Annotated in this window: 31 protein-coding genes and 4 pseudogenes (1 of these 35 running past the window's edge); 16 read left to right on the forward strand and 19 right to left on the reverse strand. The window is 45.4% G+C overall.

Features of this window, described 5'->3' with window-relative positions:
* Positions 1–842 precede the first annotated feature (842 nt).
* The 7 genes from C5469_RS17620 to kdpE all read left to right on the forward strand — a co-directional run bounded on the left by C5469_RS17620 (position 843) and on the right by kdpE (position 9404).
* Positions 843–1223, forward strand: coding sequence for a hypothetical protein (locus C5469_RS17620; RefSeq protein WP_166309486.1), 381 nt, complete (start codon positions 843–845; stop codon positions 1221–1223).
* A 306-nt stretch (positions 1224–1529) separates the two neighbouring features.
* Positions 1530–1619, forward strand: coding sequence for a K(+)-transporting ATPase subunit F (kdpF, locus tag C5469_RS24540; RefSeq protein WP_166309488.1), 90 nt, complete (start codon positions 1530–1532; stop codon positions 1617–1619).
* Entirely contained in the window at positions 1620–3326 is a 1707-nt protein-coding gene (gene kdpA / locus C5469_RS17630) for a potassium-transporting ATPase subunit KdpA (RefSeq protein WP_166309490.1), read from the forward strand.
* Positions 3327–3346: 20 nt separating this feature from the next.
* Positions 3347–5413: a potassium-transporting ATPase subunit KdpB gene (gene kdpB / locus C5469_RS17635; protein WP_166309492.1), complete on the forward strand. Its 2067-nt coding sequence runs from the start codon at positions 3347–3349 to the stop codon at positions 5411–5413.
* A gap of 11 nt (positions 5414–5424) precedes the next feature.
* Positions 5425–6006 carry a potassium-transporting ATPase subunit KdpC gene (kdpC, locus tag C5469_RS17640; protein ID WP_166309494.1) on the forward strand — a complete coding sequence of 194 codons (582 nt, stop codon included), beginning with the start codon at positions 5425–5427 and terminating at the stop codon, positions 6004–6006.
* Positions 6007–6015: 9 nt separating this feature from the next.
* On the forward strand, positions 6016–8715 hold the full coding sequence (kdpD, locus tag C5469_RS17645; RefSeq protein WP_166309496.1) for a two-component system sensor histidine kinase KdpD: 2700 nt from the start codon (positions 6016–6018) through the stop codon (positions 8713–8715).
* A complete protein-coding gene (kdpE, locus tag C5469_RS17650; RefSeq protein ID WP_339414572.1) occupies positions 8712–9404 on the forward strand; it encodes a two-component system response regulator KdpE in 693 nt (230 codons plus the stop codon). The genes kdpD and kdpE overlap by 4 nt, the downstream gene beginning before the upstream one ends.
* Before the next feature lie 274 nt (positions 9405–9678).
* On the opposite strand, the gene C5469_RS17655 is transcribed toward kdpE, so the two are convergent.
* The 4 genes from C5469_RS17655 to seqA all read right to left on the reverse strand — a co-directional run bounded on the left by C5469_RS17655 (position 9679) and on the right by seqA (position 15103).
* Entirely contained in the window at positions 9679–11220 is a 1542-nt protein-coding gene (locus C5469_RS17655) for an MAC/perforin domain-containing protein (RefSeq protein WP_166309498.1), read from the reverse strand.
* A gap of 493 nt (positions 11221–11713) precedes the next feature.
* Entirely contained in the window at positions 11714–12517 is an 804-nt protein-coding gene (locus tag C5469_RS17660) for a Cof-type HAD-IIB family hydrolase (RefSeq protein WP_166309500.1), read from the reverse strand.
* Positions 12518–12878: 361 nt separating this feature from the next.
* The gene (gene pgm, locus C5469_RS17665) at positions 12879–14519 is read right to left on the reverse strand and encodes a phosphoglucomutase (alpha-D-glucose-1,6-bisphosphate-dependent) (protein WP_166309502.1); all 1641 of its coding nucleotides are present in this window, start codon (positions 14517–14519) and stop codon (positions 12879–12881) included.
* 59 nt (positions 14520–14578) lie between these two features.
* Positions 14579–15103, reverse strand: coding sequence for a replication initiation negative regulator SeqA (gene seqA / locus C5469_RS17670; RefSeq protein ID WP_166309504.1), 525 nt, complete (start codon positions 15101–15103; stop codon positions 14579–14581).
* Between the two features lie 929 nt (positions 15104–16032).
* Here seqA and C5469_RS17680 point away from each other — a divergent pair.
* Positions 16033–16374: a helix-turn-helix domain-containing protein gene (locus C5469_RS17680; protein WP_166309506.1), complete on the forward strand. Its 342-nt coding sequence runs from the start codon at positions 16033–16035 to the stop codon at positions 16372–16374.
* A 25-nt stretch (positions 16375–16399) separates the two neighbouring features.
* On the opposite strand, the pseudogene C5469_RS17685 reads toward C5469_RS17680, so the two are convergent.
* Positions 16400–16858, reverse strand: a pseudogene (locus tag C5469_RS17685) (DcrB-related protein).
* A gap of 975 nt (positions 16859–17833) precedes the next feature.
* Between C5469_RS17685 and C5469_RS24300 the strand changes: the two are divergent.
* The 4 genes and pseudogenes from C5469_RS24300 to C5469_RS17700 form a co-directional block, all read left to right on the forward strand.
* Positions 17834–18283, forward strand: coding sequence for a hypothetical protein (locus C5469_RS24300; protein WP_339414573.1), 450 nt, complete (start codon positions 17834–17836; stop codon positions 18281–18283).
* A 94-nt stretch (positions 18284–18377) separates the two neighbouring features.
* On the forward strand, positions 18378–19745 hold the full coding sequence (locus C5469_RS17690) for a lipase family protein (RefSeq protein ID WP_339414574.1): 1368 nt from the start codon (positions 18378–18380) through the stop codon (positions 19743–19745).
* A pseudogene (locus tag C5469_RS17695) lies at positions 19742–20498 on the forward strand (hypothetical protein). The gene C5469_RS17690 and the pseudogene C5469_RS17695 overlap by 4 nt, the downstream one beginning before the upstream one ends.
* Positions 20499–20578: 80 nt before the next feature.
* Positions 20579–20821: pseudogene (locus C5469_RS17700) on the forward strand (hypothetical protein); the annotation flags it as partial.
* Between the two features lie 259 nt (positions 20822–21080).
* Here C5469_RS17700 and C5469_RS17705 read toward each other — a convergent pair.
* Positions 21081–22334: a C4-dicarboxylate transporter DctA gene (locus tag C5469_RS17705; protein ID WP_166309508.1), complete on the reverse strand. Its 1254-nt coding sequence runs from the start codon at positions 22332–22334 to the stop codon at positions 21081–21083.
* A gap of 471 nt (positions 22335–22805) precedes the next feature.
* Between C5469_RS17705 and ybfF the strand changes: the two genes are divergently transcribed.
* Positions 22806–23591, forward strand: a complete 786-nt coding sequence (gene ybfF / locus C5469_RS17710) for an esterase (RefSeq protein WP_166309510.1) — start codon at positions 22806–22808, stop codon at positions 23589–23591.
* A 380-nt stretch (positions 23592–23971) separates the two neighbouring features.
* Here ybfF and C5469_RS17715 read toward each other — a convergent pair whose 3' ends face one another.
* The 3 genes from C5469_RS17715 to C5469_RS17725 all read right to left on the reverse strand — a co-directional run bounded on the left by C5469_RS17715 (position 23972) and on the right by C5469_RS17725 (position 47880).
* Entirely contained in the window at positions 23972–24544 is a 573-nt protein-coding gene (locus C5469_RS17715) for a hypothetical protein (RefSeq protein ID WP_207629156.1), read from the reverse strand.
* 654 nt (positions 24545–25198) lie between these two features.
* Positions 25199–45598 carry a non-ribosomal peptide synthase/polyketide synthase gene (locus tag C5469_RS17720; protein ID WP_166309512.1) on the reverse strand — a complete coding sequence of 6800 codons (20400 nt, stop codon included), beginning with the start codon at positions 45596–45598 and terminating at the stop codon, positions 25199–25201.
* Positions 45599–46863: 1265 nt separating this feature from the next.
* On the reverse strand, positions 46864–47880 hold the full coding sequence (locus C5469_RS17725) for a formamidase (protein ID WP_166309514.1): 1017 nt from the start codon (positions 47878–47880) through the stop codon (positions 46864–46866).
* Between the two features lie 436 nt (positions 47881–48316).
* On the opposite strand from C5469_RS17725, the pseudogene C5469_RS24305 reads away from it, so the two are divergent.
* The 3 genes and pseudogenes from C5469_RS24305 to C5469_RS24545 form a co-directional block, all read left to right on the forward strand.
* Positions 48317–48453: pseudogene (locus C5469_RS24305) on the forward strand (AbrB/MazE/SpoVT family DNA-binding domain-containing protein); the annotation flags it as partial.
* A complete protein-coding gene (locus C5469_RS23720; RefSeq protein WP_339414575.1) occupies positions 48428–48751 on the forward strand; it encodes a PIN domain-containing protein in 324 nt (107 codons plus the stop codon). The pseudogene C5469_RS24305 and the gene C5469_RS23720, both read left to right, overlap by 26 nt.
* 577 nt (positions 48752–49328) lie before the next feature.
* The gene (locus C5469_RS24545) at positions 49329–49439 is read left to right on the forward strand and encodes a SymE family type I addiction module toxin (protein WP_242689514.1); all 111 of its coding nucleotides are present in this window, start codon (positions 49329–49331) and stop codon (positions 49437–49439) included.
* Between the two features lie 71 nt (positions 49440–49510).
* Here the strand turns inward: C5469_RS24545 and C5469_RS17745 are convergent, their stop codons facing one another.
* The 10 genes from C5469_RS17745 to C5469_RS17785 form a co-directional block, all read right to left on the reverse strand.
* Positions 49511–50053, reverse strand: coding sequence for a DUF3916 domain-containing protein (locus tag C5469_RS17745; protein ID WP_166309516.1), 543 nt, complete (start codon positions 50051–50053; stop codon positions 49511–49513).
* Positions 50054–50545, reverse strand: coding sequence for a hypothetical protein (locus tag C5469_RS23725; RefSeq protein ID WP_242689515.1), 492 nt, complete (start codon positions 50543–50545; stop codon positions 50054–50056). It abuts the gene before it with no gap.
* Positions 50532–50732 (reverse strand): hypothetical protein, encoded by a 201-nt coding sequence (locus C5469_RS23730; protein ID WP_242689516.1) that lies wholly within the window; start codon positions 50730–50732, stop codon positions 50532–50534. The genes C5469_RS23725 and C5469_RS23730 overlap by 14 nt, the downstream gene beginning before the upstream one ends.
* A 45-nt stretch (positions 50733–50777) precedes the next feature.
* A complete protein-coding gene (locus C5469_RS17755) occupies positions 50778–51017 on the reverse strand; it encodes a hypothetical protein (RefSeq protein ID WP_166309518.1) in 240 nt (79 codons plus the stop codon).
* Positions 51001–51681 (reverse strand): hypothetical protein, encoded by a 681-nt coding sequence (locus tag C5469_RS17760; RefSeq protein ID WP_242689517.1) that lies wholly within the window; start codon positions 51679–51681, stop codon positions 51001–51003. The genes C5469_RS17755 and C5469_RS17760 overlap by 17 nt, the downstream gene beginning before the upstream one ends.
* Positions 51654–52100, reverse strand: coding sequence for a hypothetical protein (locus tag C5469_RS17765; RefSeq protein ID WP_166309520.1), 447 nt, complete (start codon positions 52098–52100; stop codon positions 51654–51656). Before C5469_RS17765 ends, C5469_RS17760 begins: the two co-directional genes overlap by 28 nt.
* A gap of 2 nt (positions 52101–52102) precedes the next feature.
* A complete protein-coding gene (locus C5469_RS17770) occupies positions 52103–52678 on the reverse strand; it encodes a polymorphic toxin type 25 domain-containing protein (protein ID WP_166309522.1) in 576 nt (191 codons plus the stop codon).
* A 39-nt stretch (positions 52679–52717) separates the two neighbouring features.
* A complete protein-coding gene (locus C5469_RS17775; protein ID WP_242689518.1) occupies positions 52718–52909 on the reverse strand; it encodes a hypothetical protein in 192 nt (63 codons plus the stop codon).
* 645 nt (positions 52910–53554) lie between these two features.
* Positions 53555–54661 carry a site-specific tyrosine recombinase XerC gene (gene xerC, locus C5469_RS17780; RefSeq protein ID WP_166309526.1) on the reverse strand — a complete coding sequence of 369 codons (1107 nt, stop codon included), beginning with the start codon at positions 54659–54661 and terminating at the stop codon, positions 53555–53557.
* A protein-coding gene (locus C5469_RS17785) for a CHC2 zinc finger domain-containing protein (RefSeq protein ID WP_166309528.1) crosses the window boundary here: on the reverse strand, positions 54648–57671 show its 3' portion. 321 nt of this gene lie beyond the right edge of the window; only the last 3024 of its 3345 coding nucleotides appear in the window; its start codon lies off the right edge, out of view; its stop codon occupies positions 54648–54650. The genes xerC and C5469_RS17785 overlap by 14 nt, the downstream gene beginning before the upstream one ends.

Below are 57671 nucleotides of genomic sequence, written 5' to 3' on the forward strand. Positions count from 1 at the left end.
CAGGTATGCCAGACATTCACCGGGAAACCCCGCTGGGCGTCCACCGGGATCATTCTATTTACCCAGGCTGGATCACTTTCACTATCGGATTTATCCCGCAACAGGGGAGGACTGATAATCATTTTTTTCTCCTAAATTTTAAGACAAAGGCCAGCGTTGTAGAACGCAAGACATCATGGTCATGCCATAACACATTTCAGAAATGAAAAACCGGATGTAGCTATTTCCAGACAGGCCATTCGCCGATAGAAAATGAGAGATAACCGATAATACTCGTTCAAATAAATATTCAAATTGACCAAACAAGTCATTTCTTAATCATGGCGATTTTCTAAACAATTTGACATAAAATCAAGCTATTTTTTGCCATAAAGCCCTTTTTGTTTAATCTAAATCGGATATAAAAACCAAAGAACTCAATATAATTCATAAAATATTTTATAAACCTAACTTAAACAACATAGAATTTGTTAAACAAAACGGTTGTATTTGTTTTCAAAAAATGGCAAGGATAGAAAATTCTATTATGTCAAGACAGTTCAGTGATGATGTAAATATAATTACCTTTATCTTACAATGCGTTATTCTGTAACAACAAACAAGGCATATTATCTTCATACTGACAATAGACAATAAGACAGGAGTAAGAAAAGAATGATTATCAATTAATTTAAGCAAATAAGAATAAATGCGGTTATACAAGTCATCCGAGAATAGAAGCAAGGATTGCCAATATGAAAATTTTCATTGATATTGTTATATAGATACGTAAAAATGATACGAACCATTGCACCATGTTACTTTTCCAGAATATTCATAGATTGGCTATAACCGGAGGAAAGATGAAAATATTAACTCTTATGTTATTGATATTAATAATAAATGTTTCAGGTTGCGTCCCCAAAAAACACTCTTTTTCTATTAACTATAAAGCAAATGGCGAAACTTTTCATTTGACTCCACCATGTATAGAGGAAATCAGCCCGAAAAAAGGAAGTGACTACTATTCCATTTTCATCAAAGTAAAAAATAACTCTCATTGTAGCAAACCATTTAATCTTTTTATAAAGCAAAACGTAGGAAAAAAAATATCTGTTTCTTTTAACAATAAACCAATATTGAAAAATACTACTATAGTTACGCCAATACATGTTGATAATGGTTTCTATCAGGCAATAGACTCAAGTGCAACATTTGAAGAAATAGTTAATTATTTGAATTGATGAAAATCTATGACTTATTTTTCTTCCAGAAAAAAACCATAGATTAATTAAGTATTTTCTTAAAACAATTCATATATAGAGTATTTTTTAAATCCTAATAACCTTATTAATACTCAACAGTAATTATTTATCCTTGTGAATGACTTTTGAAAAGAATAAGCCAAGTAGCCTTTGACGGAGGCTCTTTTTAACCTCACTTATTATTGCCATTTTTATACTTTTTTTACACATCCACTCACTCTTTTATCAGCTTCTTTGCATCTGCTTGCTTAACCTTTACCTATCCAAATCCTAAGGAGATAAGCAGTGAGCATATTCTTCATTTCCGGCGCGTTATTGATATCCCTGTTACTGGTTTATCTAATTTATGCGTTACTTCATGCGGAGGATTTTTAAATGGCTGCATCCGCTTTTTTACTGATCGCAAGTTTCTTACTGATTTTACTGCTGTTGGCAAAACCGCTTGGAAGTATTATTGCCAATATGATCGAAGGTGATATTCCACACTGGCTGGCTAGAACAGAGTCCGGCCTTTGGCGTTGCTGTGGTTTACAGAAGCCAGGCGGCACAGTTAAAGAGATGAACTGGTGGCAATACGCATTAGCTATCATCATTTTTAATCTGACTGGGCTATTACTGCTATTTACCCTTTTAGTCACACAAGGAAGTCTCCCACTTAATCCTCAACATTTCCCCGGGCTTAAATGGGATCTGGCACTGAATACAACGGTCAGCTTTATTACAAATACCGACTGGCAGGCATACAGTGGAGAAAACACTCTCAGCTATTTTAGTCAAATGACTGGCCTGACAGTACAGAACTTTCTTTCTGCGGCAACCGGGATCGCGGTGGCATTTGCCCTGATACGCGCATTTTCCCGTCATGGTGCGAAAACCGTGGGAAACGCTTGGGTTGATATCACACGCATTACACTGTATCTGCTGTTACCGCTGTCTATGATTATCGCGCTGGTTTTTGTCAGTCAGGGAGTGATACAGAATTTCGAACCTTATCAGCTCTTTCATACCATTGAAGACCAACAACAATTAATCCCGATGGGACCCGTTGCTTCGCAGGAAGCGATTAAATTGTTGGGAACCAATGGCGGTGGATTCTTTGGGGCTAACTCATCCCATCCTTTTGAAAATCCAACCGCTATCAGCAATTTTGTTCAGATCTTGTCGATCCTACTTATCCCCAGTGCACTCTGCTTTGCCTTTGGTCAAGTCACTGACGATAACCGTCAGGGACACGCTTTATTGTGGGCAATGTGCATCATCTTCGTCATTGCCACCGCGGGAGTTATGTATGCCGAATTGAAAGGCAATCCACACCTCAGCCTGCTAGGTGCTGACAGCAATATCAATCTGGAAGGTAAGGAGAGCCGCTTCGGTATTCTTGCAACCTCAATTTATGCCGTAGCGACAACCGCCGCTTCCTGTGGGGCCGTCAACGCCATGCATGACTCCTTCACCGCCCTTGGCGGTATGATCCCAATGTGGCTGATACAGATTGGCGAAGTCGTGTTCGGTGGTGTGGGTTCCGGTTTATATGGCATGTTACTGTTTGTTTTGCTGACCGTTTTTATCGCCGGTTTAATGATAGGGCGGGCTCCTGAATATCTCGGGAAAAAAATCGAAGTATTTGAGATGAAAATGGTCGCACTGGCGATTCTGGTGACGCCTACGCTAGTGCTTTTAGGTACTGCGCTTGTCATATCAACAGAAAATGGACGCGCGGGTATTCTGAACCCCGGCGCTCATGGTTTCAGTGAAGTGCTTTATGCCCTTTCCTCTGCGGCCAACAATAACGGCAGTGCCTTCGCTGGCCTCAGTGTAAACAACCGGTTCTACAACCTACTGCTGGCAACAGTGATATTTCTTGGCCGCTTTGGTGTCATCCTGCCAGTACTTGCTATTGCCGGCTCTTTGGTAACCAAAAAACGTCAGCCTGCCAGCAACGGCACGCTACCAACCGATAGCCCGCTGTTTATCGGCTTACTAATCCTGACCATTATGTTAATCGGTGCATTGACCTTTATTCCAGCTCTGATCCTTGGCCCGGTCATTGAACATTTACAAATCTGGCTAATGTCCCGGTAAGTGCCAAAGTAAGGAACACCATGACAAACAAGCAACAGGCATTATTCGAACCCTCTTTAATTCGTAATGCGCTTATTGATTCAATAAAAAAATGCCATCCAGCGGCGCAATGGCGTAACCCAGTGATGTTTGTGGTCTATCTGGGTAGTTGGTTAACCACCATTTTATGGATTGCTATGCTGGCCGGTCAGCTTAAAGAAAATACGCTGTTTACTGGCAATATCGCCTTATGGCTGTGGTTTACTGTGCTGTTCGCTAACTTTGCCGAAGCATTGGCAGAAGGCAGAAGCAAAGCTCAAGCTGCGAGTCTTAAAGGCGTGAGAAAAACCAGCTGGGCGACTAAACTCACCTCAGCCAGTCGTGATGCAAGCCGGGAGAAAGTCCCTTCTGACAGCCTGCGCAAAGGTGACATCGTCATCATTGAAGCCGGTGAAACCATCCCTTGTGATGGTGAAGTTATCGAAGGTGGCGCTTCCGTTGACGAAAGTGCTATCACCGGCGAATCTGCCCCGGTTATCCGCGAATCTGGCGGTGACTTCTCTTCTGTTACTGGCGGTACACGCGTGCTGTCTGACTGGCTGGTGGTTGAATGTTCGGTCAATCCCGGTGAAACTTTTCTTGACCGCATGATTTCAATGGTAGAAGGCGCTAAACGTCGCAAAACCCCCAACGAGATTGCCCTGACCATTCTGCTCACCGCGCTGACGATTATCTTCCTGTTGGTGTGTGTCACTCTGCTGCCATTCTCAATATTTAGTGTGGAAGCTAACCAGTCTGGTCAACCGATCACCATCACCGTATTAATCGCATTATTAGTCTGTCTTATTCCTACGACTATTGGAGGTTTACTTTCTGCGATTGGTGTCGCGGGTATGAGCCGTATGCTGGGTGCTAATGTCATTGCCACCAGCGGGCGCGCGGTTGAAGCAGCGGGTGATGTGGATGTCCTGTTATTGGATAAAACCGGCACGATCACACTAGGAAACCGTCAGGCATCTCAATTTCTGCCTGTGTCCGGCGTGACGGAACAACAGTTGGCTGATGCCGCTCAGCTCTCTTCTCTGGCAGATGAAACACCGGAAGGACGCAGCATCGTCATTCTGGCAAAACAGCGATTCAATCTACGCGAACGTGATCTGCACTCACTGAATGCGACTTTTGTTCCTTTCTCCGCCATGACCCGCATGAGTGGCGTTAATGTGGAAAATCGCCTGATCCGCAAAGGTGCTGTAGACGCAATCCGCCGCCATATTGAAATCAATCACGGAAAATTCCCCGAAGCAGTAGAAGTTTTGGTTCAAACGGTGGCACGTAAAGGGGGGACACCGCTGGTTGTAGCAGAAAATCAACGAGTATTGGGTGTTGTTGCGCTGAAAGATATTGTTAAAGGCGGCATTAAAGAGCGATTCAGTGAAATGCGCCGCATGGGGATTAAAACCGTCATGATTACCGGCGATAACCGCCTAACCGCGGCGGCTATTGCCGCTGAAGCCGGCGTGGATGATTTTCTGGCTGAGGCGACACCCGAAGCCAAACTGGCCCTTATCCGCCAATATCAATCCGAAGGCCGTCTGGTCGCCATGACCGGTGATGGAACTAATGATGCGCCTGCACTTGCGCAGGCTGATGTTGCGGTTGCTATGAATTCAGGCACTCAGGCAGCCAAAGAAGCCGGCAATATGGTGGATTTGGATTCCAACCCAACCAAACTGATTGAAGTGGTTCATATTGGTAAACAGATGCTGATGACACGCGGTTCTCTGACCACATTCAGTATCGCCAATGATATTGCAAAATATTTTGCCATTATCCCGGCGGCGTTTTCCGTCACTTATCCACAATTAAATATCTTGAATATCATGCACTTGTATTCACCCACTTCGGCGGTTTTATCGACCGTTATCTTTAATGCACTGATTATTGTGTTTCTGATCCCACTGGCTTTGAAAGGTGTCAGCTATCGGCCAATGCATGCATTGTCACTTTTACGCCGCAATCTGTGGATTTATGGTTTGGGTGGTCTGATAGCGCCTTTCATCGGCATCAAACTGATAGATATGTTGCTGACTTTGCTGATATTTAAATAAAGGTGATGAAAATGACTTGGTTACGTTCTTCTGTTGTATTGTTGATATTCCTGACTCTGATTACTGGCGTAGCTTATCCATTGCTGGCAACGGGTTTGTCAGAACTGATGTTTCCTTATCAGGCACAGGGTTCCATGGTGGAACAAGATGGTCAGGTAGTTGGCTCTGAATTAATTGGTCAACCCTTCATGAAAGATATCTATTTTCAAGGGCGCCCTTCCGCTACCGCAGACCACCCTTATAACCCCCAGTCATCCGGTGGCAGCGATTTGTCTGTCTCCAATCCAATACTGGCTGATGAAATCAAACATAGAGTTGAGCAACTGCGCAAATTTAACCGCCAACCAGACATTCCAGTGCCCGTTGATCTGGTGACAGCATCCGGTAGTGGCCTTGATCCTCATATCTCGCCCGCAGCCGCTAACTTTCAAGCCCAACGTGTCGCTGATGCACGCCATTTACCCGTTAAAGTGATAAAACAGTTAATCAGAGATAATACGGAAACACCCCCATCAGAATTTCTCGGTGAACCGGTTATTAATGTGTTAAAACTCAATCTTGCTCTGGATAATTTGCAAAAGAAACAACAGTAAGGCTGGAAGATGGATCAACACGAACCACAACGTCCTGACCCTGATGAATTACTGACACTGGTTAATGAGAAACAGCGCGGTAAATTAAAAATATTTTTTGGTGCCTGCGCTGGCGTAGGGAAAACCTATGCCATGTTACAAGAAGCTCATAGATTGCGTGCTCAAGGGCTGGATGTGGTTATCGGTGTGGTAGAAACTCATGAGCGGCAGGGAACTGCCGCTTTGCTTGATGGTCTACCACAGCTGTCACCTAAACAGATGCACTACCAAAGACGGAAAATCACCGTCTTTGATCTTGATGCCGCCATTGCCCGCCATCCGGCTATGATTCTGATGGATGAACTGGCCTTCAGTAATCCTCACGGCAGCCGCCATCCCAAACGCTGGCAAGATGTTGAAGAGTTACTTGAAGCTGGAATAGATGTGCTAACGACCATTAACGTTCAGCATCTGGAAAGCCTTAATGATGTCGTTGGTGACATTACCGGCATCCGAGTCAGAGAAACCGTTCCTGATCATATCTTTGATCAAGCTAATGAAATTGTGTTGGTTGATCTGCCTCCCGATGATCTGCGCCAGCGACTCAATGAAGGCAAGGTATATATTCCCAGTCAGGCAGAACGCGCCATTGAACACTTTTTCCGTAAGGGAAATTTGATTGCATTGCGAGAGCTGGCTTTACGTCGTACTGCCGATCGCGTTGATGATCAAATGCGTGCATTCCGCGATACACAAGGGCATGAGCCGGTCTGGCATACCCGTGATAATCTTCTGCTATGCATTGGTCACAGTTCTGGTAATGAAAAACTGATCCGTGCCGCAGCACGCCTTGCCGCGCGGCTAGGTTGTATCTGGCATGCAATTTATGTTGAAACGCCAAAACTGCACCAATTGCCGGAAGGTAAACGGCGGACCATTTTAAAAGCGCTCAGATTAGCGCATGAATTGGGGGCTGAAACAGCAACAATCTCCGATCCAAACAAAGAAAAAGCGGTATTACGTTATGCAAGAGAACATAACCTTGGCAAAATTCTGATAGGCCGTCGTTGTGAATCCCGCGGGAAGCTGTTTGACTGGAAATGGCTGCCTGGTTTTGCTGATCGATTAGGAAAACTGGGGCCAGATTTGGATTTGGTGATTGTCGCCTTGGAAGATCGTGGCCGATGGGATAAAGAACTGGACAATCGCCCTGTCAGTGAAAAATGGCAAGGACAAATTCAAGGTTGCCTGGTTGCTATCACTCTCTGCGCGCTTATCACCTTGTTCTCCCGCACTCTGCTGCTAACCCTTGATAAAGCCAATCTTGTCACGCTTTATCTACTTGGCGTCGTTATTATCGCGCTGTTTTATGGGCGCTGGCCGTCAGTATTTGCCGCTTTTATTAATGTCATCAGTTTCGATATTTTCTTTGTGCAACCGCACTGGTCTCTTGCTGTCACGGATATGCAGTATCTATTGACCTTTACCGTCATGTTAATAGTCGGTGTCGTGGTAGGAAACCTGACAGCGGGCATGAGGTATCAGGCGCGCATTGCCCGTTACCGCGAACAGCGAACCCGACATCTGTATGAAATGACCCGCGAACTTAGCCGAACACTGAATGAAGAGGATATTGCCCGGACCAGCTACCATTTCCTTGCCAATGGTTTTCAGGCTAAAACCGGCCTATTTTTACCCAATGATGATGGTGAGTTGCACCAGCTCACAACAAATAATGGCGGTCATATGTTGATTGATGATGCCATTGCGAAATGGAGTTTTGATAAGAATCAACCCGCCGGTGCGGGAACCGATACCTTGCCTAGCGTACCTTATCAATTACTGCCAGTGGCAACACCTTCGCAGACTTTTGGTGTACTGGCTATTGAACCTGCCTATTTACGCCAGCTACTTATCCCTGAGCAACAGCGATTACTGCAAACATTTACCCGATTGATTGCCAACGCACTAGAAAGATTACAACTCTCCCGTCAGGCAGAATTGGCTAAATTGGATACAGAACGGGAACAATTACGTAACTCACTTTTGGCGGCACTTTCACACGATTTACGCACCCCTCTGACGGTACTTTTCGGCCAGGCAGAAATCCTGATGCTAGACTTATCTGCTGAAGGCTCTCCGCACACTAAACAAGTGAATCAAATCCGTCAGCAAATTCTCAGCACTTCTCGTCTGGTCAACAACTTGCTGGATATGGCGCGTATCCAATCCGGGGGCATTCAACTCAATCTGGAATGGCAATCACTGGAAGAGATTGTCGGCAGTACCTTGCGTTCACTGGAATATGCGCTCAATCGTCACCCGGTCACCGTTTCCCTACCATCGGGCTTACTGCTGCACTGTGATGCCAGTTTACTGGAACGGGTCTTTATCAATCTATTAGAAAACGCCATCAAATATACAGCTGAGCAAACACCATTAGGCATTAAAGCAACAACAGAAAAAAATCAGATTCATATTGAAGTTTGGGATGCCGGCAAAGGCATTCCACCACAACAGGAGCAATTAATTTTCGATAAATTTTCCCGCGCCCGCAAAGAATCCGCCATTCCTGGCGTTGGTCTTGGATTAGCAATCTGCCGCGCAATTATTGAAATCCATAGTGGAAATATTTGGGCTGCCAACAACGAAAAAGGTGGAGCGAGCTTTCACTTTGTTCTACCGTTAGAGAAACCACCTGAGATTGAAGAAATTACTGAGGAGATGTGACTATTACCAACAACAGTACCATCTTAATTATTGAAGACGAAAAAGAGATCCGACGCTTTGTTCGGCTAGCGCTGGAAGGTGAAGGTTGTCGCGTATTTGAAAGTGACACGTTGAAACGAGGTCTGATTGAAGCAGGAACCCGTAAACCCGATCTGATTATTCTTGATTTGGGGCTACCCGATGGTGACGGCATTAATTTGATCCGTGATCTGCGCCGGTGGAGTTCAATTCCGGTTATTGTTCTTTCTGCCCGCGATGCAGAAACCGTTAAAGTGGCAGCACTGGATGCCGGCGCTGATGATTATCTCAGTAAGCCTTTTGGCATCAGTGAACTATTAGCAAGAGTCCGGGTCGCCTTACGCCGTTTTGCCAGAACCAATCAGGAAGAACCTGTCGTTCATTTTTCTGATGTCACTGTCGATCTCATTAATCGCCGGATAACTAAAAACGATAAAGAATTACATCTGACTCCCATTGAGTTCCGTTTACTGGGCGAATTATTAGCAAATAGCGGCAAAGTACTCACCCAACGCCAGCTACTGAATCAGGTTTGGGGCCCTAATTATGTTGAACACAACCATTATTTACGGATTTATATGGGACATTTACGACAAAAATTAGAAACCGACCCAACCAGACCAAAACATTTGCTAACTGAAACCGGCGTTGGCTATCGTTTTATGCCGTGACTCGCTCTCGCTGCTAAGTCACAAAATTCTGGTTGCAACAACCCGCGTTTGAAATACCGCAAGCCTATATTTATTGCATTTTTCGGATCATATTAGCTGCAATTTACTGATGCTCAAATTCACAATAACTGCAAAATTTGAACAAATCCGTAAATTCATTATGCAGATATAGTGAGATCACGGAGTAAGAATATTTTGAATTAATAAAGGGGAAATAAATTCCCCAAAGATGACGTTGTTTTTAGCGATTTCCAAATGGCTAAAACTCCCTCATTCAGATTTTCCAGTTCCATCCGGCGCTATAGATAAGATAATGAACATCTGCATCCTCAGTAGCGTTAACTCTCTCACCTCTTTCATCCAAGACATCGTTATATCCATAAGGAAGTATCATGCTGGAACCACAACTGCTACATAGCAATTGAATATCCTTTATCGCCTTCTCAGCGGAATATTTTGCTGGTAAGTAACACAAATATAAATATTGATCGGGTGAGGTATAAATATTTTTAGGGATCTTGACCCAATCTCCCTCCGGATTTTTGTCTTTTACAGTGATGAACTTTAACTCAGTGATACAATCCTTATTATCGATATTGGGATCATATTTTGCTTTATGCATAAAAAGACAAATATTACCCTTATTATTCAGGTTTTCGTTTTTAGTGGATTTTAATCCAATATACCCTTCAGGAAGGGTGTTAGTGCTATTGATCCCAATAATAATCTCATCAATATAATCCGAATGTATACGTCGTTTAGCAGATTCCGCCGGAGCCCAGACAGTTTCAAAATGCTTTTTAAGCTTAGCCTTTTGTGTTCTGTCTGAACACAATTCCCAAATCCCCGTTAAGGGGTTGGAGTCTGCAAAGTTAACTAATTCAGGGGAATTGGGAACACTGGCTTTCCAGTCTTCAAAGGCTTTTTTCGCTGCGGCTATTTCTTCTGCGGAAGGTTGTTCTGAGCTTGTTGCACTACCAAAAGGATCAAATCGAGACAAGTCACCGCCAATGGTGTGGGTTTTTATGTTGGAGGCTGAACGAAATTTCTTTATATCCTCCTTAAATGAATTGTCTGTACGAACAGAGAGACCAATAAATCCCGCAAATGAGGCTGCGGCAACCACGTCAAGAGAGTTTGTTAGATTCGACGTATATTTGTTCGTAGATGATGAATATTGCGCGCAGCCGCCCATGACCACGCCACTCAAAAAGTGAGAGCCCCAGGTATTAAATAGGTCATCCATATCCTCCTCAGTATCCGCCTTATCAAGGGCCGTTTTAACACTCTCTTTAAGAAATTCTTTTAACGCTTCTGCTGAACTTTTAAGTATATAGAGGTCATAAGTATACTGAATGCGGGAAAACGCATTTTCAAAAGCCGTCAGACTATCTGTATCAAAATCGACTCTCAATGATGCACTAAAGAATACGTAGTTGCCTTTAATGCGGCTTTTACTGGAAATACTACGTTGATATGACTCAATAGATTCGCCTGACGCATTGGTATATTTTAAATCCCCGACACTATAACAATCGACATAATAGGGGACTTTTAGCGTTTTGCCGAGAATAGTGATTTTCTTGAAATTATCTTCACTTGAGTTAACTTTCCGCTCATCGAAAAGCGAATTCATACAACTTCCCACGTTGCAATACTTACCAAAAACATCATAACTTGTGCCGATCATTTCAGCACCGGCTACAACAGTATCATCGAATAGGGACAGTTTTCGAAAATAATTTTGGTCACGTATCTCGACGTCTCTTTCGCTGTTTTCCTGTTTTAATAGTTTTTTTGTTTTATCGTTCGACATAATGGAACCTCATATTGATAGGGAATAAATTGACAATAAATATCGCCGCATTCTTGATGAGGGTTCGGAATTTAATACCTATAAAAAAGAATAGAGTAGAAGTGAGAAATATCAACAAATTGATGATAAAAATAATGGTATGTACGTCATGAAATAGATGCCATTCAGCAATCAAACAAATTACTATCAAAGGTAATAATTTGTCAAATCATGTATTTATAAACTTAACGTGCCAGTGCCATTCAGTTCATTTAAAATATCAATCACTGTTAATAATTTCATGTTTTTTCTTTAAATTCATAGCGTAAAATTAGCATATTATTTCTTTATTTATTATTTCATATTGAATGATCATAACTATTAATTTGCAAATTAAAACAATAGGAATAATATTACAAAATAATTAATAGGCGGGGTATATACATAATTAAATTGTTATACCCTTCATCTTTCAAAGGACGCCAAGATCTGAATCCTGACGCCCCAAGTTTACCTAACACATATTTTCAGATAAATAATGAGCCACGGATTCTTCGCGGCAAGAACCGATAACATCAGCGTGAGAAAGCGCTTGTTTAACCCTATCATGCGCAGTTCCCATTACCACACCCTTAGCCACCGTTGAAAGCATTTCCACATCATTCATTCCGTCGCCAAACGCAATAGTTTGACTGATTGGAATGCCAAGAAACTCAGCTAATTGAGTTAAAGCCCATCCCTTTGAAACACCACTATCCATTACTTCCAGGCACCAAGGGAATGAGAAAGCGATATTGGTACTATCAGAAAATAGATTAATTAAATGATGTTCTAATTTAACCAACTCATCATGATCTCTTCTCTTATGAATGAAGAAAATTTTCTCAACCATCTCACACGGCATTTCATCAGCCGCTCTGACTATTGGACTGAAATTATCATTCTGATTAAAGTCACTGAAACTATGGTGTATTTCACTGGTTAACCATTGAGAACCACAATACATGTTGATCACTAAATCATTATCCGCCTGTGTCTCTTCAATCAGTTGTTTTACGATGTGGCTCGGTAGATATTGTCTGATATCTAAGTTCCTACAAGCCGTTGTTAATCTGGCACCGTTAGAAGTAATCAAGTGTACCGGTATATCAAAACCATCAACAAGGGAATTCACATCAGTATGATGCCTGCCGGTAGCAAACACTATTTGCTTGCCCATATTTGATAAATCAGTCAACACCTGGCGGGTAAATTTACCAATCGTGTCCCCTTGAAGTAAAAGCGTTCCATCAAGATCTGTAGCAATAAGATTATACATTAGCGCATTCCAATATAGTAAAAGCAGTTATTATCTAAATTTTATTAATAATTTCAAGAAATACTTTCTTATAAAGATCATACTTTCTTCCAGACAATGATTAATGTTTTCACCGTAGATACTTTTTTCTACTCTGATATATTCGGTTTGTTTTTATAAAATAAAAAATAGAAAACGGAATCTGATTCACAATTGAATACGCGTAATGATTATTTACTCATTAGATGAAGCATCAGCGAAAAAACTGGAAACCATCCAACCAAATTAAAATATCTACTAACCGAAATGACTTATCAATTTTAAATAAAAATCCGCAAAAAACCATTACAGCCAATTGCGGATTCTTTAATTGAATAACATATCAACCAGCAGCAAAAACCTGATTAACAATATTCAATGCTTCCTGCTCAATTTTTTCCCTATGCTCAGGGCCAAGGAAACTTTCACAGTAAATTTTATAAGCTTCTTCTGTCCCTGATGGGCGGGCCGCAAACCAACCATTCTCTGTCATCACCTTCAAGCCACCGATTGATGCTCCATTACCAGAAGCTTTCGTTAACCGGGCGGTGATTGGATCACCCGCAAGTTTGTCTGCTTTCACCATGTCTGGCGACAGCTTGGCTAATAGCGCTTTTTGCTGATGACTGGCCGACGCCTGAATACGGCTGTAGCTCGGTGTACCGAAACGGGCAGCTAACTTATTGTAGCGCTGCTGTGGGTTTCCCCCTGTCACTGCCGTCATTTCTGCCGCCAGTAAGCACAAGATAATGCCGTCTTTATCAGTGGACCATGGCGTACCATCGAAACGCAGGAAAGAAGCGCCAGCACTCTCTTCACCACCAAAGCCCAACTCACCTTTATGCAGGCCGTCAACAAACCACTTGAAACCAACCGGAACTTCCACCAATTCACGCCCCAGATCGGCCACGACGCGATCAATCATTGCACTGGAAACCAGTGTCTTACCTACCGCGACATTTGCTGACCACTGTGGACGATGGCGAAACAGGTAATCTATTGCCGTTGCCAGATAGTGATTTGGGTTCATTAACCCCGCAGGAGTCACAATACCGTGACGGTCATAATCAGGATCGTTTGCAAAAGCCAGATCAAACTTATCGCGCATTGCCAGCAAACCGCTCATTGCCCAAGGGGACGAGCAATCCATACGAATGACACCATCGTGATCCAGATGCATAAAACGAAATGTTTGATCTACCTGATCATTAACCAACGTCAAATCTAAGTTGTAGTACTCACCAATACGCTGCCAGAATGCAATACCGGAACCACCCAAAGGATCAATGCCGATTTTCAACCCTGCCTTCTGGATAGCGGCCATATCAACCACATCCCCAAGCGCAGCAACATACGGCTCAACTAAATCTTGCTGGTGCAGATATTCACTACTCAGTGCCTGAGCAAATGGTAAACGTTTAACGCTTTTCAGACCTTCTTCAAGCAACTCATTAGCACGACGTTCAATAATCGCGGTCAGATCAGTATCCGCAGGGCCACCATTAGGCGGATTATATTTAATACCGCCATCTTCCGGTGGATTATGGGATGGCGTAATAATAACTCCATCAGCCAACTCTCCCCTCTGGCGGTTATAGCAGAGGATGGCATGAGAAATTGCAGGCGTTGGGGTAAACCCGTTATTTTCCTGCACAATTACATTCACATTATTGGCCGTCAGCACTTCCAGCACAGAAATAAAAGCCGCTTCTGATAAAGCATGGGTATCTTTACCCACGTAGCAAGGACCATTTATCCCCTGTTGCTGGCGAACTTCTGCTATTGCCTGAGCAATTGCCAGAATATGGGCTTCATTAAAGCTACTACGCTGAGAGCTGCCACGATGGCCGGATGTCCCGAATTTAACCTTATGCAGCGGATTTTCTGGCTGAGGATGTAAGGTGTAATACTGTGATGTAAGTTGTGCTACGTTTATCAGATCACTTTGGCGGGTAAGCTGCCCCGCTCGCGAATGAATTGCCACTTTAATTTCTCCTGGATAGCTGCACCGCTTTGCTTATTTCGCAGCGCAGCTTTAATCAGTTAAATCGTGCCACACACCTTTTCAATAAGATTGGCTGAGAATTTCATATCCTGCATAATTTGCTCAACCATATTACGCTTACGGTCAGTATTGGTGTTAGTAATTACCCAAAAAGGTGTACCTGGAATGTGACGTGGTTTGGTTTGTTTACCACTGGCAAGCAATGTCTGTTGATCACCGGCAAAATAAACCCGGGTACGGCCATGCATTGCATCGGTAGTCTGAGAAAAACTTTCGCTGTTCAGACTATATAATGTGGATAAGATCAGCATAAAGCGCTCAACTGATTTGTTCTTCTCAGAATAATCATCTGAAAGTAGCAATTCGCGTATAACACGAACAGAATCACGCGGGCGGGCTACTGGTGCTTTCTCCACAGTGCTGGCAGGCGGTGCACTTTGTACTGGCTGTTCGGCGTTAAAATTCAGCATTCGCCGTAAAATATCAGATGCACTTTCACCAATATGCTGTGTATGGCTGGCAATATAGCGGTAAAGGTCTTCATCAACTTCTATTGTTTTCATTTCTATCCAGTACTGTTCTAAATAAAAAATTTAGCCGGATTATAAAGTATAAATAGGGAAAACAAAACAAGTAAAATTTCAATAACTTAAAAGTGTTTCCGTGTGAAAAACAACATAACAAAATAGACTCTTTTCATTTAAAACAAATCAATTAGTTACATAAAATTTCAGAAAATATAACCAACCCAAATTTCCAGCTGCTTCAATTACCTTTCGGAACTGCTGGGAAGTAAGCAGAACCCATGTGGCAATGAGCATTTGGTCACCTCCACAGCCAAAAAACGATGAAAAGGACTCATTACAGACATTCGTTATTTACCTTGCATGTCTGATTTGTCAGAAAAGTAAAAATAATAAATGCAGGTTATAATATGTCATTCAAGCTGACAAAAGTACGGATTCAGATGGTGATAGACAAGCTTGGGGTAGCAACGCCAATTTGGACGAATTACGGTTTAAATGGAAAATAATATAGTGGGTGTTTCCGAATTCTGAGGCTAGCCAAAAACTTAATCTAGAAATAAACTGTTTTTCATGATGAACAAGGATATTTTTATATTCCTTGTTCATCGTTATGAATGAACTTCCTCTGTGGAAACAAAAAATTCGAATAAAATATCACTTATTTTAATAACTTATTAAAAGTTATTTTCTGGTTGCCAGACTTATAATGAACTTATAATATAAGCCCATGAATACGATACATTGGTCAAGGAAAGCAATGAGGTAGCTAAAGAAGCTGCCTGAAACAGATGCTGAGGTGATATTCGATGCCACATCAGCCCTGTGCGCCTTCCCCAAGTGCCGAAACATCAAGAAACTGACCAACCATCAATACGACTATCGGTTAAGAGTTGGGTATTACTGAGTCCTGTTTGACTTCGATGGCGGAGTGAAGATCATCAGCATCGAGGAGGTGAGAAAACGCGATGAAAACACATACTGATGAAGTGCAAATTATCCGGCAGGGCAACAAACCCGTTTTTGCTGTCCTCCCTTACGACCACTACCTAGAGCTAGCTGGGCGAGAAAAAGGTGAAAACGTCTACATCCCTCACGAAGTAGTAGGGCTACAGGTTAAGAAAGGGCTAAGTCTGATCGCAGCATGGAGAACTTACAAAGGAATAAGCCAACAGCAACTAGCGGACAAGCTAGGCATCAGTCAGCCAGCAATAGCGCAGATTGAAAAGGTAGGAGCTAATACGCAGCCTAAAACCCTACAGAAGGTAGCAGACGCGCTAGGCATTAGCTTTGAGCAGGTTATAGAATAGCAGAAGCACGGCAATGACCTGTCTCTTAATCAGGAAGAAATCTGACTAAGAGACAGGACAATAATATGGTTTTTTTGTTAAGCATGTGTTCACGCTGGACCGAGGTCATATCACCGTTGCGGGTGCCGGTAAAAATCAGCACCTGTTCAGGCAGGTTGAGTAACATCATGACTTGATGAATAGGGCCTTGCGGGGAAGACCAGGAAAACTCTAACGTCACGGTTTCCTACTCGTTGAGCTGTCCACTTTCCTGTGAAAGCATTTGATAATTTTTTAGTTGTTGGCTCAGTGAAGTGATTTCCCATTGAGCAAACTGCGCAAAGTCGAGTCCCCACGGCAGGGTATCGCGGGAAAGGGTAAAACTGCTGCCGTTTTTATCATCCGGGCTGTTGAGCACCAAGATGCTGACATCCTGCCAGTCACGCGGCACCATCACAGAGCCAGCATTGAAGTGAAAAGGAACGAAGGGGTTGTTCTGAACCATGATGTCGTCCGACTCCTTTCTTCTCAAATAATCACAATCTTTTCGGTTGAGATATCAGTAAAAGGATAGGACAGGAAAACTTAAGTGTCTTACGAGGTAAGAAAATAAATTTATTTTTTTGCACTACATCTAATTTAAATAAAAATTCCGATCTAAAGGCCCGAGTTATCAATTAACACTGTTGTCAGTTAACACTATAGAAAATTTATTGACACGTTCGTAGCTTAGGAAACCAAGGCGAGTTGCTTACTTCGTGGGATGAAATTGTTATTCAATCAATGTTGTTTCATTTCTCAATAATTTCCCAACGGTGGATATATAAATTTACGATATTAGCAGCTGGATAGCGCATTATACTAACGCCCCCCCATACCATTCAGACTCAATTGAATCATCAAGGCATTATCTATGTCTAACAGGAAATCGGTCAACACCGGGTTGGATAAGATAGCCAATATCCCCGGTATTTAATGCAAGCTGTGTTATCTTAGAAATGAATTATTTTTATCCTTATATAAGATTGACGATAACTCAATCTCTATTGAGTTTGTAACACTTTCTTACAAAATTGACTTTTCGTAAATTAAAAAAATGAAAATTTTTCTTGCCATTTGGTGATGATTTAATAATCATAACTTAAGTTCCGTCATATGGTCAGTATGAAGGAAACTTCAAACTCCGTTCCCTTTGTCCAAAGGGATTAATCGATAGGGATACATTTCTGTATTCCTGTCGTTCAGCTCACTATTCTCACCGCTTTTTGTCTGTGGGATAGGATTTTTGCTACCTTATTTCTTTGGTGATGAAATCAATCACTGCCATTTCTGGCAGGATATTTATGTTGATTTCATCAACATAGGTGCTTTTCTGAGGATAAAGGTGATTGATCGCCGGGCAGAAGTCTTATGGGACTTTCAATCCATAATTCTTGAGCTATGTGCCTGTATGTAATAGCAAGCAAAGGAAACAACACTGATGAGTACAATAGATCCGCGAGATTGTTTTGATTGTAGGTTACTGAAACACTGGGTGGAATTTCAGTTGGTGGATGAACAAGGGAAACCCTTGGTCAATATGCCTTATGGCTTAATAAGCAGAGGACTACCGAATCATGTACGCCGTGGGAGGACAGATGGTTTCGGGGTGCTCAGGGAAGAAGACCTGTCAGCTCATCCCGTGAAATTGTATATCCATGCACAATCGTTGGCCGATGAGATGGAACAACGACCATTGCGAGAAATACGGGGAGAAGAGGCGTCGGTGGTGAAGCCAAAGGCGGAAGCCGAAGGCCATCAATATCGCTATGTGACTATCGGGCAAATCAGTGATGGGTTGCCGGTACTTAAAGGGTGGGACCCCAAAGATATCCCACCCCCTATCATTTTCCTGATCCGGAACCAAAAGGCTATCAGGTCCATCCGTTAAATCAGCGGTATGTATTGGAAGTGTGTCCATACCGGGCCTGGGTTTTGCTGTTGCATCATCAGAAAGAGTATTCCATTGTGAATGCCTATAACCAATGTTTGATGAGCGTGCTAGCCTACGCTGTGGGGATGTTGATATTGAAGGTTCTGTTAAACATTTTTTTAACCGGCAAATGGTGGATGTTTCGATATTGCCTTATCAGGTGGAGAAAGCGTCGGCGGCACCTGTGGTTTATAATGTGCCGTTTAGTGAACGTTATACTCAGGTGGAGTTTATTGATTCACAAGCTGGAGATAATAAACAGGGTGATACCAAACTGTTTTATGCTGCCAGTAAGAAAGATGTGATTATCAGTTGGCGGGGCACGGCTACTCTGGAAAATTACCTGACTGATGCCACCTTCCAGCCATTAGCTTTAAGCTGTGATGATGACAAAGCATTATGCAGTGGGTTTATCCATAGTGGCAAAGTGCATAAAGGGTTTTGGGAAGCGTTTAGTTTGGTTGGGAAGTTAAGCATTCCCGGTGACAAAAGTAAACTAGTATTCAGCGATATTATTAGACTGGCTCAGGAACGAAGATTGTTTGTCTGTGGGCACAGTCTGGGAGGAGCGTTGGCATTATTGCACAGTGCACAATTGAAAGAATATAATCCTTGCCTCTACAGTTATGGGATGCCGAGAACATTGACCCGCAATGCGGTAGAGGAATTGTCTTCCATTACCCATTATCGTCATATTAATGAAGATGACCCAATTCCTTCGGTGCCTTTTGAACAGGATATGGATAATAGATTTTTTAATTACTGGGCGCCGGCGGGGTATGAATGGGCAATGATAAAGTTGTTGCCCCCGTCACCGATTTTTAAAGCCATTAAACAAGCGACTGACAGTAAAGAAATCTATCTGCATCATGGTAAGGTTGTTCATTTTTTTCAAGCTAACAGTTGCCCAGAATGGCTGATTTCCGCCAGGAATGTCCCCTTTATAACGGGTGTAACTGAAGAAGTATTGAATAACACCACCAAGCTGTATTTAATTCCTGAGTTAAACCCGGAAACAGAAAAGGATTTTGCTCTGGCTGGTGAGCAGCAAAATGCGTTGTTTAATCAGCTCAGTCAACAAGAAAAAGACAAACTGTTTGTTGAAAACAGAGGGGCTGATTTAAAAGGGGGATTTGGCTTTTCTAATCATAGCTCGTATAAATATGCGGGTTATATTGATAAGCGCCTCAGAGAGTTATGCGAACCGGATAAGATTACGGTCTATCAGGACAGTCAGCGTCAATTTAAGGCGAAAATGGATAATGATAAGATGCTTATCCCTGACAACATTTACTATCGTAATCTCTATTTTCTGGATATGGACAAACAGTTAATAAAATCACTGACCGTCAGCCAACAGGAAGAACAGGGAACACTGGCCTTACAACATTACTGCGAGAAGAAGGAACTGTCAGTATGAAAATATTGAAAACAACGTTGCTCTTATTATTTCTCTATTTTATTTACTGGGCGTTTGGCGATACCTTTTTTAACTGGCTTTTTCCCTTTTCATCTGCCGGAAAGGGGCCGTCAATTACCGTGGAGGGAGTCGCGCCGAAATACACCAAACCGTATATATCTGCTTTGTATATATCAAGAGATTGTCTTAAATATCAGTTGGATGCAGGCATGTCACCTTTTAAAGTGCCAACTTATAACGGATTGCGCCTGGATGTGAAGGCCAGACCCACAAACCGGTTATTTTCAGGCGAAGTTACCCTTTAATGGCGGTGGCTGGTGTAAATGGAAAATTAATCAAGCCTCTGTGACAGTCGGTTATACCGATGTCACCCGCTTGGTAAAAGATGCTGTTCAAGATGAAGGCGCTGAAGGGACCGGTTTAACTGCATTTATTAACGATGCAGCTCGGACATATCTTAACGAAACTGCAACATTGAATATTATAGATTACCACCCGGTTATTTACCCTGTTTTGGAAATGGTTAATAAATTTCCAAAAAGACTCTACTTGCTAGGTGAGAAACCAATGCGTCCATTTAGATTGATGTTAACTCCAGGAGCAGAATGGAAAATTATCTATAAGCCTAAGCTGGATGAAACCAAGATGCCCAAGGTGATTATCCCGCCGGGTAAAGAACCCGCGAGGGTTGAATACCCGGATGGAAGCATTGATTTGAATAATGATCAAATAGAATACTGGAGAATAAAATAATGTCATGAAGGCTATATATTATATCACCAGTTTATCTAAATGCCAACACGAGAACACTGTGATCAAAAGGAATCATCAGTATGAAAATATTGAAAACAATATTGCTCTTATTATTTCTCTATTTTATTTACTGGGCGTTTGGCGATACCTTTTTTAACTGGCTTTTTCCCTTTTCATCTGCCGGAAAGGGGCCGTCAATTACCGTGGAAGGCGTCGCACCGAAATATACCAAACCCTATGTATATGCGCAGTATATCTCAAAATATTGTCTTAGATATCAGTTGGATGCTGGTATGTCACCTTATAAGGTACCGACCTATAATAAGGAAAACCGAATCATTAACTGACCCGGTTTTCCTGAACTGCTATACCCTTCATCCTTCAAGTTGCTGCTTTGTTGGCTGCTTTCACTTACCCCAGTCACATCGTCATCTATGCTCCTGGGGAGGCGTTCACTTGCCGCCGCGCTGCAAATTGAAATCTATTGGGTATAACTTATCAATAAATTTATTATAGCGTTAACTGACAAGCATTGGGCCTAAAGGCCATTGTCATCGGGTAAGTTAAAACCAACTCATTAACTTATTTGGCATTTAACGCTTGGTTTAATTTAGCTTCATCAAGCTGACGACAACGTTTTGCTACTACGATAGTGGCAACCCCATTGCCAATTAGGTTTGTTAAAGCTCTTGCTTCCGACATGAAACGATCTATGCCTAGAATTAACGCCAGCCCTGCTAATGGTAAATGCCCAACAGCAGAAATTGTTGCCGCTAATACAATAAATCCACTACCTGTCACGCCAGCGGCACCTTTAGAGGATAAAAGTAACACAACCAATAATGTTATTTGATGCACAATATCCATATGAGTATTTGTTGCCTGCGCAATAAATACGGCTGCCATTGTCAAATAAATAGAAGTGCCATCCAGATTAAATGAATATCCTGTCGGTATCACCAAACCAACAACAGATTTCTGACATCCCGCCTTCTCCATTTTATCTAACATACGAGGTAATACAGATTCAGAAGATGATGTGCCCAATACGATTAATAATTCTTCTTTAATGTAATTAATAAACCGGAAAATATTAAATCCTGTGGCTTTTGCTATTGTTCCTAAAACAAATATGACAAAAAGAACACAAGTGATATAGAAACAAACGATTAATTGTCCTAATTGAATTAATGTACCAATACCATATTTTCCGATGGTAAATGCCATTGCCCCAAAAGCCCCCAAAGGCGCTAATCGCATTACCATATTGATAATACCGAATATCACATGAGAGAAACCATCAATAATATTAAAGATTGGTTTTCCTTTATCGCCTAAATGATGAAGTGCAAAGCCAAATAACACCGCAAATAATAAAACCTGCAAAATATTACCACTGGCAAATGCCCCTATCACGCTGTTCGGAATAACGTCAAGTAAGAATGCGATTGTGCCTTGTTCAGACGCTTTCTCCGCATATATAGATACAGCCTTAGCATCTAACGTGGATGGATCAATATTCATCCCTGCACCAGGCTGCATAACATTGACAACTATCAGCCCAATAATCAAAGCAATTGTGCTAACTATCTCAAAATATATCAATGCAATAGCGCCTGTTTTACCAACAGCTTTCATACTTTCCATACCTGCAATTCCTGTCACAACAGTACAGAAAATAACAGGTGCAATAACCATCTTGACTAATTTTACAAATCCATCACCCAACGGCTTCATTTCTGCCCCAAGCTCAGGGTAGAAATGCCCAAGAAGAATACCGATAGTTATCGCAACCAAAACTTGAAAATAAAGACTCTTTAGTAAATTTTTTTTCACTTATTAATTCCCTAATCCATAGTATAAAATCAGATTCTATTTATTCTTATTAGAACAATATGATTGTTGTTTAATTTGCCTTATATATTCATTTTCACAGGATATACGTAAACTTTTATCATTTTTTCACAAAAAATTAAAATTAATACACAATTTTCTAAGATATAGATCACATAAATACACAATAAATAACCATACTAAAGTGACTGAATCGACAATCATCTCACAAATTATTTAAAACTTTCTATTTAAAAATATCAGTTACTTGAAGAATCTTTATTTTTCAATCCATTAAGTATTACTATTGGAAAATTGACAATTTTTTGACACTTTGAACATTTTAAGAACAATTTAATTAAAAAGATTATTAACTATAATTGTATTCTGCTTGCTTCTTTGCCCTTTAAACAACAGTATCTCGTGATAATATGTGGCATGACATTGAATACTCAGAGGCAAAAAATTTTCATCATGAAATTAGACAGCCAGTTAAATTATCATATACAAGTGCCGGAAAATCCGGTCTCTACCACGCCTGTTGTATTGATCCACGGGTTGTTTGGTGATCTAAATAATCTCGGCGTCTTAGCCCGTGATTTACAACAATACTATCCAGTCATTCAAGTTGATGTACGCAACCACGGTTCATCCCCGTGGGTCGATAACATCGATTACCGCGATATGGCTCAAGATATTATTTCTCTGTTGGATCATCTGAAAATTCAGTCTGCCATTATTATTGGTCATTCAATGGGTGGTAAAATCGCAATGACAATGACTGCACAGGCACCAGAGCGAATAGAAAAAATTATTCTTATTGATATAGCACCCGTCGCCTATCAGGTTCGCCGCCATGATAAGATCTTTACGGCATTGAATAAAGTCACGGAAGCGGGAGTTAAAACCCGTCAAGATGCCATTAAAATTATGCGGGAAGATATTCAGGAAGAAGGCGTCATTCAATTTTTACTGAAATCATTCCGTCAGGGAGAATGGAAATTCAATTTACCGATATTAATCAATCAATATGAAAAAATTATTGGCTGGCAGGAAATTCCCGCATGGCCTCACCCAGCTCTGTTTATTCGTGGTGGCCTTTCTCCTTATATTCAGGAAGAGTACCGTAATGATATCACCAGACAATTTCCACAAGCTAAAGCTTGGGTTATCGCCGGTTGCGGTCACTGGGTTCACTCAGAAAAACCAGACGCGGTTTTAAGAGCAATTCATCGTTTTCTGAATACTGATGCAGAATAACGAATCTTGACGTAGCACTAAGGGGGCGCTCCTTTTTACCTAGTGCGCATCCAATTAACCCTGTCGATAGGGATTTATTTAACATAGATCGTGAAAAATATTGGATACATAGGGCAGAAACTGAATTGAAGAAAAAATAAACACAAATAAATAGGATATAAATTATGCTATCTAGCAAAGTTAAAAAATATCTTAGCGATCAAGGATGGTAGGATGATTCTATCCATCCAGAATATCTAAATGCTTTAATTGGGTTAAATATCGATTTGGAATCTGATTTTGCTCAGTTTTACCTACATGCTGAAAATAATCCGACATTTTTTAGTAGACACCATGAAATTTACCAAATCTGCTGGTTTGTTATTAATAGCGATTATGATTTAAGTGTAAAATTTACGCATGAAGCACTTCGTTTTCCAGTTCACAAGCTCTTGCCGGCTATATTCTTCGGTATGTGCTAACCGATCAAAGGCACGACGTACCGTTGTATTATGGCTATATTGAAGCTGGCTCAACATGTAGCCACCAGCACCTTTAAAGTTTACGTCACCAGTTAGACCTTTACGGATCATTTCGTTATAAACAGCCGCACCAGTAACATTCAGCTCACCGTGGTTACCTGTATGATTCAGGGAAACGCCACCCGCCGCACCGGAAAATAAAACATCACCATCACCACTTTTATCAATATCTGCGTAACCTGCCCCCCCCCCTTTTACGGTCAAATGACCCGTAGAATCCTCGATTCCTAAATACGCAGCACCGCCAACCACGGTGTCATTACCTGTACCGGTATATACCTTAGCCGCTATCGAACCCAACGTAATATAGTCATTCCCTCCGCGGGCATAAATGTAACCACCAAATCCAATAGCATCAATGTCATTATCATCATCAGCGAAATAATTCCCGGTAAAAAAATATTCTGTGCTTCTGTTTGATGATTTACCCATAAACAATCCCTTAGTTTGATATATACCCGTCATCTTTCAAGTTGCCTCTTTGTTGGCTGCACTCACTCACCCCGGTCACAGAGTTATCTATGCTCCCGGGGATTCGCTCCCTTGCCGTCGCGATCCATCTTGAAATCCATAGGGTATAAAAGTTAAAACTGTATCCGTCAGATATAACAACAATGTTGAATATCCTATTTCACGCACAATACAAACCCTCAGCTCTTTCCAGAGAAAAAGAGCTGACAGAACAAATTATTAATAAAGAATACACAACAATGACAACATTAAACTCAGAAAAATATTAACCTGATGTATCTATAAACACTTTTAAATAAACAAATCTAATAAAACAAAAATTCAAAAACAATGTTTAACGAAGAAAATATAAAGAATTAAAACTAAGATATAACGTTTTACGAATTATGACCAATCATTTATTATCTATTTATGAAAATATTAAATATATTTATTACCAATGAAATTAATACTTAATAAACAATATTATTTAGCGATAATTACATAAAGAAATTTATAATGATAATCTGCCTAAAAAAAGCAGGTAACATAATGAATATATAGAAAAAATCCGGCATAAACCATTTATACCGGATTATAAAATAAACACAGGATCGTTAAACCTCAATTAAATCATCACTGAACCTCTCCGTCACAACTGATTGTCAGTGCCATATTTAAGGCTCGAATTAAAACAACTTTATCCTCACTATCCTCCAGCAAACTGAAATGGTTACCCGGAATAGGAATTAGCCGAAGCAAAGAAGCCGGTACTATCTGCGCCCAACCTAATGACGGTTCCATACTTAAAGGCCGTGGGTTGTCATCCGTAACCAAAGGAACGGGTGAAGAAGGTTCCATTGCATAGAACTGATGAAGCGTTACCGTTAATACTTGCGGTTCATAATCCCTGACGATTTGTGCATAATTTTCTATCTGTTCCCAACGCTTCGCAATCAAATTAGGACTCAGATTTAACGGGTATAACGCCAGTTCCTGCGCCGCGGCAATAAATTGAACCAAACTCAGTTCATCGATTCTTTGATACAATGCGGCAATCTCTTCAATGCGTTCTTCCCCTAAATGCCTTGCCAATTCAATAAAAAACTGGAGTTTTGGCGGGATTACCTGTTTCCTGGAATAGTAAGGCGCAGGCGTATCAATTAGCCCCAGAAAATTGATCGTCTCACCGGCATTCAAAAGTTGCTGAGCAATGGCGTAAGCCAGTATACCGCCAGAAGAGTAACCGCATATTCGGTACGGGCCTTCCGGTTGAACAGCCTTCATTAAGATGATCATTCTTGTCGCCTGCTGCTCCATCGTTAACATGGGTTCTTCACTGATAGACGGCCAAGGCAGCGCATAAATCGGATAGCCTGATTGAATATGCTGAGCCAGCCCAAAAACATAGGAATAATCACCCATCCCACTGGGAACAAAGAACAACGGTAGCCCTGTTCCGTCAGATCGCACAGGTATGGCATGACTCCGTAGCTGAGACAGCCAATCTGAGGTCATTTTTGCGGCCAGTTCCATCAGAACCGGGAATTGAAACAAATCATTCAATGTGCATACCAAATCATGACCTGCGGCAAGGTTTATCATCCGCATGGCAAGCAGTGAATGACCACCCAACACAAAGAAGTTGTCATGGCGGCTAATCTGCTCAATACCCAATAACTCACGCCAGATAGCCGCCAAGGTGATTTCAATTTCCCCTTGTGGCGCTTCGTAAATCTGGCGGGCAAAATCCCCTTCGTTTGGAACCGGCAACGCCCGACGATCTAACTTACCGTTAGCGGTCAGCGGGAAGGCATCCAGACACACAAACGCTGTCGGCACCATATAGTCAGGCAAAATTGTACTCAGGTAAGTACGCAGACTATTAACCAGCCCGTCCTCCGCGTCTGCCACCACATAAGCAACCAACTGCTTATCTTGTCCATCACTCAACGCCAGCACAGCCGCTTCACGCACTGCAAAATGTTCCGTCAACCGGGCTTCGATTTCTCCCGGTTCAATGCGGAAACCACGAATTTTAACCTGCTGGTCATTACGGCCAAAGAATTCCAAATTACCGTCAGGCAGGTAGCGAGCTAAATCCCCAGTCCGGTACATGCGCGCATTCGCTAAATCACTAAACGGATCTGTCAGAAAGCGTTCAGCGGTCAATTCCGGGCGATTGAGGTAACCACAAGCAACCCCATCACCGCCAACATAAATCTCACCGGATACCCCCAACGGCACCGGCTGACCATCATCATCCAGCAAGTAAACACGCGTATTGGCTATCGGTCGGCCAATGGGGACCCTTGTCGCTCCCGGTGGTAACGCGGCAATACAGTACATGGTAGTAAAGGTGGTGCCTTCACTCGGACCATAAGCCTGCAATAATTGTTGTGGCGGGCTGTTGTCCAAAACTTCAGCAATCACATGCAAATCGGGGATATCTCCCCCGAAAATCAGAATTTTTATCTGCGGAAGAACCGGCGACAACGCTACGACCAGCCGGTTAAATAATCCAATAGTTAGCCACAGAATCGTGACTCGATGATCCTGTAACACCTGTACAAACGCCTGTGGTGTTAGCAAAGTGGCATGGTCAATCACCACCAGCGCCCCACCATTGAGCAACGGCGCCCAAACTTCAAAGGTGCTGGCATCGAAAGCCGGGTTAGCGGTAAAGGACACTCGGTCATCTTGCCTGATTTCCGCATAACCATTGTTAATGACCAGCCGAACCACCGCACGGTGAGGCACTACCACGCCTTTTGGTATACCGGTCGAGCCGGAGGTATACATGACATAAGCGGGGTCTGAACTGTGACCAGACCAATCAAGATTGAAACCTTCTTCTTCCCTGCTTGTGTCTGCTTCATCAGTAAGACTAAATAACGGAACAACAAGGCCAATCGGAATATCAACCCACCTATCAGTGAGCAACAATTTGGCTGAACAATCGTTTATCAACCAATTTTTCCGCTCATCCGGCACACTGGGATCAATAGGAACATAAACGGCACCTATTTTGAGAATAGCCAACTGTGCCACCACCAGCTCAATCGAACGCTCTAACAGCAGCGCAACATGATTATTCGGGCAAATCCCCAGTGCAATCAATTGACGCGCTAGCCGGTTAGAGTGAGTATTCAGTTCGACATAGCTAAGGGTTTTATCTCCTGCGATCAATGCCGTGGCTTCCGGGGTTTTCTCCACCTGTTGTTCAAATAACTGATGAATACACAGCTGATCGGGATAGATTGTTTCAGTGACATTCCAGGTTCCCAGCAACAACGTGCGTTCAGCCTCCGGCAGGATGTCTGGCATCCGCACCGATATTTCCGGGGTCTGTTCAAGTGCTTCCACCAAACTTTCCAGTGCTTGTTGCATATAACCGCATATGCGTTTCGGATCAAACGGCTGAACAATTTGAGCCGTCAGCCCCAGTGCATCACCAAAATCTTCCACCGACATTACAAACGGATAATTAGTACGCTCCTGTCCACCAAAGAGTTCAATACCACTCATCGTTTCATGTAAGGTTTGCAAAGAGGAGTTATGTCGGTAATTCAACAGAGTATTAAAGAGCGGTGCTTCACTCTGCACACCACTACAACGCTGAGCTAACGCCAGAGATGCATGCTCATGCTCCAGCAATCCAGCCAGCCGGGTATGGACTATCTGTACACTATCCCGTACTGGAGTATCATCCACATCCAGCCGTAATGGCAGGGTATTGATAAACAATCCCATCCCATTATCAACTCCTTCCCCCGCTTGCATACGCCCAAACAGGACAGTCCCAAACACCACCTGTTGTTGTCCGCTGGTACGCGACAACACCTGCGCCCAAGCAAGATGGCACAAAGCAGCCAAACTCACACTCAAACGCCGGGCTTGACCCCGTAAGCGGTCATTAAGTTCAGCTGCCAGCATCTGGTGTGATTCTGTGACTTGCGAACCATCATGATGCACTTCTGTCAAGCCGAATGGTAACGTCGGCTCATTTACTCCAGCCAACATGTCGGTAAAGAAGCGGGTATGTTCTTCCTGACTTACCCCCAATCGGGCCTGAGCCACCAGATTGCGGAAGGGAACCGGAACAGGCAAGTTGTCCCCTTGTCCGGCAAGATACGCCTGAACTTCACGGTTCATCACGCCCAATGTTGTATGGTCACCAATCAGGTGGTGCAACAATTGCAGCACTATCCAGCGGCCATCATGCTCCCGCGCCACAGCAAAGCGCAGTAATGGCGCCTGTCCCAAGTCAATACGATGCTGACGTGTATCAAAACGTCGCATCAATTGATCACCAACCGGACCATCATCCGGGTGCAAGGTCAATTCAGCCACGGACAAAGGTGCCTGGCGCCAAACCACCTGAACCGGAACCGATAACCCTTGCCAGATAAAAGCAGTACGCAGAATATCGTGACGATCAACTACCTGTTGAACTGCGGCCAGATAACGATCCAATAAAGACCGATTAGCAAAAGCCATTTGACTGGCCAGTAGATACAGATCACCTTTATTTGCCAGTAGATGATGGAACAAAATGCCATCCTGCAACGGTGACAAAGCATAGATGTCCTGAATATTCGTCATTCCGCCCGGCACTTGCCCGATGATATGGTCAATTTCCGGCTGAGTCAGATCAATCAGTGGCAACATCTCTGGTGTCAATGTAGTCGCTGCCGGTGTAATAACATTAGGCGGTACTACCACCGCCCGGTACTGCCCCAGCGTTTGGGCAAGTTCAGACAACACTGGAAATTGGAACAAGTCACGCACGGCCAGCATCAATCCAAGATTACGCAAGCGTTCAACCATCCGCACAGCAAGCAGCGAATGTCCCCCCAGTGCAAAGAAACTATCGTGCCGACTGATTTGCTCAATTCCCAGCAATTCGCGCCAGATAGCCGCCAGTGTGGTTTCTGTCTCCCCTTGCGGTGCGGCATAAACCTGACGAGCAAAATCTTCCTCGCCCGGAATCGGCAGCGCCCGGCGATCCAGTTTGCCGTTAGGCGTCAGCGGAAATGCATCCAGACGCACAAAAGCCGCCGGCACCATATAATCAGGCAAAGTTATGCTCAAGTGGCTACGCAAGTTGTTAACTAACCCGTCATCCGCTTGTGCCACGACATAGGCAATCAGCCGTTTATCCTGCCCGTCACCGGATACTAACACGAGTGCTTCACGGACCGCAGAGTGCTCCATCAGCCGAGCCTCTATTTCCCCCGGTTCAATACGGAAACCCCGGATTTTAACCTGCTGATCATTACGGCCAACAAACACCAGATTGCCATCCGGCAAGTAACGAGCCAAATCCCCGGTTCGGTACATGCGCGCATTTGGATCATAGCTAAATGGGTCCGTGAGAAAATGTTCAGCTGTCAGTTCTGGGCGGTTCAGATAACCACGTGCTACACCTATACCGCCAATATATAGTTCACCTACCGTCCCCAGTGGCACCAGCTGACCGCAGGTATCCAGTAAATAAACACGCGTGTTGGCCGTCGGGCGACCCATCGGTACCAATTCATCGGTATAGTCTGGCGGGCAAGACCAGACAGTCGCGCAAACAGTGATTTCCGTCGGGCCATAAGCATTGAACAGATTCGCCCGACCACTCAGAGCTTGAAACAGTGCTGCACTGGGCGCTTCACCACCCAGTATCAATGTCGGCCTTATCGTCATCACCGGTAAACCCGCCCCCTCCCGGAGCATAGCTGGTGTCAAACAGGCATGCGTCACTGCCTGCTCTTCCAGATAATGCCAAAGGTGGTGTGGCTCCTGGCGAACCGTATCGGCAGGAATATCCAAAGTGGCGCCACCGCATAGCGCCATCATGACTTCCCAAACACTGGCATCGAAACCAAACGAGGCAAACTGCAACATTCGGCTACTTGAATGAATATCAAACTGAACAATTTTTTCCTGAATAAGATTAACTAACCCACGATGTTCAATCATCACCCCTTTCGGTGTGCCAGTAGAACCAGAGGTATAAATCACATAGGCCAGATGACGGGAAGTCAATGAAGACACCAAGGGGTTGCTGTCCGGCTGGTCAAGTAATGAATTCGGATCAAGTAGGGTCAATCCGGCTAACGCTTTCTCGCCTAACGCATCACATCCAGCGCTATCCGCCAGCAAAATCGCTGGCGCAGCATCGATTAAAATATGTAATAAACGTTCACCCGGATAAGCCGGGTCCAGAGGTACATAGGCCCCGCCAGCTTTTAGTACTGCCAACAGTCCTATTACCATTGCAGGTGAGCGTGTCACGCAAATCGCTACTCGCTGATCTGGTACCACACCCAGTGTAATAAGCTGATGAGCTAACCGGTTAGCACAGGTATTTAATTCGGCATAACTTAAACTCTGCCCTTCATGCACCAACGCAATAGCATCAGGATGCTTTTCAACTTGTTGCTCAAATAACCGATGAATACACAATTGGTCAGGATACCGGGCTTCTGTCGCATTCCAGGTTTCCAGTAATAGTCTGCGTTCTGCTGACGCCAAAATATCGATTTTTCCAACCCGTTGCTGAGGATTAGCGGCCATTTCTCGCAGTATCGTATACAGATAACCGGCATGTCGTTCGATTGTCTGCCGATCAAACAATGCGGTTGCATAATTCAGATAACCCACAATCTTGCCATCCATCTCTGACAGATTCAGCTCAAGATCGAACTTAACCACATCAAAAGCTTGCTCAACGGGTGAGACGGTCACCCCCGGTAGCCTCAATTCCATATTCTCATTGTTCTGCCAGGCAAACATCACTTGAAACAACGGGGTATGCGCCAATCGGCGCGGGGGCTGCACAATTTCTACCACCTGTTCGAATGGCAAATCCTGGTGCTCCTGTGCCGCCAATGCGGTTTGCCGCACACGCATAAGTAACTCGGTGACGTTCGGCGAACCTGATAAGTCAATACGTAAGGCCAGCGTATTAACGAAGAAACCGATCAGAGATTCCACTTCTTGAAGACTACGGCCCGCACTCGGCGTACCGATAACCAGATCTTCTTGGCCTGACAAGCGCGACAGAACTATAGCCCAAGCTGATAACAGGGTCATAAATAGCGTAACACCCTGCCGTTCACTCAAATGTTTAAGGGATTTCGTTAACTCTTCATCCAAACTAATCGACAATAAATGTCCGACAAACGACTGGTGAGATGGACGTAGCCGATCAGTTGGCAAATCTAACAGGACCGGCGAGTCAGCTAGCGCAGTGCGCCAGTAATTAGATTGGATTTGGACACGTTCAGCTGAAAGCCATTGACGTTGCCACGCGGCATAATCAGGGTACTGAATCGCCAACGGTGGCAACGGATCGGGTTGCTCTAGCAAGAAAGCCGCATAGAGAGCATTCATCTCACGCATCAACAAGCTAACAGACCAGCCGTCTGAAATAATGTGATGCTGGGTCAACAGGAATACATAATCATTGTCAGCCCGTTGTATCAGACAAGCACGGATCAACGGGCCACGGGTCAAATCGAATGACGTCTCAGTTTCCTGTACACACAAATGTTCAAGTTGTTGATCCACATCAGGCACGTTACGCAGATCGTATTTTTTCATTGGCAAGCCAAATTCCACTGGCAACAGTTTAACTTGAGGCTGACCATCAACAGAGATAAATACAGAATGTAACGCTTCATGACGAGCAAACAGGCGATTAAGCGCCTGCTGCCAGACAGTGATATCAAGCGGCCCCTGCAAACGCAGTGCTATGGGGATATGATAGGTATCACTGACTCCCTTAAATTGAGCCAGGAACCACAAGCGCTGTTGCGCGAATGACAGCGGCAACTCACCCTCACGGGATATTGGCATAATGGCCGGTAGCCCACTGCCTTGCTCAGTCAGTCGCGCACTCATCACCTCAGCAAAGGCGGCTAAAGAAGGGGATTTAAACAACGTGGTCAGCGGCAATTCGATACCTAAAGCGGCTATTCGGTTCATCATCCGCACAGCCAATAGCGAATGACCGCCCAGCACGAAAAAGTTGTCATGGCGGCTAATCTGTTCAACCCCCAGTAACTCGCGCCAGATAGCGGCCAAAGCCGTTTCCATCTTCCCTTGCGGCGCTGCATAAACCTGACGAGCAAAAGCTTCCTCTCCCGGCGCGGGTAATGCCTGACGGTTTAGTTTACCGCTAGATGTCAGTGGAAATATATCCAAACGCACAAAAGCCGACGGCATCATATAATCAGGCAAAATCGTACTCAGATGGGTACGCAAACTGTTAACCAGCCCGTCATCTGCGTCTGCCACCACATAAGCAACCAGCCGCTTATCCTGCCCGTCATCCAGAGCTAACACAGCGGCTTCACGCACCGCAAAATGTTCCGTCAACCGGGCTTCGATTTCCCCCGGTTCAACGCGGAAACCACGAATTTTAACCTGTTGGTCATTACGGCCAACAAAAACCAGATTGCCGTCCGGCAGGTAGCGAGCCAGATCCCCGGTTCGATACATCCGCCCACTCGGTTCATCACTAAATGGATCTGTCAGAAAACGCTCAGCCGTCAATTCCGGACGATTGAGATAACCGCAGGCAACCCCATCTCCGCCAACATAAATCTCACCAGTTGCGCCCAGTGGCACCGGTTGACCATAATCATCCAGTAAGTAAACACGTGTATTGGCTATCGGTCGGCCAATAGGAACTCTCATCGTTCCTTGTGGTAACGCGGCAATACGGTACATGGTAGTAAAGGTGGTGCCTTCACTCGGACCGTAAGCCTGCAATAATTGTTGTGGCGGGCTGTTGTCCAAAACCTTAGCAATCACATGCGAATCGGGGATATCTCCCCCAAAAATCAGGATTTTTATCTGCGGAAGAACCGAGGATAATTCGACTACCAGCCGGTTAAATAACCCGATAGTCAGCCACAGAATCGTAACTCGATGAACCTGTAACACCCGCACAAACTCCCGCGGCGTCAGCAAAGTGGCATAGTCAATCACCACCAGCGTTCCACCATTAAGCAAAGGCGTCCAAACTTCAAAGGTACTGGCATCAAAAGCCGGGTTAGCGGTGAAAGCAACCTTGTCATCCGGCCTGATTGCAGCATAGCCGTTATTAATAACCAGTCTGACCACCGCACGATGAGGCACCACCACGCCTTTTGGTGTACCGGTCGAGCCGGAGGTATACATGACATAGGCTGAATCTGAACTATGACAAGGTAAATCAAGATTGGCGCGATCTTCCGCTCTGATTGTTCCCATCTCACTGGAAAGACAGAACAGCGGAACTGCAAAATTAGTCGGGATATCAGATGGTAAATCAGTGATCAGTAACCGTGCTGAACAATCGTTTATCAACCTGTTTTTCCACTCGTCTGGTACGCTGGGATCTATCGGCACGTATACAGCATCGACCTTGAGAATAGCCAGCTGGGCCACCACCAGTTCAATCGAACGCTCTAACAGGATTACAACGCGATCACCCGGACAAATCCCTTGCGCTATCAATTGACGGGCCAGCCGGTTAGCACTGGCATTCAGTTCTGCATAACACAGCGCCTTATCTCCCGCTATCAGCGCGACGGCATCCGGGGTTTTCTCCACCTGTTGTTCAAACAATTGATGGATACACAACTGATCAGGATACCGTGTTTCGGTTGCGTTCCAAGTTTTCAACAGCAGCTTGCGCTCCGCTTCTGGCAAAATGTTCAGCGTCCGTATTGGTGTGTCAGGAGCCTGTTCAAGCGTTGCTACCAGACTTTCCAGTGCTTGTTGCATATAGCCGCATACGCGTTCCGGATCAAACGGCTGGACGATTTGCACTGTCAATCCCAACGCATCACTAAAATCCTCCACCGACAGCACAAATGGATAGTTGGTCCGCTCCTGCGCACCAAGGAACTCAACACCGTTTATAATTTCATTCGAAGCTGCTAACGGCGCATTATGTCGATAGTTCAACAGAGTACTAAAGAGCGGGGTTCCACCTTGCACACCACTGCAACGCTGAGCCAATGCCAGCGAGGCATGTTCATGCTCTAACAGCCCAGCCAACCGGGTATGCACCGCCTGTATGCTGTCCCGTACCAGGGTATCATCGATATCCAATCGTAACGGCAAGGTATTGATAAACAGTCCCATGCCACTGTCAGCGCCTTCGCCCGCCTGCATACGCCCAAATAGCACCGTGCCGAACACCACTTTCTTCTGGCCGCTGGTACGAGACAACACTTGCGCCCAAGCCAGATGACACAATGTGGCTAAACTTACCCCCAGACGCCGAGCCTGATCACGTAAACGGTCATTCAAGTCAGTCGTCAGCATCCGATGCGATTGTGTTACCTGTGAACCACCATGGTGTACCTCTATCAACCCAAACGGCAACGTCGGTTCCTCCACCTCCGCCAACATGTCAGTAAAGAAACAAGTATGCTCAACCTGGCTGGCACCCAATTGAACCTGAGTAATCAAATGACGGAAAGGTACCGGAACCGGCAGCCTGTTTTCCTGCCCGGTAAGATACGCCTGAACCTCACGGTTCATGACTTCCATCGTGGTATGATCGCCAATCAGGTGATGCAACAGTTGCAACACCACCCAACGGCCATCAGTCTCCTGCGCCATCATAAAGCGTAGAAGCGGAGCCTGACTCAAATCGATACGATGCTGGCGTAGATCAAACAATTGGGCTAACTGCTCGCAGATCGGTCCGTCAGCCGGGTTCAGTACCAGTTCCGCCACTGGCAATTGAACTTGACGACAAACCACCTGAGCCGGAACAGATAATCCCTGCCAAACAAAGGCAGTGCGCAAGATATCATGGCGATCAACCACCTGCTGAACCGCTGCCAGATAACGATCCAGCAAAGGTCGGTCAGCAAAAACCATTTGACCTGCTAACAGATACGGATCGCCTTCGTTCGCCAGCAGATGATGGAACAAAATGCCATCCTGCAACGGCGACAAAGCATAGATATCCTGAATATTGCTGATCCCGCCGGGCACCTGCTCAACGATGTGATCAACCTCTGACTGAGTTAGAGCAATCAACGGCAACATCTCCGGCGTCAACACCGTGGTTGCCGACGTAATGATATTAGGCGGAACCACTACAGCCCGATATTGTGCCAAAGTTTGAGCAAGTTCAGACAACATCGGGGATTTAAACAGATCACGCACTGCCAACGTTAAACCCAGATTACGCAAACGTTCAACCATCTGCACAGCGAGCAACGAATGCCCTCCCAGAGTGAAGAAACTATCGTGCCGGCTAATCTGCTCAATTCCCAACAAATCACGCCAGATAGCAGCCAAAGCAACCTCAGTGTCCCCTTGCGGTGCTTCATAAACCTGATGAGCAAAAGCGTCCTCTCCCGGAGCCGGTAATGCCTGACGATCTAATTTACCGTTAGAGGTCAACGGAAAAGCATCCAGACAGACAAAGGCCGCTGGCACCATATATTCAGGCAAAATTGCACTTAAATAAGTCCGTAAACTATTAACCAATTCGTCATTCGCGTCTGCCACCACATAGGCAACCAACCGCTTATCTTGCCCATCTCCCAACGCCAGTACAGCGGCCTCCCGCACCGCAGGATATTCTGTCAACCGGGCTTCGATTTCCCCCGGTTCAATGCGGAAACCCCGAATTTTCACCTGTTGGTCATTACGGCCAAGGAACTCCAGATTTCCGTCCGGCAGGTAGCGTGCCAGATCCCCGGTTCGATACATCCGCGCATTCGGTTGATCACTAAACGGATCTGTCAAAAAGCGTTCAGCCGTCAGTTCAGGCCGATTGAGGTAACCACAAGCCACCCCATCTCCCCCCACATAAATCTCACCGATCACCCCTAACGGTACTGGTTGACCATAACCATCCAGCAGATAAACACGAGTATTCGCTATCGGTCGGCCAATCGGGACCCTCATCGTCCTTAATGGTAATGTTGCGATACGGTACATAGTAGTAAAAGTGGTTCCTTCACTCGGACCGTAAGCCTGTAATAACTGTTGTGGCGGGCTGTTGTCCAAAACCTCAGCAATTACATGTAGATCGGGGATATCTCCCCCGAAAATCAGAACTTTTATCTGCGGAAGAATGGGGGATAACCTTGCCACTAATCGGTTAAACAACCCAATAGTCAGCCACAAAATCGTGATTTGATGAGCCTGTAACGCTTGTACAAATTCCTGTGGTGTCAGCAAAGTAGTGTGATCAATAACCACCAATGTGCCACCGTTAAGCAAAGGTGCCCAGACTTCAAACGTACTGGCATCAAAAGCCGGGTTAGCCGTAAAAGCAACCCGGTCATCCGGTCCGATTTCAGCATAACCATTATTGATAACCAACCTGACCACAGCACGGTGAGGCACTACCACACCTTTTGGTATGCCGGTCGAACCGGAGGTATACATGACATAAGCTGAACTGAGACAAGGTACATTGAGATTAAAACACTCTTTCCCCCTGATAGTGTCCATCTCACTGGAGAGACAGAACAGCGGAACCGCAAGGTCAATCGGGATATCAAACTGCGAATCGGTGAGCAGCAATTTGGCTGAACAATCGCTTATTAGCCAGTTTTTCCGCTCGTCCGGCACACTGGGATCTATCGGCACATAAACAGCACCAACTTTAAGAATGGCCAATTGTGCCACTACCAATTCAACCGAGCGTTCTAACATAATCGCCACGTGGTCATCTGGGCAAACCCGTAGCTCAATCAATCGATGGGCCAATCGGTTAGCACAAGCATTCAGTTCCGTATAGCTGAGGATTTTATCTCCCGCTATCAGCGCTGTCGCTGCCGGGGTTTTCTCTGCCTGTTGTTCAAACAACTGATGAATACACAATTGGTCAGGATACGGTACTTTAGTCGCGTTCCAGATTTCCAACAGCAACCTGCGCTCCGCCGATGTCAGAATATCGATCTCCCTGACTGGTTGCTGAGGATTAGTCACCATCTCTTGCAGCACCGTGTACAGATACCCTAAGTGCCGCTCGATGGTTTGTTGATCAAACAGGGCCGTTGCATAACTCAAGTAACCAACAATCTTGCCATCCTTCTCAGACAAGTTCAGTTCAAGATCAAACTTAGCGGTATCAAGGAATTGCTCGGCAGGTGAGACTGCCAGCCCCGGCAGTTTCCAATCTGGGTTCTCATTGTTCTGCCAAGCAAACATCACCTGAAACAGGGGAGTATGCGCCAATCGGCGCGGCGGTTGCACTATTTCCACCACTTGTTCGAATGGCAGATCTTGATGCTCCTGAGCCGCCAATGCCGTCTGCCGCACACGAGCAAGCAACTCAACCACATTTGGCTCACCCGATAAATTGATACGCAAGGCCAACGTATTGACGAAGAAGCCGATCAGCAATTCCACTTCTTGACGACTGCGCCCCGCACTTGGTGTACCAATAACCAGATCTTCCTGACCTGACAGACGCGATAAAACCGTAGCCCAAGCTGACAGTAAGGTCATGAACAATGTGACCTCCTGCTGCTCGCTCAAACGCTTCAAGGATTGGGTTAATTCAGCATTCAGATTGACAGGCAATAAATTCCCCGCAAATGATTGCTGTACAGGGCGTGGTCGGTCAGTTGGCAAATCCAACAATACCGGCACATCAGCCAATATCATTCGCCAATAGTCAGATTGGTTCTGAATACGCTCAGCCGAAAGCCACTGACGCTGCCAAGCGGCGTAATCAGGGTACTGAATCGGTAATGGAGGCAATGGATCAGGTTGCCCGGTCAGAAAAGCTGTATAGAGGGCACTTAATTCATGCATCAATATACTGACAGACCAACCATCGAAAACAATATGATGCAGGGTCAACAGGAATAGGTAATCATCATTAGCCAGTTGTATCAAAGCAGAGCGGATTAACGGCCCACGAGCGAGATTAAACAGCGTTTCAGACTCCTGCATGCGAAGATACTTAAGTTGTTTCTCCACATCAGGTACTTTACACAGATCGTATTTTTTCATCGGCAGGCCAAATTCCGCCGGCAACAGTTCGATCTGGGGGTGACCATCAACCGTCACAAATATGGAGCGTAAAGCCTCATGACGAGCAAACAAGTGATTAAGTGCACGCTGCCAGACAGCAATATCGAACTGACCCCGCAAACTCAATGCTACCGGAATATGATAGGTATTACTGACCTCTTCAAATTGGGCCAAGAACCACAGACGCTGTTGCGCAAATGACAGAGGTAACTCGCTATCGCGAGATATCGGCATGATTGCGGGTAATATGCTATCTGGTTCACCAAACTGAACACTCATCTTCTCGGCAAAAGCTGACAATGAAGGAAATTCAAATAGCGTGCTCAACGGCAGTTTGATGCCTAAAGCGGCTATCCGGTTCATCATCCGTACCGCTAACAACGAATGACCGCCCAGCGCGAAAAAGTTGTCATGCCGACTTATCTGTCCAATTCCCAGCAATTCATGCCAGATAGTAGCCAAAGCAATCTCAGTTTCCCCTTGCGGCGCTTCATAGATCTGACGGGCAAAATCGTCTTCCCCCGGAGCCGGTAGCGCCCGGAGATCCCGTTTGTCGTTAGGTGTGAGCGGAAAGGCATCCAGACGCACAAAAGCCGCTGGCACCATATAGTCAGGTAAAATTGTACTTAAATGTTCACGTAGACTAACCACTAACCCGTCATCTGGCTCGGCCACCACATAAGCAACCAGCCGTTTATCTTGTCCATCACTTACCGCTAATACCAGTGCTTCACGCACCGCCGGATGCTCAGTCAAAAATGCTTCGATTTCCCCCGGTTCAATCCGAAAACCCCGGATTTTAACCTGTTGGTCATTACGACCAACAAACACCAGATTGCCATCCGGCAGGTAGCGGGCCAAATCCCCGGTTTGATACATGCGTGCATTCGGTACATCACTAAATGGATCTGTCAGAAAGCGTTCAGCAGTCAATTCCGGGCGATTAAAGTAACCACAGGCAACCCCATTGCCACCAACATAAATCTCACCGGTCGCACCTAGTGGCACCGGTTGCCTATACGCGTCTAACAGATAGAGGCGCGTGTTAGCAATTGGCCGGCCAATAGGGATCTTTGCTACTCCCGGCGGTAACGCCGTAATGGGATATATCGTGGTAAAGGTGGTGCCTTCACTTGGGCCATAAGCTTGTAATAATTGTTGCGGCGGATTCTTGTCCAAAACCTGAGCGATCACATGCGGATCGAGGACCTCACCGCCGAAAATCAAAATCTTGATCTGCGGAAGCACCGGAGACAGCTCCGCCACCAACCGGTGAAGCAAGCCAACACTCATCCACAGAATAGTGATTCGATAAACCTGTAAAGCTCGTACAAAATCCGATGGCGTCAGTAAAGTAGCATGGTTGATAACCACCAGTGTTCCACCGTTGAGCAACGGCGCCCAAACTTCAAATGTGCTGGCATCAAAAGCGGGATTAGCTGTAAAGGCAACCCGATCATCCTGTCCGATTTCCGCATAGCCATTATTAATCACCAGTCGGACCACAGCACGATGAGGCACGATTACTCCTTTGGCTGTACCGGTCGAACCGGAGGTATACATAATATACGCTGACTTGGCGCTGGAACCGGGTAAGTCAAGATTGCAACGATCCTCTTCCCTGTCCGTAATGGTATCGCTGGAGAGATGAAATAACGGCACAGCAAGGCCAGCCGGGACATCAGCCTGCTCATCAGTGAACAGCAATTTGGCTGAACAATCGTTTATCAGCCAATTTTTCCGCTCATCCGGCACTTTCGGATCTATCGGCACATAAACCGCACCGACCTTGAGAATGGCCAACTGTGTCACTACTAACTCAACAGATCGTTCTAACAGGATCGCAACGTGATCATTGGGACTAATCCCCTGTTCAATCAGTTGACGAGCCAGCCGATTAGCACAAACATTCAGTTCCGCGTAACTGAAAGTCTTATCTCCTGCTATCAGCGCAATGGCCTCTGGGGTTTTCTCCACCTGCTGTTCAAACAACTGATGAATGCATAGCTGGTCAGGATACGGCGCCTCGGTGGCATTCCAGATTTTCAGCAACAGCTGTTGTTCTGCTTCTGGCAAGATGTTCAATGTACGTACCGGTGTTTCTGGCGCCTGTTCAAGCACTTCCACCAGACTTTCTAATGCCTGTTGCATATAACCACATACCCGTTCTGGATCAAACGGCTGCACCACTTGGGCGGTCAACCCCAAAGTGGAACCACCGTCCTCCACCGACAGCACAAACGGATAGTTAGTACGTTCTTCTTCGCCAAGGAATTCAATACCCGGCACCACCTTATCCGGCGTCATCGACTGATCGTTATGCCGGTAGTTCAATAAGGAACTAAAAAGTGGCGTTTCGCCCTGTACACCACTGCAACGCTGAGCCAGCGCCAACAATGCATGTTCATGATCCAACAATGCTGCTAATCGGGTATGTGCGGCCTGTACGCTGTCCCGTACCGAAGTGTCATCAATATCCAACCGCAACGGCAAGGTATTGATAAACAGCCCCATGCCGCTATCAGCCCCGTCACCCACCTGCATACGCCCAAACAATACCGTGCCAAACACCACCTGTTGCTGCCCGCTGGTACGCGACAATACCTGCGCCCAAGCCAGATGACACAAAGCAGCCAGACTGACGCCCAGACGCCTCGCCTGATTGCGCAAGCGGTCATTCAGCGTGGCTGTCAGCATTCGGTGCGATTGGGTGACTTGTGAACCATCACGATGGACCTCCACTAATCCAAACGGTAACGTCGGTTCATCTACCTCAGCCAGCATGTCAGTAAAGAAGCGGATATGCTCTTCCTGACTTACCCCCAATCGGGCTTGAGCCACTAAATTGCGGAAAGGTAGCGGTGCAGGCAGACTGCCCTCCTGCCCGGAAAAATACGCCTGAACCTCGTGGTTCATGACCTCCATCGTTGTATGGTCACCAGTTAAATGATGCTGCAATTGCAGTACTATCCAGCGATCATCCGTTTCCTGTGTCACTATAAAGCACAGCAACGGTGCCTGGCCCAAATCGAGGTGATGCTGACGTAAGTCAAAACGCTGGGTTAACTGGTCAATAATTGGGCCATCAGCTGGATTCAGCATCAATTCAGTCACTGACAAAGGTGCCTGACGCCAAACTACCTGAGCCGGAACTGACAATCCTTCCCAGAGAAAAGCAGTACGTAAAATATCGTGACGATCAACCACCTGTTGAACCACTGCCAAATAACGGTCCAACAAAGGCCGATCATTGAAGGCCATCATATAGGCCAACAGATACGGGTCACCTTCATTTGTGAGTAAACGGTGGAACAAAATACCGTCCTGTAGCGGCGACAAGGCATAGATATCCTGAATATTGGCGATCCCTCCCGGCACCTGTCCGACGATACGGTCAATATCAAGCTGAGTTAGATCAATCAGTGGCAGCATCTCCGGCGTCAATGCTGTCGTTGCCGGTGTAATCACATTAGGCGGTACCACTATAGCCTGATGCTGCCCCAACATATGAGCAAGCTCAGACAATACTGGATATCGGAATAAATCGCGGGCAACCAACGTTAACCCAAGGTTGCGCAGGTGCTCAATCATCCGTAAGGCAAAGAAAGAATGACCACCCAACGCAAAAAAGTTGTCATGTCGGCTAATCTGCTCAATACCCAACAATTCACGCCAGATAGTCGCCAACGTGGCTTCTATTTCCCCCTGCGGTGCAGCATAAATCTGACGAGCAAAAGCCTCCTCACCCGGAGCAGGCAACGCCCGGCGATCTAACTTACCATTAGGAGTCAGCGGGAAGGCATCCAGATGCACAAAAGCCGCTGGCACCATGTAGTCAGGTAAAATTGTACTCAGGTAGGTACGCAGATTATTAACCAACTCCTCATCCGCTTCTGCCACCACATAGGCAACCAACCGCTTATCCTGCCTATCATCCTGAACCAGCACGACAGCCTCACGTATCGCAGGATATTCCGTTAGTCGGGCTTCGATTTCTCCCGGTTCAATGCGGAAACCACGAATTTTAACCTGCTGGTCATTACGGCCAAAGAATTCCAAATTACCGTCCGACAAATAGCGAGCTAAATCCCCGGTTCGATACATACGCGCATTCGTCTTATTACTAAACGGATCGACCAGAAAGCGTTCAGCCGTCAATTCCGGGCGATTGAGATAACCACAAGCAACCCCATCACCGCCAACATAAATCTCACCGACGCCACCCAACGGCACCGGCTGACCATAATCATCCAGCAAGTAAACACGTGTATTGGCTATCGGTCGGCCAATTGGAACCTTCGCCATCCCCGGAGGTAACAACGCGATACGGTACATCGTGGTAAACGTCGTTCCTTCCGTCGGGCCATAGGCTTGTAATAATTGTTGGGGCGGACTGTTGTCCAAAACCTCAGCAATCACATGCCGATCGGGGATATCCCCCCCGAAAATCAGCATTTTTATCTGTGGAAGCACCGAGGACAACTCAGCGGCCAGTCGGTTAAATAACCCGATAGTTAACCACAAAACCGTGATGTGATGAGCTTGTAACTCCTGTATAAACGCCTGCGGCGTCAGCAACGTGGCATGATCAATCACCACCAACGCTCCACCATTAAGCAAAGGCGCCCAGATTTCAAAGGTACTGGCATCGAAAGCCGGGTTAGCGGTGAAAGCAACCCGGTCATCCTGCCCGATTTCCGCATAGCCATTATTAATAACCAGCCGAATTACCGCACGATGAGGCACGATGACTCCTTTGGGTGTACCCGTCGAACCGGAGGTATACATGACATAAGCAGCGTCTGAACTGCGACAAGGTAAATCAAGATTGAAATCCGTCTCTTCTTGCCCGTGCGTATCTACCTCCGCAGAAACACACAATAACGGAACAGTCAGGGCAATCGGGATATCAGACTGTACATCAGTGATTAGTAACCGAGCTGAGCAATCGTTTATCAGCCTGTTTTTCCGCTCGTCCGGCACACTGGGATCGATAGGAACATAAACGGCCCTCACTTTAAGGATAGCCAACTGGGCTACCACCAGTTTAATCGAACGCTCTAATAGGATTACAATGTGATCACCCAAGCTAATCCCCAGAGCAATCAATTGACGAGCCAGTCGGTTAACACCCGCATTGAGTTCAGCATAGCTAAGGGTCTTATCTCCTGCTATCAATGCCGTGGTCGCCGGAGTTTTCTCCACCTGTTGTTCAAATAACTGATGAATACACAGCTGGTCAGGATAGATTGTTTCAGTGGCGTTCCAGGTTTCCAGCAGTAGTGTGCGTTCGGATTCAGGTAATAAATTAAGCTGCCAAACCGGTATTTCATCACCCACTTTTTCCGATGATGCCAACACCTGTAAATGTTCACTCATCCGCTGAATATCTTCTACGTGCAAACGAGTTGCATCGTAGATCCAGCGAAAACCACCCTGTGCATTAATCTGCAATGTCAGAAGTTCACCTGACACATCCTTCTCCCACTGTCTGTCATCCTTTATGACCGAGACAGCAATCCGCCATGGCTGGCAGGTTGTTAACGCTGGGATCGCACTTAATGCAGGAGAACGGGAAAGAAGGTCACAACAAAATGTACGGTGTTGCGCTAAGCATGTAAGTTCGTTACCAATCCAGTCAGCTACTACACTCCACGGCTTATCAAATGCTACCTCAATCGCCATGGGAACCACCGGTGACAAACCAGCCAATAAACCCAGTTCATCTTTTGCTTCATCCACATACCAACCGATTTGGAACTTGGTCTGATGAGTCAAACGCGCCAGATAAATGGCAAATATCTGCAACAACATCTGCAATGGATCTGTTTCACTGTTTTTCGGCAACGGAGGTTGCCAGACACTCATTGCCCATCTGGGTTCTACCTGCTCCCCGGCAATTTCGAAAGGTAATTGGAATGGCTGCAAAGAGGCAAGACGCTCACACCAGAATGATTCACTGGGCGCCAGTGACTGGAGGGTATTTTTTACATTCTGTGCTTGCTGTGGAGAAAGCAAAGGCAATGATTTACCCGGCCTGAGTTCTGATATAGCAGCAAGCTCATCAGCAAATAACACTTTGCCTTCAAGAGTGGTAAAACCACCAATCCGCACATCTCCACTGCCCGTCGTGACTTGCCAGGCGTTCTCTTCTACATCAATCAACGTACCTGGTGCCGCCTGAGAACAACTGTTCAACCGTTCAAGCCAGGAAATTCGCACGGTGCCCTGCTTAAGCAATACTTTCGGACAGCCCAGTGGATTTAGATAATTCTCTCCAAAATCTAAGGCCCGTACCAACGCTGACAATACCTCACCCGGCTGCTCCCAACACAGATACCCCCCACCATCAGGCCGACGTGACTGGGCATAAAAACTCCGTTGCGAGAGATCTTGTGGATGGGTCACCAACGTACCTTGAGCAAGATCCTGCAATAACTGAATAAATCCTTCCTGAGCAGCCTGATAACATTTCAGATTCAATGAAAATGCACTATCGTGTTCCTCAATAGATACCGGCCATTGCACAACAATATCGCAGGTATCCACACCAGCTTCAATGCAATGCCAGGAAATAGCGTAATGTGCCTCCTGCGCTAACAGCGCCCAAGAAGTGGCATGACAACCCGCATAGCGGGGTAAAGGGCTATCGTGATAGTTAAAAGCGCCGCCGCGAATCTGTTCAATCAGCGACATAGGCAGAATGATCGGACTGACGATTGAGAAAAGCCAATCGACAGGGTGTAGCATGATTTGCTGTTGTAATTCATCAACAGAGTCCACACAAACGATTCCTTGCCGGATAGCCCAGGTTTGCAAAACATCATCATCAGTTAGCACCGCTTGTATTGTATGCCCAGCCGACTGAATTTGCTCGGCACAGAATACTGCAAGAGTCGTCCCTCCCACCACGACGCAGGTACGTGATGAAGCAGGAATATTATTTACGTTATTGATTATATTTTTTGACGTCTGAGAGAGGAGTTCTGCTTTAAGGATATTTTCCGCTTTAACAATGCTATCTTTCATTTACAACCTCAACGATTCTGTTAGATATTTGAAAACTGCCTTTCTCGACAGTCATCAAAGTGCTTTCTTTTATTTTTCCTCGTTTTACCTTTGGAGGAATAAAGACGGACTCGCCAGGCATCAATCAAGATGCTCAGGCAATACTTTCTCTCTGGCGTTGGACGTAAATAACCGCCTGATTAACAATTCTATGGCGATAAATAGAATAAATGGTTCATTCTATGAACCGTAAACAAACACTCTGCTTCGTCCTTTTTTATATAAATGTCTATGATTAGTTAACGTTTAATTCTATGACTTAAAACGGATTTATAGACTACTATTGGCATGAATTGACTTCGATCACGCTCTAAAAAACAAAGATTATCATTCTAATAATGAACGAAAAAAAAACCTACCAAAACAACTTATTAAATATTTACAAAGACATCCTGTACATTTAATTACTTAAGGATATAAATTTAGTTGAAAATTAATTTCACCACCTGTTATTTAATAATAAAATCCTATAATTAATGTGAAAGTTAATTATATTTAACTTCGTAAAGAAATAATTTCAAACTAAAATCAACCTTATTATATATTATTTGTTTATAATATAGCTAAGATTACCATTGATGCAATACCGTATTGATTATCAGACAACATATTCTAAGAGAGTTATTCTTTGATGTGATTTATCGGATGGTACAAACAGGATTCAAGCTTTATACCATTTAGTTTGCCAATACTCATCTGCATATACAATAAAATTACCCTCCACTACAATCAATACTAAAGTATAAGTTTTTCTTTCCTCCCAAGATTTACCCCAGCTTCAGAACTGTCGTTTCACAATTGAAAATTTCATCGTATATACCTAAAATTAGATCAAACACATATTTTATATATCTGATTTTCATTTATAAATCTTCAAACCACATCAAATCACTATATAGATTATTAATTTATTCAACAAATTAATAATAATTTACTGACATAAATAATTAACAAACACATTAAAACAAATCAAAATACAATAAACACCTACCTCACTACAATAATTAACCGATAAATGACTCGTAATAATTCTAATTTAAAATCAAAAAAATGATTCATATCAATAAGCAGAGGAACATTATGAAAAAAATACGTAATAGTTAACCCTATAGTCATTATAGCCTATATTTCTACAATATCTTTCAGAAAAAAATTTACCTTCACCACAGGATGGAAAAAAATAACAGCACCGCGAACCCTGCGGTGCTGTGTTATTATCGTCTCGATTATTTATCGATTTTCGGTAATGGCCCCAGTTTCACCCCTTCTGGATAGTATTTCCATCCATCACGAATACGGATGTTTGCCTCCCAAGGCAGTTTATATTCACCGTTTGCCAGGTCGCGCACCCAAGTCAGATAATTAGCTCTCTCACCACCGGGTTTACCAACATAACCCCGGCAACCAAGATTAAAAATACTGTTTTCCAGCGCCCAGTTCTCACGCGCTTTATCCACCAGACGCGGGAACAATTCGGCAGTGACAATTTCCCACGGGTTACGCTGCCCTTGTTGAATAACGTTACCATCGTAGTTACAAATTGTACCTTCACCGAAGTAATAGAAAACCTCATCGTAACCGGCCAAATTAACCGATACGGTATACATCAGGTTTTGCCAAGCATTAGTACGATTAGTCCAGATCCACTGGTCATTAACTTGAGTCGAATAACCGGAAATACGAATAAAGACGTTACAACCTTTATAGGCTGCCTCACGTGCCAACTCAGGAAACATACCATCATGACAGATACAGACCGCCAGTTTTGAACCTTTAGGCCCCTCACAGACCGGCATTCCCATATTGCCCGGCATCCAGGGTTCAATAGGCACCCAAGGTTGTAACTTACGGTAATGCAGCACAATCTCACCTTCATTATTGATAATAATAGCGGTGTTATAAGGAGGCAGCGACGGATCTTCATTACGTTCCATTACCGAAAATACACTCCAGATATCATTGCGAATACAGGTCGAACGAAAAAAATCAACTTCCGGGCCGTCCAACAATAATAACATCTCATCATAGGTCCAGATCTTCGTATTTAATCCCTGCGTGGAATATTCCGGGAATACGATAATATCCAGATCAGGATAACCCGCTTTCGTTGAATCTATTGTTTTACAAATCTGCTGCACCTGAACCTGAATATCTTCAGGTCCCTTAATTATAGGAACAGGATATTGAATAGCCGCAATTAATAATGCTTCATCCCATGCACTTACACTTCCAGTACTACCCATAGTGAACCTCTAAATAAATCATAGTGATAAATTAAATGACAAGTTTCATCGTTATACTAACCAAATAGGCCACGACTTTATTTTCATCTGTCGTTAAGCGATCTTACTAACGCATAATAACGCCGCTTTTCATCACCAAAATGCGATCCATAACATCAAATAAAAAAATTAATAACTTTGTAGTAGAAAAATACGGTTATCAAGGTAGATTCATTGAATCACTGTCTTATCTGTTTGACCTTTACAACATGTTGACCCTTAGTCATTGTCTACACCTCAGACACAACGCCTCGCACACTTAATCTACCTAACAATATGAGTATGGTGATCATCAAGGGAAGAATTCCCTGTAAGACTATCAGGGGAGAGCAATTTGTTTTTATGTTATATTCTTATGATATATAGTAATAATCAAAGGACGTGTCATGATATGTCAAGAGGCAAGGAGCGGATTATTGCTCCCATACAAAATACATGGGATAGTTTTTTCTGTCTGATCAATCTGTGACTGATGATTTTTTACCTGAACGCCCTGAGCAAGTGACAAGTGAAAGAGAATCTTTCGACGATTAAGTATCTGCCTTTTCGCGATAAAAAACTCCCTGAATCCATGCTACCTAAATTCAATAAGAATACAGGCCGCATGGCTATTTCTACGGTCACATTAGCAGAACTGATTTTTGGGGCTGAAAAAAACGGAAAACGGATCGGAGATAACGATCTGCATATTGCAGGGCATGCAAGAAGCAAGGGGTTGCAATTCAAATCCTCGCAGGTAACCTTGATTAACACAAACATTCACCATAATTCTATTCAACTTGACTTAATGGATTTCCGGCAAGGGCAAAAAAAGGAAGCAAACAGACTATAAATGAAATTATTTTTACCATTTTATTTCCTCTTAATAAATCATTAACAGTATTAAAATAAAATTACACAAGGTAATCATGTGAATCATTAACAATTAATTGAAATCAATCATTTTAAAAGTAATTTAATGACATCATCATGTCAATACAATAAATAAAAAATGTGATATTAGTTCAACCATTAGTTAATTAATTTCCTACAAATAAATTCAACCATAACATTGATACCGACATTAAATAATCATGCTGATAAATCCATTAAATACTATACCCAATGGATTTCAAGATGCATCGCGACGGCAAGGGAGCGAATCGCCGGGAGCATAGATAACTCTGTGACCGGGGTGAGTGAGTGCAGCCAACAAAGAGGCAACTTGAAAGATAACGGGTATATAACCGTAGTACTCAGTACCAATATTAATAACTACTGGAGAAAAGTATAAATATTTGTCAATTTTTTATAATAAACATCATAAATTTAATATTAAAATATAAATAAATTAATAAAAACATTAACAAATAAAACTCAGAAATAGTTTCCAAAATAAACTAAAATCGCATTACAGTCAGCATCCCAGTTTGCACTTAAAAGGGAACTGGCTGCAAGAAGCGGGCTTTGCGACCGGGCAACCGGTGCAGGTCAGTGTTGAGCACGGACAATTGATTATCCGGCTGGTTAATGAAGGATAATTAGCTGGTATATAAAGTAAAATCTCGGCGTTGTTGGCCGAGATTTATATTTAAAACATAAATTCTTAGCTTTAGTTAACTTCACCAATATACCAGTATTCAGAATAATAAGGCTTTCCCTCGTCATCTTCACTTATTCTAAGAACACCTAGCTCTGAAAAACCATCGGGTAATTGTAAGTTCCATTCTTTGCATAAGCTTCGTTCACTCAATAAAGTTATTTTACCAAACCGATTATATCCATTACGCGTATGTTCATTGAAATATTCCTCAGATGTGAATATACATAATTCACTTGAAAACATATCAGGCAATACAATTGAACAAGTAATTCTTATATTATTTTCATTGTCGGGCTTCGCCTTATAAATGTTATAAGCTGCATCTATCAAATCTTGAGCACAAATAGATTGAATATTTTTATTTGTCTGTTTTCCTTGTACTAATGCTGAATGCACCGGAATTTTCACATTCCAGTAACCATAAGAATAATCATTTTCAGTGATAACAGGAAAATAGGTTCTATATGACTCGGACCATATTTTCAAGGAACGTAGTCTACGTGGTATACCACGCAGTTTTTTATTGCTTAACGCTATTCTACGCATAGACATTTATAATTTCCTTCCTTTAGCAGCATCAGTTTTGGTCTGGTTTACCGTACCATCTAAGTTTAAGACAGCCTTAAATTTCCCTTTGTTATCAAAAACCTCAAGATGGTTTTTATGTTGACTATCAAGATATAGCTGATCACCTTTTTTAATCACTTTTCCAATATTGTTATTGGCTTTGTAAACACTCTGCCCCTGATATATTTGGCTGGTTTTTTGTGTACTATTTTTTATTTGAGTACCAAAACCGGGTTGAGTAAAAAATTCCTTCATATTCCCAACAGTTCCCTGATTCGGTTGATACGATTGCTTGTCTTTTCCAACATCTCCACCGCCTTTTACTCCAGCTTTACTGATCCCTCCGGCCACTCCCGCAGACGCCGCAATTCCCGTCTGCCCCATAATCTTCACGATTTCCTGGGTGGTTTCTTCTGAGCCGCCGGTGACTTGGGCACGATGAAGCACCAAATTCCGTGATGCGTCAATATTCGACATCGCACCCCGTAAATCCGCCCATTCCCGCACTTCTGCTGGAGTGAGGGAATCCAGCCCCTGAACACGTTGCTATCCGCTCCTGAACCTTGTCATACTCCTGCCGATATTTATCCCTGACAGTCGCACGACAACTGGTATCACCCTGACAATTAACCAGTTCCTCACTGCGCGATTGGTTCTTTTCCACACTGAGGTGGTTGTTATCGACAGAATTATTGAAAGATTATGATGATTAAGATTTGTTTTCTTTCAGTCGTGCTAAAAACCAAGCACCTATACCAAGTGGTACACCTGTTGCTATTCCTCTTTTTACAGAAAACCACAATTCATCTCGATAAAAATAAAAATTACCATCAACAAAATAAAATATTAAAGCAACAATTAGCCTAGTGGTAAAAATCAGTAAGGACAAAAAAGAGCAAAAATATATTATGAATAAAAAAAGTCGAAAAGTATTATCTTTTAACTTCATCTTTTTTAACCCTTTGTTCCAGTTGTTTTTGAATTGCAGATCCAGATACTTCACTAATAATTGTACCACTTACTACTCCCGCAGCTTCTGATACTGTTTGGGTTGCTACAGGGGTTAATTTATCAGTAACAACTTTACCGCCAACACTACCAGCCGCTGTACCAAGCCCGGCACCAATAACCGGTACAAGTGGGCTTTTATCCTGTAGTTTTGCCCCAACATAAGCCCCCGTTATACTCGCCACTTCTGTAAACCAAAACCCTTTGCCTTGCGTTACCGCCCCCGTTCCCGTGGCTATCAGTGCATCAGTCATGTTCACAGAACCATTTGTAAGCTGATTACTAATGTTGGCTGTTCCACTGATTAGACCTCCAGCAAAAATACTGCCTACCGTTGCTCCCGATGGCAGCAGCACCGGTGCCACTACTGTGGACATCCCCGCGCCCCATGCTGTTATCAATCCTCTTACCGGATCTTGTCCTTCCGGGTGATCGCCTTTGGCATGTTTTGACAATGCTGCTGAAATCTCTTGAGGGGATTTACCTTCATTTAACATAGCGGTAGCCAGACTGGATGCTGACCGACCGTAATCCATCATTCCTTTGGGTAAGCTCAGGGCATTATTATCCGCAACAATTACGTAGAAAAAAACAAATAAAGCCAAACAATATAAAATAATCTAGATAACCATAATAACGTATTTTTAAGACTTATTTCCATTTCAAAAACAAACTCTTTTATGAATTCAATATTATTTCTATGTGCAAATTTTCTTTTTGAGAAAAATCTGCAATGAATAAGAAAGATAAGAATTGCAAGTGTGCCAATGAAATACCCAGAAAAGGAAATTAAGTTTCCATTTTTAATAAACTCAAACCAAATTCCAGACATATAAATAACAAATAATATTATCATGGAAAAATTAGCAAGTTTGTTTTTATTAAAAAAACAAAAATCAAAAAAGAGCAATGGAGATTTTACACTTCTTAGTAAAATTTTTTTGCTCAAGCCAAAGTAGATGAAGCATGCAAGAAACCCCAGCAGACTCAAGACCATCAAAATAAACGGAATATATACAATCATGCTCATTTATCCTTAAACTCATGTTTATATATTTCAGTGCCAACTTTACCATTGACGTCTGTTTCACCTAATGGAGTTTCCCTTGAAATACCACCCCAGCCAATTGAAGGCCCTATACCAAGTGATACACCTATTCCATCTTTTCCTGCTGATATTCCAAATGAACCATAACCAAAACCTAGATCAAAAGAATAATCTTTATCTTGGGATCCTAACAAACCTGGGAAATAAGGGCCAAATTCTATTCCGACAGTTGCTCCACCATGAGCACCAATAGCTGTTGTCATCCCACCATTAATTGCAAATTTATTTGGATCCAATGCTGCTTCAGCAAACCCTGCTGGACCTATTCCTGCTGTAACCTCACCTTTTACATGTGGTTTAACTTTATAAGTAACACCCCATGATGGCCCCTGATGAGAGTATTTTATAGCTTCGTTTATTTCTTCTGCTGTTTTCCCTTTACCTTGTAGATTAAAGGACAATGATGCATCTGGACTGATCGAGTTGGCTATCTGCCCCCAAAAAGTTCCTGGACCATAACCAAGAGCATTATTCTCAATAACAACCCATTCCATTGCGAAGTTGACCGCCGGTCACCGATTTTCCTAATGCTCTCAGTCAGTTACACCCCGTTTTTTCCAATGTGCGTTCACCGCCGAACCCAAAACCCCCTGACGCGCTTTTCGCCTCCAAAGGCCGGTTTTTCCCGCCGTGCCATTGTCAGTGTAGCGCCTTTTTCGGCAACGGGCGAACGTCGCCCAACTTGTTTGGGCGGCGGGTGCCCGTTCTGCGGGCGCGGGCGGCATAGAGCCCGCAAGCGGCGCCCCTGCGACGCTCTGAGGCACGGGCGTTTCAGACTGGGCACGGCTTTGCATGACCACGCGATTTTGTTCAGGGAAGCCCCTGGGGGCTGCACGGGGCGGCGATGGCGAGCACGGGGACGAGCAACGGAGCGCAGCGCAGTGCGAGCCGCGCGCAGCCAGTGCAGCAGGGTTGGGGCGGGGGACGTAAATTAGCGGAGGCCGCAGGCCGACTTGCCTTCAGGGGGGTTGGCCGGACGTTGGCACGGCAGCTAAAGAAGAACACGGGTTTTTGCCGAGGACTGGCTCAGCGGCTGACAGCAGAAGGCGTCAGCCTTGTGCGCCACTCCCCGCAATGCCGACCCGCGGGGGCGCAAGACATAATGCCAATTATACGCATTAAGCCGCTCATCAATGCTCAGGCGGTTGCCCGGGCTCACCGGCGCAGTGCGTATAATTCCCCCCGCATTATGTTCAATAGGCGTTGGGCGGCCTGGACTGGCTCAACGGGGACGCCGGGGCTTGGGCCGCCTGACGACTATTTACCCCCGCGTGCGCCGGGGCTGACGGGCAGTCCGGCCACGGTCTGCCCTCACACCGAACCCGCCCAGCTTAACGGGGGCGGGCGGACGGTCAGCGGATATTGAGGTTTCAGGTCGGCGTCGGGCTGTCCGGCGGTGTGTCGGCGTTGTCTTCGGCGTACAGGTCGGCCAGTAAACCCACTTCATCGGCGTCGTTGACTTTTTCGTCGGCCATTTGCTCCGCCGGGTGGGTGCTGGCATGTACCGCCTGCAAGGCCCGGATAGAGACCTGCGTATACACCTGGGTGGATTCCACGCTGGCATGGCCTAACATGGCCTGTATCCAGCGCAGGTCCGCCCCGTTCTCCAGCATCTGGGTTGCCATCGCGTGCCGGAACAGGTGACAGGCACCTTTTTTCTCGATACCCACCGCGTTGATATAACTTGTTACCAGATTGCTGATACCGTTGGCCTGTAAGCCATCCAGCCCATCCATCGCCACGAATAATGCCTTGACGTCAGGATTGACGATAAGTTGTGGCCGCACCTGTTGCTGATAGCGTTGTAGCCAGCTTAAGGCGCGTTCGCCGAGGGGCAACACCCGGTCTTTATTGCCCTTGCCCTGCCGGATAGTCACGGTTTTGCGTTTTCCGTCAACGCTGTACACATCCAGCCGGGTTAATTCGCCCCGACGCATCCCGGTTGACCAGAGCAACTCCATCAACGCCCGGTCACGTACCCCCTGCAACGTCGTCAGGTCAGGCTGCGCCAGTATCTGTTCGGTTTCATCGATGGTCAGAATATAGCGCGGCAGATGCTTTTCCAGTCTGGGGAGTTCAAGGTCCGCCGCCGGGTTTGCCAGTATCAGATTTTGTTTCGTCAGCCATTTGAACCAGACCTTCAATGGCTCCAGTTGGGTACGTTGCGTCCGGGTGCTTAATGGTTCACCGTTGGTCTTGCGGTACTGATACAGATAACGCTGGTAACGCTCCAGTATCGGCCGGGTGATATCCGCGGCGTAGTATAAACCGCGCTCGGTTGCCCACAGGATAAAGTGGTAAGTATGGTGCGTCTGTACTTTCAGTGTGCTTTCTGACCAGTTACGTTCCTGCCGCCACACCACAAAGCGCAGCAACAACGCATACAGGCTCTTCGGGTCGTGCGCCGGCCCGACAGGTTTACGGTACACTTCATCCACGGTCAGCAGGCTTCCCCTGCGGGGTTTACGGTTTGCCATGATTTATCTCCGTTTCAGCGGGGGGATGAGCGGCTGAGGCAGCGGGCGACGGGGCCATTTTATTTTTGCCTCTAATTATTGCGTTTTCATCCGCCCGGACTTGTGCCCCTGTTTTCCCTTGTGCTGTCTGGGCTGACGCGGGTTTTTCTTCCCCAGACTTAGACCAGACTTGCCCCAGACTTGAGGCAGACTTACTGTCTTCCCGGTCAGACTTGCATTTATTTAAGTTAGACTTGCTCTCATGACCTGTCGGGGTGGCTTCCGGCGTTTTATCCCTGTCAGGCACGGGCAATGCGTCTCTGTGATTATTTTCCTTAATAATAGCGTTTTCATCTGCCCGGACTTGTGCACCCGCCGGCCCTTGTGCTGTCGGGACTGACGCGGGTTTTTCTTCCCCAGACTTAGACCAGACTTGCCTCAGACTTGAGGCAGACTGACTGCCTTCCCGGTCAGACTTGCGTTCACTGCCGGCGGTTTCGGAGTCCGGTTCTCCGACATCCAGCAGGCCGCACAGGTGGGCTGCGCCGTTGTCTTCCCCGTCCCACAGCAGTTCATAATGCAGCAGGTGTCCCCGGCTGCCGCCATGCAACAACAGGTATTCCATTTCCGTCAGCCGTTGACAGTGGTTCTTGAGCTGGCTGTCGCTCCAGTGGGTAAAGGCGCGGATATCCCGCCGGGTAAAGCGCACTTCGTTTGGCTGGCAGTGCTGGATTTGCGCCTGTGCGTTCACCATCTCTTGTATCAGCAGTAACAGCTTACGCGTCTGCGGCGGCATTTCATCCAGCGTGCGCCCCAGCACCTCATGCGCCAGCCGGTTGGCGAGGGTAATGTCGTCTTGGGTGATTTCGATATATTCGATGACCTGTCCGCGGTGGGTCGTTTTCTTCACTTCACGTTGATACTGGTGCAGCAAGGCAATGGCCTGTATCAGCGTCAGGTATTTCATATGGTCGCGCCGCATCCGGGTTTTGTCTGACAGGAACGTCAGTTGATGGGCGTAGGGATTCACCACTTTCAGCGGCCTTAACAAGCGCTGGGCGTTCTGGTGTAACTGCGTCAGATAACCTTTCTCTGAGTCAGCCAGCAACCCGGCCAGTGTCTGACGGTGCCGTTGCATCGCGTGGATGGCTTGCGTCTGTTCGCGCGATTCGTTGACCGTCAGCACCAGACAGCGGTTCAGCAGCTCTTCATCCACATCAATGGCCGTCGTCGTTAACATCAGCATGACCGGTCCCTGCACCTTGTATTCCCGCGTCACCAGTTCGCCGCTCTGTTCGTTTTTGCCGGTGCTGGCGATTTTCAGCTCGCCGTCGGACTGTAACAGTTTCAGGGCATAGGCCGCCTGCCGCACGCCTTCCTCTTCCGCTATCGCCAGTATTTTGTGTTGCAGGCTGGTTTCTCCCAGATAGTAGAGGCTCTGCCCGGTCATCGCCGAGTACTGGATACGCTCCTCTTCCGGCATCAGGTTCAGCACCGCCTCCATCAGGCTGCTCTTGCCTGCCGCGCTGCTGCTCTGGATTAACACGGCCAGCGGTTTATCCAGTTTGCGCGAGACCGCCGCCAGATACCCGGTCAGTAGATTGGTGGATTCGCCGACCACGCCACAGGCGGCCATGTCGTTGATAATCTGTTCTGTTAAGTTCGGCGATGTCAGCAACGCCAGCGCGGCGGCTTCGTCTTCCGCGCTGACCGTGACTGCCGTTGTCCCTGAGGCTTCGGCATCGGCCTGCTGTTGCGCATCCTGTTGCTGCTCCAGCATCAGTAATACCCGCCCGGCTTCGCGTTTGATGACCGACAGCTCGCATTCCAGCTCTTGCGCCGCCGTGCTGATGTAGTTCTGCCGTGAACGGGCGTGATACATATCCAGTGTATCGACATGGAACAACCCGCTGGTTTCATCCCGCACCTGCACATTGACTTTCATCACATCGGGCACCGGCGATTTTTTCATCCCCCGTATCCGCCAGATGCGTGGCCCGCTTTTCATCAGCAGTTCACCGGACGCCGTGCGCTCGCAGGGCACTTGTGCAACGGTTAGCTCTGGCGGGGCGGCTAAAGAAGAGGATTCAGCCACACCGGCACTTTGGGGCTTTTCCGTCACACTCGGCGAGACGGGCCGCTCATGGCTGAACACCGCGCCCGGCGCTGTTCCCTGTCCCAGCCAGACCGCTTGTTGCAAGGCCAGCCCCAGCGCATGTTCGGCGTTGCCACTTTTGACGGCATAGTCATTGGCATCCATGCCCGGCGGGAACTGCACCCGCCATGCCTCGATACCGGCTTCCAGTAAATCAGCGGCCACATTAGCCGCGCCACGGTCTCCGGCCTCGTCCCGGTCAAAGGCAATCAGCACCCGCTTCACGCCGTGATACTGCAAAGCTTCGAGGTGCTCATGGTTAAACCCGTTCACCCCGAACGCGGCAATCACGTTACGGAACCCGGCACACCAGAACGTCATGGCATCGATCAGCGCTTCGCACAGGATAATTTCCGCAGCGGCTTTCATCGCTGCCTCATTCCAGACCCCGGCCAGGGGTGAGGACAGGTACAGATGCTTTGGGCTGTCTTTCAGCACTTTGTAATCCGGCTGGGTTCGGCGGCCATACAGTTGCAGCACCCGCCCGCGGCTGGCCACACTGGCCGATTCGGCCCAGCCGATTATCGGCACCACGACGCAGCCCCGGAAGTGGTCCTGCCGGGTGGTGGTACGCAACACGCCCAGCCCCGACAGCTTGCCGCGCAACTGCTGACCTTCCTGACTGTCTTTGGACGGCAACAACCCCGCGGAACCGCTGATACCGTGATGACCCGCATACCCCAGCTTAAAGTGGCTGACCAGTTCAGGATGATGCAGTCCGCGTCGTGCCAGCCAGGCTTTGGCTTCCGGTGACGCCAGTAAGTTCTGATGATAAAAATCAATCACCTGATGCAACAGCGCCTGCCCGTCATCGTCCAGGTCGGCCAGTTTCGGGCTCGGCAGAGGTGCGGCCTGTGATCCCGGCGGGGCGGCTAA

The sequence above is a fragment of the Photorhabdus cinerea genome (assembly GCF_011189575.1).
GTDB lineage: Bacteria > Pseudomonadota > Gammaproteobacteria > Enterobacterales > Enterobacteriaceae > Photorhabdus > Photorhabdus cinerea.

Excerpts from the sequence above, each read along its gene's own strand:
- C5469_RS17720 (WP_166309512.1), bottom strand. The coding sequence starts at position 45,598 with ATGAAAGATAGCATTGTTAAAGCGGAAAATATCCTTAAAGCAGAACTC.
- C5469_RS17655 (WP_166309498.1), bottom strand. The coding sequence starts at position 11,220 with ATGTCGAACGATAAAACAAAAAAACTATTAAAACAGGAAAACAGCGAA.
- C5469_RS17680 (WP_166309506.1), top strand. The coding sequence starts at position 16,033 with ATGAAAACACATACTGATGAAGTGCAAATTATCCGGCAGGGCAACAAA.
- C5469_RS17715 (WP_207629156.1), bottom strand. The coding sequence starts at position 24,544 with ATGGGTAAATCATCAAACAGAAGCACAGAATATTTTTTTACCGGGAAT.
- ybfF (WP_166309510.1), top strand. The coding sequence starts at position 22,806 with ATGAAATTAGACAGCCAGTTAAATTATCATATACAAGTGCCGGAAAAT.
- C5469_RS17660 (WP_166309500.1), bottom strand. The coding sequence starts at position 12,517 with ATGTATAATCTTATTGCTACAGATCTTGATGGAACGCTTTTACTTCAA.
- C5469_RS23725 (WP_242689515.1), bottom strand. The coding sequence starts at position 50,545 with ATGTCGAATATTGACGCATCACGGAATTTGGTGCTTCATCGTGCCCAA.
- xerC (WP_166309526.1), bottom strand. The coding sequence starts at position 54,661 with ATGGCAAACCGTAAACCCCGCAGGGGAAGCCTGCTGACCGTGGATGAA.
- kdpC (WP_166309494.1), top strand. The coding sequence starts at position 5,425 with ATGACTTGGTTACGTTCTTCTGTTGTATTGTTGATATTCCTGACTCTG.
- C5469_RS17755 (WP_166309518.1), bottom strand. The coding sequence starts at position 51,017 with ATGAAGTTAAAAGATAATACTTTTCGACTTTTTTTATTCATAATATAT.
- C5469_RS17620 (WP_166309486.1), top strand. The coding sequence starts at position 843 with ATGAAAATATTAACTCTTATGTTATTGATATTAATAATAAATGTTTCA.
- C5469_RS24300 (WP_339414573.1), top strand. The coding sequence starts at position 17,834 with ATGAGTACAATAGATCCGCGAGATTGTTTTGATTGTAGGTTACTGAAA.
- C5469_RS17765 (WP_166309520.1), bottom strand. The coding sequence starts at position 52,100 with ATGATTGTATATATTCCGTTTATTTTGATGGTCTTGAGTCTGCTGGGG.
- C5469_RS17770 (WP_166309522.1), bottom strand. The coding sequence starts at position 52,678 with ATGGAATGGGTTGTTATTGAGAATAATGCTCTTGGTTATGGTCCAGGA.
- C5469_RS17690 (WP_339414574.1), top strand. The coding sequence starts at position 18,378 with ATGTTTGATGAGCGTGCTAGCCTACGCTGTGGGGATGTTGATATTGAA.
- kdpB (WP_166309492.1), top strand. The coding sequence starts at position 3,347 with ATGACAAACAAGCAACAGGCATTATTCGAACCCTCTTTAATTCGTAAT.
- C5469_RS17775 (WP_242689518.1), bottom strand. The coding sequence starts at position 52,909 with ATGCCGCCCGCGCCCGCAGAACGGGCACCCGCCGCCCAAACAAGTTGG.
- kdpD (WP_166309496.1), top strand. The coding sequence starts at position 6,016 with ATGGATCAACACGAACCACAACGTCCTGACCCTGATGAATTACTGACA.
- seqA (WP_166309504.1), bottom strand. The coding sequence starts at position 15,103 with ATGAAAACAATAGAAGTTGATGAAGACCTTTACCGCTATATTGCCAGC.
- C5469_RS17725 (WP_166309514.1), bottom strand. The coding sequence starts at position 47,880 with ATGGGTAGTACTGGAAGTGTAAGTGCATGGGATGAAGCATTATTAATT.
- C5469_RS17745 (WP_166309516.1), bottom strand. The coding sequence starts at position 50,053 with ATGTCTATGCGTAGAATAGCGTTAAGCAATAAAAAACTGCGTGGTATA.
- kdpA (WP_166309490.1), top strand. The coding sequence starts at position 1,620 with ATGGCTGCATCCGCTTTTTTACTGATCGCAAGTTTCTTACTGATTTTA.